Consider the following 57,671-nt stretch of genomic DNA (forward strand, 5'->3'; position numbering starts at 1 on the left):
CGCTTTCTGGTATCGGTGCGCTTGCTGTCATAGCCGTTATCCTCCGGAAGCGGCACTCCGCCACGTTCTGCAAGGAGCTTGACAGCTTCCCAATAGTCCAGATTATTGTACTTCATTGTAAAAGTGATAACATCTCCGCCTGCTCCGCAGCCAAAGCAGTGAAAATACTCTTTGTCAGGGTGAATATGGCAGGACGGTGTTTTTTCGTTGTGAAAAGGGCAGAGGCAAACATAATCTCTGCCTGTTCTTTTGAGGGTGACATAGCTGCTCATGACCTCTGCGATAGGGTTGGCAGCTTTAAGTCTTTCTATAAAATCTATAGGCAGCGGCAAATTTCTTCCTCCTTGGGTATGCGCTAATACTTTGTCCACCCCAATGGGATAAACAGATTTTTAAAGGTCTCAATGGCAAATCCGTCTGTCATGCCTGATATGTAATCGCAGATAGCACGGTCAATTCCGAACTGATAGGCGAGATTCATATAAAAGGCAGGCAGCTTTTCGATATGATGAACATAGTAGTCATAGAGCTTTGCTATCATGTCTTTAGCCTTGACTTCTTCTGATTTGCACTTTGGATTTGTGTACACAAAGTCAAACATAAATCTATGCAGTGCAGTGTAGGCGTCACTCACTTCGTCGTCCATATGCAGGCTTTCGGCTCCGCCCTTGATAAGCGAGGTCACAAGAGTGGTTATCCTCTTAGACTTGGATCCTCCAAGAACCTTTGTGATGTTTTTCGGGATATCCTCCTCGGTCATAATGCCTGCACGAACGGAATCGTCGATATCGTGATTTATATAGGCGATAACGTCTGCAAATCGCACAACATAGCCCTCTTTCGTGTCAGCTATCATGTTAGTGTGCTTTAATATTCCGTCACGGACTTCTTCTGTGAGGTCAAGGCCCTTGCCGTCTTTTTCCAAAATATCCACTACACGCAGGCTTTGCTCATAGTGGTGAAAGCCGTCAGGGCTAAGCTCGTTGAGTGCCCTTTCTCCTGCATGACCAAAAGGCGTATGACCAAGGTCATGACCCAGTGCGATAGCTTCGGTGAGATCTTCGTTGAGCCGCAAAGCCCGTGAGATAGTCCGTGCGATCTGACTTACCTCAAGGGTATGAGTAAGTCGTGTTCTGTAATGGTCGCCTGCAGGGGACAGATAGACTTGAGTTTTATGCTTCAGCCGTCTGAAAGAGTTGCAGTGAAGTATCCTGTCACGGTCACGCTGGAAACACGTCCTCAGCGGACAAGGTTCGCAAGGCTCTTTACGCCCTTTTGAATCAACAGACAAGCAGGCGTTTTCGCTCAGAAATTGTTTTTCAAACAACTCGGTTTGTTCTCTCGGCAGCACAAAAATTCCCCCTTACAGTATATAAAACATACTAACTCTATATAATATATACTATAATAGTTCAAAAAAGCCTTTATTTTTACATAAAGGCTGAATGTTTTTGTATAATCGCACAAATTTCATGCAAAATCAGCGAGAAGATTTGTTTCTTCTGACAATTCAAGCTTGCCGCAGGATATATCCGTAAGCTGTTTTTTCAGCTTGTCTGATAATTCAGACTTCACAAGAAATGCAAGATCTACAGAATCGGCAAAGTCCTCTTTTTCCATTATCACGCCATATTCAGGCAGCGCATAGCTGACCTTGCCATAAAGTGTATAGTCGCAGGAAAAGGATATTCTTGAACACTCACACATTTTCATTTTTCTTGCAGCGTTCACCGCCATTGAACAACCCTGAGAATAGGCTCTTGTAAGACCGCTTGCCCCCAAAAGTATTCCACCGAAATATCGTGTCACCACCACACAAACGTCTGTAAGCCCAGATTTGTTTATTACATCAAGCACAGGCACTCCGCCTGTACCCTGCGGCTCGCCGTCGTCGCTGTATCGTGAAACGTTACCCTCTCTCAACACATAGGCATAGACGTTGTGCCTAGCCTTGCGGTTTTCGGCTTTTATCCTGTTTATAAATGCGACAGCCTCATCAGCGGTGCTGACAGGTGCGATATGCCCGATAAATTCGGACTTTTTCTCCGTAAAGCTCGCCTGAGCTTCCTCATAGATTGTTGTATATCCCATTTGGTTTCCTCATATAAAAGAAAAAAGGAACGGAATTATCCGTTCCTTTTGAAAATTAGTCAAGATTAAATCTCTTCTTGAATCTGTCAACACGTCCGCCTGTATCTACGAGCTTCTGCTTACCTGTGTAGAATGGGTGGCACTTAGAACAAATTTCAACCTTGATATCCTTCTTTGTAGAACGAGTATGGATAACATTACCGCATGCGCAAGTAATTGTTGTTTCCTCATACTTTGGGTGAATTCCTTCTCTCATTTGACTTCCTCCTTCAAAACTAAAATTATGACTCATAGAAGCCCATCATTTCAGTTTAGACAGTAGTTCTATGTAGTATTTATCAATACGCTGAACAAATCAGCTTTATTATTATACCATTATATACGTCACTTGTCAAGCACTTAACACTTTTTTTACATTTATCCTGCTCATTTCGACAAAACAAAAAGGCAACCCATTGGCTGCCCTTTGCTTGTGTAAAAATTTTGGAGAGGATGAAACGAGCTAAGAGTTTGATCTTAGTGTTTACATTCTTTTTCTTTCTCTGTTCTACATTACATATTATAGCCTTTAGAGGCTGTAACTTCAAGAACAGACAAGTTACATTTCACTACAATACTGTTACAAATTATTTCAATTTGTAACTTTAAAATAACCTTAAATTTTCCTCAAAGCAGGCTTATTATTCGTGGTCAACTCCGTATGCTGCACGGTATTCCAGCATTTTGTCAAGATACTCTTTGCCCTCAACAACACCGTCCTGAATAGCCTTGATGATATCGTTGATGTTTACGATAGAGTATACCTTTACGCCAAAGTCTTTATAAGCCTGTTCAACAGCTGAAAGGTCGGTGTCAAGAGCCTTTTCCATTCTGTCAACTGTTATCACCATGCCTGTTACGTTTACGTCTGCGGCACTTTTGAGCTTTGGCATTGACTCTCTGAGAGCCTTGCCAGATGTCATAACATCGTCGATGATTATTACCTTTTCTCCGTCTGCAAGCTTCTTTCCAACGAACATTCCGCCCTCGCCGTGATCCTTAGCTTCCTTTCTGTCAAAGCAGTAAGAAACGTTGATGCCATACTTTGTTGCAAGCGCGATAACGGCTGAAACAGCAAGAGGGATACCCTTATATGCAGGTCCGAAAAGTGTTTCAACAGGTATTTTGTTGTCAGCTATGCAATCAGCGTAAAAGCCACCCAGCTTTGCAAGCTGTTCGCCTGTTTTATAGTTTCCGCAGTTGATGAAATACGGAGCTTTTCTTCCACTTTTAAGAGTGAAGTCGCCAAATGTGAGAACTCCGCTGTCTACCATAAATTTTATAAATTTTTCCTTGTAGGTCATATTGAACTTCCTTTCAATTATGTTACTTTGATTATACCACATTTTTCACGGCTTTGCAAGGCTTTTTTGTCTGCCGAACATAAGTCCGTGAGAGCCTGTGGCAAGGCAGAAAACGCCGTGTTCACGCATATCTCCGCATATTGAGTGTATGACGCCGTATTGCTGTCTATCGGTATTTATACGTGCGAAGCTTTCGCCCAGATCATCAGAAATATAAAAGCCGTATTCACCACTGATATTTCCTGTGACATACATTGCAGGAGTTTCTTCAAGCCCTTTTCCAAAGCCTATGCAGTTAATCCTGTCCTCAGGGAGAATATCACTTATACCCACGCTGTCACTCTTTATCTCAAAGCGGTAAAGTCCCTTTATGCCGTTTGCAAGCCAGAATACTCCGCTTTTATCAGGCTGTCTTGAAAGCTGATAGTGAGCGTATCGTGGACACTTTATGTCCGTTTTTATGGACACTTCTCTGAAAGTTGCACCTTTGTCACGGCTGATGTAAAGCCCCAGATTTTCTCTTTCTGCTATGGCGAAGAAAAGCTCGCTGTTGTAATAGTCCGAGAAAATTTTTACGTTGTGTTCATCTGCTGAGTTTCCACTGCTGTCCGTAAAAATGGACTTTTGCCATGTTTTGCCCTCATCGTCGGTATAGCAGACAGCCTTGTTAGAAAAGCCTCTGCCGCTTGCAACAGCCCACATTATGCGTTTGCCGTCGGCAGATATCGCTGTCCAACCTGAGTCTACATTAGGCTTTTCGATGTTGTCAAGCTTTTGGTCTATAAACTCAGAAAGCCCACGGGGCATGGGAAGTCTTTCCCACGTTGAACCGCAATCTTTGGATAAGATCAGACCACCTTTTGTTTTGCCCGTCCAGTTGCCACGGGGAGTTGCGACGATGTATTCGGGGTCGCTGAGGGTGAGATCAGCATTAAGGCAGGTGATGTAGCGGTCGCCATTTTCGTTTGCAAAGGAATTTTCACACTCACTGTCATAATCTTCAAAGGCAAAGCCACCAAGGTCGCCAATGATATCTATAATGCGATTCCTGCCATGGGGAGTGGTGTATACATTAAGGTGAACAGTTTCCTCGATACCCTCGCAGAATGGTTTGACAAGCACATCTCCGCTTGCAAGACCTGTTATCATGAACAGACCTGTTCCTGTGTTGAACAAGGCTGTGTCGCTGTCAAAAGGTGAAAGCTTTATGTCGCTTATCCAGTGGACACAGTTTCCGTCGCCGTTGTATCGTGGTTTCATGTATGGGATATTCCAATCAAAGCGGCTATATTCAAGCCTGTTCATTATTATCTTCCAGCTTTCACCGCTGTCGGTGCTTGTATAGATTATATCTCCGCCATTTTTTCGGCAGACAGTTGATAGCAAAAGCATTTTGCCATTGGAACATATTGCGCTGTAGCCGCATGGGATATGGTCCTCGGGGGTGATGTCTTTGTCAAAAACAGGCACGCCATTTTCGATGCGGTATCTGTATACCTTGCCGCCTGAAAGCGAGCCTGTGTCGCAAGCATAAGCACCCATACCACCGTAGAATACTTCTCCGCTTGAAGCAAAAGTGATGTATATATATCTGCTGTCGCTGGTGATACGCTGTGGCACGAAGCCATAATAGGAGGAGTTTTCGTATTTTACAGGGTCGGGGGCGGTGAGGGGAACGAAGCTTTTCAAGCCGTCTGTGGAGCAATACAGAGTGTGACCTCTTGTTACACCGTCAGGGGAGTTTGCTTCACCTGAACAGCCTGCGATAAAAAGCTTGCCCTCACTGTCTGTCCATATAAGCGAGATGTTTTTCTCGCCAAACAGGTCTATGCTTTGCCAGCTTTCGCCCATATCCTCAGAATAGATAATTCCTGCGGTCTGAGAGCCGAAATACACCCTGCCGTTTTTGTAAATAAGTCTGTCGCCTGTGGCTCTGCCAACTTCGTTTCCGTGAACGCTGCATGGCAGTGCCTTTTGTATTATATTTTCTCCCTTGTCATCAGATATGCAGATATAATTTGAACGTTTATCTCCGCATGTGAAAAACAGCTTATTGGGGTCATTTTCATCAAGGGCTATTGCAAGGGGATAGGTCTGTGCAGGGTCGTCTGCGGTAACTTTGTCTGCCAGATACGCCCAAGTTTGTTTATCAAAGTCATAGCGGTAGATACCGCCTATGTCAGTGCGGATATACAGCGTTCTGCTGTCGGTGGGGTGAAAAGTGATACCTGTCACAAAGCCGCCTCCGCCTATTTTCAGATTGCCATATTCGTATTTGACAGGTGAAAGAATTTTCATATATTTCTCCGTTACCATTCGATAGTAGAAACGTCAACAGGATCTTTGTTTATCTCAACTTTGTCTACCTTGCTGTTTTTGACGGTTATAACTCTGTCAGCCATTGGTGCGATAGCGGAGTTGTGTGTGATGACTATAACTGTCACACCGTCATTTCGGCAGGTATCCTGCAAAAGTCTGAGGATATTTTTACCTGTGTTGTAGTCCAACGCACCGGTCGGCTCATCGCAAAGAAGAAGTTTAGGATTTTTGGCAAGTGCTCGTGCGATAGAAACACGCTGCTGCTCGCCGCCTGAAAGCTGTGAAGGGAAGTTGTTCATTCTGTCCTCAAGTCCCACTTTTTTCAGCACTTCTTCAGGCTGTGAGGCATGTGCGCATATCTGTGTGGCAAGCTCTACATTTTCCTTAGCTGTAAGATTATTCACAAGGTTATAGAATTGAAAAACAAAGCCTATGTCATATCTGCGGTATGTTGTGAGCTGCTTTTTATTAAAAGTGGCAATGTCCTTGCCGTCAACAAGGATCTTGCCCTCGTCGCAGGTATCCATGCCGCCGAGCATATTAAGTATAGTAGTTTTTCCTGCACCGCTTGCGCCTACTATAACAGCAAATTCGCCTTTTTCTATCTCAAATGAAACACCGTCTGCGGCATTTATGGTTATCTCGCCCATTATGTATCTTTTATAAACGTTCTCGAATTTTACAAAGCTCATAGTCTGCACCCCCATATTGTCTTTACGTTATTGTATCACAATAATATGAACATTTCAAGGGCTTTTGCCACTTGAAAAGGTGAAAGTGATATGTTATAATTGTATCTGAAATAGGCGTGAGCCTCACATTTTGACAAGGAGAGATATAAATGGAATTTCAGAAGCTTATTGAAAGCAGAAGAAGCATAAGAAAATATGACGGCAGTAAAAAGGTAACAAAAGAGCAGATAGAAACGCTCATATCTGCCGCAACAGAAGCACCATCGTGGAAAAACTCTGAAACTGCAAGGTATTACTGCGTTCTCAGTGACGAGATGACAAAGAGGGTAAGAGAGGAGTGCTTGCCTGGATTTAACAGAGAAAGGTCTGAAAATGCGGCGCTTCTTGTAACGACTTTTGTACATACAAGAGCAGGTTTTGACAAAGAGGGTGATCCTGATAATGAAGTCGGCAATGGCTGGGGTTTTTACGATCTTGGTCTGCACAATGAGATACTTCTTCTCAAAGCGGCTGAGCTTGGCTTAGGCTCGCTTGTAATGGGCATCAGGGACGGAGAAAAGCTTCGTGAGGTGCTTGAAATACCTGAAAGCGAGATTGTAGTATCGGTTATAGCCGTTGGCTATCCTGCAGAAGCCCCTGCCAGACCTAAAAGGAGAGCTGTTGAGGATATTGCAAAGTTCTTTTAATATGGGAGTTATGCAGTTTTTTAGCTTGTATTTGTGATATTGACCTTCCTGCGCTTTAGTTTGGTCGTCAGACCTTTCTTACAGCATGGGGAGGTCTTTTTGTGCATAAAAATAAGGCGTTAGAACAAAATCTAACGCCTTACTGATATTCTTTTGAACACGAAGTCTTATCGTTGTCCACATTACAAGACTTGTGAAGTGGTTTAAAACCTTACTTCATAGCCTCTTCAACTGCAACTGCGCAAGCAACTGTAGCACCAACCATTGGGTTGTTACCCATACCGATAAGACCCATCATCTCAACGTGTGCAGGAACTGAAGAAGAACCAGCAAACTGAGCGTCGCTGTGCATTCTTCCCATTGTATCTGTCATACCGTAAGAAGCAGGACCAGCAGCCATGTTATCTGGGTGCAGAGTTCTACCTGTTCCTCCGCCTGAAGCTACTGAGAAGTACTCCTTGCCCTTCTCAAGTCTTTCCTTCTTGTATGTACCTGCAACTGGGTGCTGGAATCTTGTTGGGTTTGTTGAGTTACCTGTGATAGAAACGTCAACATTTTCCTTCCACATGATAGCAACGCCTTCTGTAACATCGTTAGCACCGTAGCAGTTTACCTTAGCTCTCAGACCATCAGAGTATGCCTTGCGGAATACTTCCTTAACTTCGCCTGTGTAGTAATCCATTTCTGTTTCAACATATGTGAAGCCGTTGATTCTAGCGATGATCTGTGCAGCGTCCTTGCCAAGACCGTTAAGAATAACTCTCAGAGGCTTTGTTCTAACCTTGTTAGCCTTCTCAGCGATACCGATAGCACCCTCAGCGGCAGCGAATGATTCGTGGCCTGCGAGGAATGCGAAGCACTCTGTATCCTCTTCAAGAAGCATCTTGCCGAGGTTACCGTGACCAAGACCAACCTTTCTCTGGTCAGCTACAGAACCAGGGATACAGAAAGCCTGAAGTCCCTCGCCGATAGCAGCAGCAGCGTCAGCAGCTCTTGTGCAGCCCTTCTTGACAGCGATAGCGCAGCCTACTGTGTAAGCCCACTTAGCGTTCTCAAAGCAGATAGGCTGAATGCCCTCAACGAGCTTATAAATGTCAAGACCCTTAGCCTTGCATACGTCAGCACACTCTTCGATAGTGTTGATACCGTACTGATTGATAACAGCAAGGATCTGCTTTTCTCTTCTCTCATATGATTCAAATAAAGCCATTGTAACAAATCCTCCTTATTCTTTTCTTGGGTCAACGATCTTAACAGCGTCAGCTACTCTACCGTACTGACCCTGTGCTTTCTCAAAAGCAGTGTTAGCATCGTCGCCAGCCTTGATGAAGTCCATCATCTTGCCGAAGTTTACAAACTTGTAGCCGATGATCTCGTCATCTTCGTTAAGTGCAAGACCTGTAACATAGCCGTCTGTCATTTCAAGGTATCTAGGACCCTTTGCAAGTGTACCATACATAGTACCTACCTGTGAACGAAGTCCCTTACCAAGGTCCTCAAGACCAGCGCCTACTACAAGACCGCCCTCAGAGAACGCACTCTGTGAACGACCGTAAACGATCTGGAGGAAAAGCTCTCTCATAGCTGTGTTGATAGCGTCGCAAACGAGGTCTGTGTTAAGAGCCTCGAGAACTGTTCTGCCTGGAAGGATCTCTGATGCCATAGCAGCAGAGTGTGTCATACCTGAGCAGCCGATAGTTTCAACGAGACATTCCTGGATAACGCCCTCTTTTACATTAAGTGTCAGCTTGCAGCAGCCCTGCTGTGGAGCACACCAGCCGATACCGTGTGTAAAGCCTGAGATATCCTTGATTTCCTTAGCTTTTACCCACTTTGCTTCTTCTGGAATTGGAGCTGCACCGTGAGCAACGCCCTGAGCGATAGGGCACATTGTTTCAACTTCGTGAGAATAAACCATTATTTACATAACTCCTCTCAAATGATTTTGGTGTAAATGTTGTATATTACATACACTCATATTATAACGCATATTTCGCCATTTTGCAATAGTATTTTATGATTTTTAATATTTTTTTCTCATTCTGTGGTAATTATAACGCTGCTGAGAGGTGCAAGTCTGAGTGGCAGCTTATAGTTTGTGGTATAAAGACCGCTGTTTATGCAGTTTGATCCACTATAAATATCACGGTCAGAGTTGAGAAGCTCTTTGTAGGCTCCGTTTTGCTCGACCTTCAGGCTATAGTTCTGATAGCTTCCGGAAAAATTGAAAACCATATAAAGCGTCTTGCCGGAAGGGTCGCTTCTGCGGTAGGCATAAATGCACTGATTTTTGTTGTCTGCGTCTATCCAGCGGAAAGATGTGGAATTATAGTCGGACTTATACAGCGCAGGCTGTTCAAGATAAAGCTTGTGGAGTGCTTTCACATACTCGTGTAATGAATCGTGTATAGGATATGTGAGCAAATTCCAGCCAAGCTCTTTTTCATCACGCCATTCAAGATATTCGCCAAGCTCGTTGCCCATGAAGTTGAGTTTCTTGCCAGGGTGAGTGAACTGGAAAGTATACAGTGCTCTTATGGTAGCAAACTGCTCCTGCTGACTGCCGAACACCTTATCCACCATGGTTTTCTTGCCGTGAACTACCTCGTCGTGGGAGTAAGGAAGAATGAAAAGGTCATTATAGAAATAACTCATGGAGAAAGTCATTTTATTGTGATGATTTCTGCGTTCAAAAGGCGGAGTCTTTATATAATTGATGGTATCATTCATGAAGCCCAGATCCCATTTATAGTCAAAGCCAAGTCCGCCGAACTCAACAGGGGCAGTTACCTTTGTGTAGTTTGTGGAATCTTCTGCGAAAAGCATAACGTCAGGGTGCATTTTCTGAATGGTGTAATTAGTGTTCTTCAAGAACCATATACCGCTGTCGTTCACAGCGTCATCAGTATTGCCGTGACGATAGATAAGGTTTGCAACTGCGTCATATCTCAATCCATCAACATGATATTTTTCTATCCAGAAATTAACTGAGGATTTTACAAAGCTAAGCACATGAGGCTTTGTGTAGTCAAACAGGGCAGTACCCCACTCGGAGTATCTGTCATACTCATTGTCGCTTTCAAAGAGGAAGCTTCCGTCATATATGTGCAGGGCATAGAAATCACGGACAAAATGTACGGGTACAAAGTCCAGAATAATGCCGATATTTTCCGCATGACAAGCGTCTATGAACTTCATAAGCCCTCTAGGGTCGCCGTAACGGCTGGTTGCGGAGAAATATCCCGACACCTGATAGCCCCATGAGCCGTCATAAGGATATTCCGTCAGTGGCAGAAGCTCGATATGGGTATAGCCCATTTCCTTTACATAAGGTATGAGCAGGTCTATCATTTCTTCATAGGTGTAAAAGCGGTCGGTTTCTTCTTTTCCCTCTTTTATGCGCCACGAGCCGAAATGCACCTCATATATGTTCATAGGCTTTTCATAGCATTTGTCACGCTTTGAGAGCCATTCATCATCATTCCAGCTATAGCTGTCAATATCATACACCACAGACGCATTTTTCGGTCTTACCTCGCTGTACACCGCAAAAGGGTCTGAGCGGTAGTGCTTTTCAAGAGTAGGCGTTGTGATAACATACTGATAAATGTCACCCTCTTTTGCAGGGCGTTCAACGCTCCATACCCCACGTTCATCACATTCCATAGGGATAATATCTCCATTCAGGCAAAGCTCTACCTTCCTTGCATGGGGCGCATAGGTGGAAAATCTTATGCCGTTCTCTATTTTTACTGCCCCCAGGGCTTCATACGCTCTACAGCTTTGACCATTTATAAATTCTGTGATGATATTGTTTTTCATGCCGTTTCCCCCTGTGAAAAATATGATAATGATAAAATATTTATAAAAAGTTATTGAAATTTCATAAATTTATGATATAATAAAAGTTGGCGCGAATTGTCTGCTTTTTTGACATTAATCCAGCTTAGTCTGATTTTTCCTCAAAAAAGACCTTTTGTCGTTATGAATCTGAAAGGAATGTAGTTAAATGTCAAGCTCTGCGATAACCAAAAGTGCTTTGTGTGATTCACTGAAAAAACTCTGCGAGCAAAAACCCTTTGATAAAATATCCATATCCGATATAACAGGTGAGTGCGGTCTTAACCGCCAGTCTTTTTATTACCATTTTCAGGATAAATATGAGCTTTTGAGCTATATATATCTTCACGAGCTTTTCGCTGACATCACCAAAGGCGTAAACTACGACAACTGGTATGAGCGTCTTGAAGGATTTCTCGTAAATATGCTCAAAGACAAGCGCTTTTACTCAAACACGCTAAAAAGCAACGAAAAGATATTCGAGCATTATCTTTTCAGAAGTATGCACAAGCTGTTCATCAGATTTTTCTATCACGCTGTTGCTATAACCAGAAAGCGTTCCGATAAGGCGAAATTCTTTGCCGATTTTTATTCTCATGGATATTGCGGAATAATAATAGATTGGGCAACGGGCGGAATGAGAGAAACTCCACATGACGTAATGTTGAAAATGCGTGAGCTTGCATACGAAAATGTTACCATTGGTGAGGGATTCAGACAGAACCTTTGACAAAAGTCACACAATCACTCTGTTATTTTATCATATTTTATGTAATAAGTGAATAGACAAACCTAAACATACGACAAAAAAAGCGACAGATCCAGATTTCTGTCGCTTTTATTTTTTCTACTTTGAAGCTTTTGATTTTCTTCTGTCAATAATAACGCTTGCTATGAATATGAGCAAGCCTGCCCCTGAGAGAACTATGCCCTTGTGGAGCAACGGTGCGGTAAAGGTTATCTTTATGCTGTGGCTGCCCTTTGGTATCTTGAAGCCAAGGAATGCAGTGTCGGTCTTTTCACACTGTACCTCTTTGCCGTCGATCTCGGCGGTGAAGCCGTCGGTGTACGGAATGGAAATGGTGAAATAGCCGTCATTTTTAACGTCTATAGTGCCGTTTATCACATCTCCGTGAGAGGTCTTCTTGTCTATCATGAACGGGTCAACGTCACGCACAAGGCTGTCTTTGTCGATGACATAACAGCGAACGTTGGTTATCTCATACTTGCCGTCAGAGAAATTCACCTTAACGCTGTCTGCACTATAGTCCTGACCTGTGGTTATGACATATTCAAAACGTCTGTTATTATTGTAATACTTCCAATCAGGTGCAGTGAGCTTGTTTTTATTGCCGTTTATGGACACCCAAGCGTCCTTTCTGCCACCCTTTATATCGTTGTTCACATTGAAAGATACAAACATTATCTCGTTGTTTGTGAGCGTTTCGGGAAGCGTTATCTCCTGAGTGAAAGGCTCTTTGGCGTCAATGGTGTATTTTCCCCATTCACGCTTTATCTGGTCGCACTCTGTAAAGTTGATGGAGCGTACTTTTTTGATATCAGATGAAAATGACTTTTCCGTCTTATCCTCAACTATTATATTATTGAAAAGAGCTTCCACTGAGTAAGGATAATTCAGGGAATTATATTCTTTTCTGCCGATAAGAGCATTGGTAGCATATCCAAAAGGCAGAACGTCATTGTTTTCATAAAGTGAAAGGCTTCCGCTTTCTTTTATCTTCTTGTAGCCTGACACTGCCTTTGCGGGGTCGTCAGTGATAAGATATCTGTTTGAAAAATACATATCAGCAATAAGGCTTCGTGTCTGAGTGGTCAGGGAAGTGTTGCGGTATGAATTTTCGTTGTATATCTCGCTGTAATAAAATTTGTTGTAATCTTTATTGTGCAGTGAGGAATATATTGACATGGTGTAATAATCTGCATTATATATCATGTTCACTGTGTTCACTTCGTCAACGCAGTTTGAAGTCCTCGATATCTCCTCTTGCGAGCCGACATAATCTGCAAGCGTATTCATATCACTGCTGTTATCATATTCAAGCTCACTTAAAGGCACAAGCTTGTCTGCAAAGTTTGCATATACTGTGGATACCACGAGGCAAAGGGACATTCCTATATTAAGTATGAACTCTTTTTTGCAACGTCTGTATACAAACAGGCTCGACATAAGCACCAAAAAGTCAAGGATAATATAAAACTCTATTTTTTTGGTGGTCTTGAACCAGAAAACTCCTGCCAATGCAACTAAAAGGGTTATCACTGCAAGTGGTTTAAGTTTTAGCTTTCCTCTTATTATATCAAAACAGGTGTGTCCGAAAAGGAGCATACCAAGAGGAAGGAAAGGTATAAGAACTTTCGGGTCAACATACAGTGTGCCGTTTAACATATAGACTATTATAGGGCAGGTGGCTATTACCATCATAACGATCCCGAGAAATCTTCTATAGCGTTGTTTTGAGAACACTGCAGATATTATGCTAAGCACTGTGAAAAGGCAAAGCCCCATTGAGTAGTGATAATAGAGCAGAAATTTCAAGTTTACGCCTGGTATGAACGACTTGAGATCAACATGGCTGTTGCCTGCCTCTCTGCCTGAGAGCATACAGTGCAGTGTCGGCAGGATAAGCACGCACGCCATTATCACTGCTAGGATAAGCCTGAAAGCGAATGCTGTTCCGTCTTTGCAGAACTTCTTGAAAGTTGGCTTTTCATTTATTTTCAGCCAGCGGTAAACACCATACACTGCCATTGCCGCAAGACCCGACACTGCAAAGAAATAGCTTGTCATGAGCATCAAAAATGCCCAAAGCGTCACCATGTATTTTCTCTTGCCCTCAAAATAATCCTCGATAGCCATAAAACCTAAAAGCAGGAAAGGCATATAATTCACGAACATTATGTGCCTGTGACTGTGGAAGATAAGGGGCGCTGAAAAGAGAAACACAAAGCTCAGTGCAAACGCTGTGTTGTCTGTGAATTTCTGCCGCATCCATATATAGAATATCCACAGGCTTGCTATAATGCCTATTATGGATACTATCTGTATATAGGTGGACATTTTCACAAAGGGCAGAAGATAAGAAAAAAGTATTATAGGCGAATAAAGTCCATAATATGACAGATTATAGATGTTCTCACCACAACCTATGTTCGGGGCAAAGGAGGGAAAAAAGTCCCCTGTTTTGTAAAAGAGCTTTCTGAAATAATCAGGGATAGCATAGTGCTGTCCGCCCCAATCAAGCTCAGAGCCATAGGCGAACTTGAATCTTGTCAATGCAAGCACAAAGAGAAGATATATCCCTGTAAGCACACACAGATGTATTATATTTTTCTTACTGAGCTTCATTCACAGCCACTCCCAGCGCAGTTGCAGTTTGTTTTTTCATTTCAGGGTGTTCGCTGTAGCGTTTATACAGCGTCCAATCCTCATAATAAGCCATATGCCACAGCTTGTCTACAGTTTTCTTTTGAGAGGTATACATATCCGCAAGCTTTTTCTTGAACTCGTATCTCTCTTTTGATATCTTTGGCAAAGTGTTGCCCACCACCTTCAGACGGCTAGCCTTGTAATACTTGCCAAAGCAGTAAAGGTCGCACTGGATATCGTTCTTATCGTATATCTCAGTGACGTAATTATGCACGTTTACATGGTGGATATGACCATATTCGCCTTTTTGATTATGCACAGCTATAAGCTTCCAATCCTTGCAGGTCATTATCTTTTCAAGGTCAGATTCGATACCGTCCTTAACAAGCGCCCAATCATCACGCTTACCCCTGACTTTATCAGGATATTCAAGCATTATACACTCGTTGCCCGAGGCAGTCACCACGTCCTTGAACTCCTGAGAACGCACCTTATTTCTTCCGTTTGTTACACACACAACAAGATAGCCTTTATCATAAAGATGTCCTCCGCCCCAAAGCACTTCGTCATCAGGGTGAGCCGCTATCATAAGCTTATCAGCCTTTGATGACGAAGCAAGCTGTAACTGTATGGCGGATATAGGTGCAACGTCATAAGCCTGATTGATCGTATCTCTTATATGCCTTTTGTAGCCTAAAAACCACAGTGTGCCTATAAAAAGGACTATTGCCAGAATTATTGCTGTTTCCTTTATATGCCGTCTTGTAAATCTGAGCATAAAAATGCCCGCACCCTTGCAGGATCTTTCCTGCGAGATACGGGCGTTCACCTCTTTCTTTATTACTTGTTGTTCACATAGTCTATAAATCTTTCAAATGCAGCTTTTCCGTCTTTGTTTCTCTTATAAACGCCTGCATGTTCAAGCACCTTTGCGAACACGATGCCTATTTCTTTCTGTAATACCTCGTGAACGTTCTCGGCTGTTATATTGTTTTTCTTTGATATCTCCTCAGCCCAGTCAGCGTGCTTTTCTATCAGCTTGTCACGGCGTACACCCTCTGTTCCCTCTGTGACCAGAACCTGAGCAAGCTTCTCCATTTCGCCTTTAAGTCTTGACGGAAGCACTGCAAGACCCATTACTTCGATAAGACCGATATTTTCTTTCTTTATATGATGAAGCTCCTGATGCGGGTGATAAACGCCAAGAGGATATTCCTCGGTGGTGATGTTGTTTCTAAGCACAAGGTCAAGCTCATATCTGCCGTTTCTCATTCTTGCGATAGGGGTGATAGTGTTGTGCGGCTCGCCCTCTGTTTCAGCGTAAATGAACGCTTCTTCGTCGGTGTAGCCTCTCCAAGCTTTGAGTATCTTGTCAGCAAGGTCAACGAGAGCGTTTTTGTCCTCACTGTTTATTCTGATAACTGACATAGGCCATTTAACGATACCTGCGTCAACGTTCTCAAAGCCCTTGAAAACTATCTTTTCTTCAACATGGGCTTTCGCCATTGCAAAAGTATAATGACCGCCCTGAAAATGTTCGTGCGAAAGGATAGATCCGCCAACGATAGGCAGGTCAGCGTTTGAACCTATGAAATAGTGCGGAAACTGTCTGACAAAGTCAAAAAGCTTCTCAAATGCCGAACGGTCTATTACCATAGGAGTATGCTTCTTATTGAAAAGGATGCAATGCTCGTTGTAATAAACATATGGGGAATACTGAAGTCCCCAGTCTGTGCCGTTTATTTTAAGGGATATAACACGGTGGTTCTGTCTTGCAGGGGAGTTCACTCGTCCTGCATATCCCACGTTCTCATAGCACAGCAGGCACTTAGGATATCCCGACTGCTTTGCAAGCTTTGCCGCCGCAATGGCTTTCGGGTCTTTTTCAGGCTTGGAAAGATTGATAGTTATATCAAGGTCGCCGTACTCTGTTGGAGCTATCCAGCGCATATCTTTCTTCACTCTGTATCTTCTTATGTAGTCCGTGTCCTGCGAAAGCTTGTAGAAATAGTCAGTTGCGACCTTTGCAGACTGGTGGTTGTAAAGTCCCCAGAACTTTGTGTCTATCTCTGACGGTCTTGGAGTAAGAAGCCCCATGAGTTTTGTGTCGAAAAGATCTCTGTATACAATAGAATTTTCCGTAAGGCCCTTTTCCACAGCGTAATCGAGAAGCTCTTTGAGAGTGCTTTCAAGATCAACGTTAGAAAACTCCTCCGCAGGCTCGTCATATTCCTCAAGGTCAAGGGCTTCAAGAAGCCTGTTTGTGGTATAAACTCTGTCGCTCTCCTCAATAAGTCCGCTTTCCAGACCATATGTTACAAGCTTTTTAATGCTTTCAAATATCATGTTATAGATCCCCTTTTGTACAAAAGTATGAGGGGAAACCCCCTCAGCCAGCATCTATTATTATAGACCATTGCTTATTCTTTGTCAACCGACAGATAGGCTAATTAAGATACTTTTAAGCATTTGAAAAGCGTAATAAGAATATTTTAAGATTATTTTGCAGGGGACGCCAGCTACTACATTTAACGTCAGGGAAAACGATTTAGCATTGAATATTAACAAATTGTTAAATCAGCAATTGTCCTATTGACAAAAGCGGGAAGTATGGGTATAATAAAAGCAATATGACAAAGGCGTTGACAGGAACAAAAGCAAAGTTCTGACATTACAGAGAGCCGTCGGTGGGTGCAAGACGGTATGCGGAATTTGTGATAACTCGTCCCCGAGCCTGAACGGTGAAATCTTATTAGCCGCTCACGGGTTCTCCCGTTATAGAGATACGCATTGATAGATGCGGCTGAGATATGCGGTGTGAGCCGTATATGAATGAGAGTGGTAACACGGCAAAGCTCGTCTCTCCTTTTTGGTAGGAGTGGCGATTTTTTTATGCCCTTTTCCACATCACTATCAAAATAATTATCGGCTTTATATTTATAAGGAGGATCTGACATGAAAAACGTAGAAAAGTATGAGAGAGGCTATTATATGCCTCCTGTAAAGTGCATGAAGTGGGCTGAAAAAGAGTATGTTGACCATGCACCAGCATGGTGTTCTGTTGACCTGAGAGACGGAAATCAGGCTCTTATCATTCCTATGAGCCTTGAAGAAAAGCTGGAGTTTTTCACAAAGCTCGTTGAGATAGGTTTTAAGGAGATAGAGATAGGCTTCCCAGCCGCCTCTGAAACAGAGTATGAGTTCTGCCGTACACTTATTGAGAAGAACATGATACCTGATGATGTTACTATTCAGGTGCTCACACAGTCAAGAGAGCATATCATAAAGAAAACATTTGAAGCTATCGACGGTGCAAAGAACGCTGTTGTCCACCTTTATAACTCAACATCTGTTGCACAGAGAGAGCAGGTTTTCCGAAAGTCTAAGGAAGAGATAATCAAGATAGCTACAGACGGTGCAAAGCTCTGTAACGAGTATAAGAAGCACGCAAAGGGCAATATCGTATTCGAGTATTCTCCTGAGAGCTTCACAGGCACAGAGCCTGAGTTTGCAAGAGATATCTGCAACGCTGTTATCGACATCTGGCAGCCTGCACCTGATAACAAGGTCATCATCAACCTGCCTGTAACAGTTGAAATGTCAATGCCTCATGTTTATGCTCAGCAGGTAGAGTATATGTGCGACACTCTTCACAACAGAGAGAACGTTATAGTTTCACTTCACCCACATAATGACAGAGGCTGTGCAGTGGCAGACTGCGAAATGGGTCTGCTTGCAGGTGCTGACAGAATAGAGGGTACTTGTTTCGGCAATGGTGAGAGAACAGGCAATGCCGATATCGTTACTATCGCACTTAATATGTACACTCACGGAGTTGACCCTAAGCTGGACTTCTCAGATATGCCTGCACTGGTAGAGCTTTACGAGAGAGTTACAAGAATGAAGGTTTATGACAGAAGCCCATATTCAGGCGCACTTGTATTCGCTGCATTCTCAGGCTCGCATCAGGACGCTATCGCAAAGGGCATGAACTGGAGAAAAGAAAAGAGCTGTGACAAGTGGACAGTTCCTTATCTGCCTATCGACCCACATGATGTTGGAAGAGAGTATGACGGTGACGTTATCAGAATAAACTCGCAATCAGGCAAGGGAGGAATTGGCTTTATCCTCCAAAATCAGTTTGGCTACGATCTTCCAAAGAAGATGAGAGAGGACTTTGGCTATAAGGTAAAGGCTGTTTCAGACCACAAGCACAAAGAGCTTATGCCTGATGAGGTCTACAAGATATTCAAGGACGAGTACCTCAACAAGTGCGCACCTGTTGACATTCCTGAAGCACACTATGTTCAGAAGCAGAACGGCACTATCTGTGCCGCTATCACAGCTTCAGTAAACGGCGTAACAAACGATCATACAGCAGAGGGCAACGGACGTCTTGACGCTGTGGCAAATGCTATCAAGCAGGCTTTGAACTTTGATTTTACCGTAGAAACATACACAGAACACGCTCTTGAAAGAAAGTCAACATCTGAGGCTGTTTCGTATGTTGGAATTTCCTGCGGTGATAAGATGTATTGGGGCGTCGGCAGACACTCAGATATCATCGTATCTTCTATCAAGGGTCTTGTTTCAGCTATCAACAACGCTTTTGTTGCTAATAAGTAATAAATTTTATTCTATCTTAAATTCAGCTAAAATAAACGGGCGAACGCTGTTCGCCCCTACATGATAATGAAAATGCGTTATTTGTGTAGGGGCGACCTTGGGTCGCCCGTTATATTTTGTTCTGATACAAAAAAATGCAGTCACATCACTATGACCGCATTTTATATAATTACTTTTTTCTTCTGAAAAGCCTTTTTAGCCAGCCTAAAAAGCCCTTTTTCTCCTTTTCAGGCTCGACAGCCTTGGCATCATTAACAGGAGCAGGCTTTGGTGCATTGGCGTATGCTTCAGCGTAAAATCTGCTTTGTGCGTCAATGGCGATATCTCCACGCTCTGCACGGACATATTTTCCGTCAGGCTGCATTATCCTTGCTTTTACGTTGTCCTGCATCTGGGTGTCAAAAATATCGAGGACACGTTTTTTTACTTCTTCACTGAGGATAGGTGCGGCGACCTCAACTCGCCTTGTGGTGTTTCTTGTCATATAGTCTGCGCTGGATATGTATACCTTTTTGCGAACACCTGTGCCGAAAATATATATCCTTGCGTGTTCAAGATATCTGCCCACTATTGAGCGTATCTGCACATTGTCAGTAACGCCCTCCACGCCTGCCACAAGGCAGGATATACCTCTTATAACAAGCTCTACCTTCACGCCTGCCTGAGAACATTCTATTATCTTGTCCATAAGCACCTTATCAGTAAGAGAATTGAGCTTTGCGGCAACATATCCCTCACCGCCTGCTCTTGCAATGCTTATCTCATTATCCATAAGCTCCACTACCTTATTTTGCAGACAGTGTGGAGCGACCATTAGTGCCTTAGAGTTTTCCACAAGTTCGCCCATTGAAAGCGTTCTGAACACCTCGCAGGCGTCCTGAGCAATGTCATTGTTTGATGTCATAAGGCAAAGGTCGGTGTAAAGTCCTGCGGTCTTTTCGTTGTAGTTTCCTGTGCCTACCTGAACGGTATACTTAACGCTGTCGCCAACTTTTCTTGTAATAAGACAAAGCTTTGAATGGACTTTAAGTCCCTGCGGACCATACATTACATGACAGCCTGACTCCTCGAGAAGCTTTGACCACCCTATATTGTTTTCCTCATCAAAACGTGCCCTCAGCTCCACAAGCACAAGCACGTCCTTGCCATTTTCTGCGGCGTTGCACAACGCCTTTATGACCTTGGAGTTCTTCGCCACACGATACAAAGTCATCTTGATAGATGTAACGCTATCGTCCTTTGCCGCCTCGTCAAGAAGCCTGATAAAAGGCTTTATGGACTCATAAGGATAGTGCAGAAAAAGATCCTTTTCGTCTATCTGCTCTATCATTGACCTTGACGGGTCTATCATCGCAGAGGGCTGAGGCTCCTGCTTCGGGAAGAAAAGCTCTTTTCTGTCTGCCACCTTGTCAAACACAGCGAACACATAGGACATATCAAGGGGAGTTTTCTCCACAAAGACTTGCTTTTCTGAAAGCTCCAACCTTGAAAGCAGTTCGTTCAGCACAGTGTCGGATATTTGCTTTGAAAGCTGTAATCTCACAGGACAAAGGCGTTTACGCTTGTTGATAAGCTCAGACATATTTTGTCTGAAATCAAGTTCCGAGTCAAAGCCCTCGTCAACGTCGATATCGGCGTTTCGTGTCACTCTCATAAGAGCCTTTTCTTCTATTTTATAGCCCTCAAATGCCTTGTCAGCATAATGTAGAATAAGCTCTTCCACCAGTATGTAGCTTATGCACCCTTCGTCAGCAGGAAGAAAGATCACACGCTGGAATTTCTCGTTACAGCTAACTATACCCACTGTGACGGCAGATTTTGAAGCGAGTTTTGCGACCGCATAAATACTTTGATTTGCAAGAAACGGGAAAGGGTGTCTTTTATCGATAATAAAGGCATTAAGAAACGGCTTGACCTCATAGGCATAATAGGCTTCAAGAAATTTCTTATCCTGTTCAGTGAGAGCCTTTATGTTTTTATGTACTATATTTTTTAGCTCCAGTTCCTCGCAGATAGCTTTGTATGTCTTATCTTTTATTGGTATAAGCTCATGAACACGCTTAAATATTGCAGAAAGCTGTTCAGATGGACGCATTTTGGACTTGTTGTCTTTATGATCGTCGTCCACAAGCGAGGAATCATAGAGCGAGCCCACACGCACCCTAAAAAACTCGTCAAGATTGCTTGCAAATATCGACTGAAAAAGCAATCTTTCAAGAAGCGGTGTAGCACTGTCCTGAGCTTCTTCAAGAACTCTCTCGTTAAATTTAAGCCATGATAACTCTCTGTTATCGTAGACCTTGTTATTCATATTCTTATTTCTCCTAACTCCTATCGTAAGAAAGGCATCTTATATCATACTGTATTATTATACCGCCAAACGAATATGATGTCAATGCAGGTGCCGTAAAAAGCTTGTAAAATCGCCATAAAACAAAAAAACTCCCGCCCGAAGGCAGGAGCAGATCGTCTTGAAGATCAGATCCCGATATATTCCTTAGCGGTCTGGCATATATTTGCACAGTTATTCGCAAGGACGCTGTTGTCTTGTGGCAGATTCGGCAACATGATAAGCCAAAAAAGAATGAACACCATTATAAGCATAAGCGTAGCACCAGTCAAAAGTATCAAAGCGGCTGAACGCTTTGATTTCAGTGTTGTATGTACGTCGCTGCATACTTTTTCGGCGGGCTGTGCATTTTCTTTTTCCTCGTTAGAAATACGTTTTTCTTGCTCTTTTTTACACTCAGTACACAACATATACTTTAAACCTCCATAATCTATTTTTACTTCATTAACTATTATACCACATTCTTACCGTCTTGTGTTAAGCTGGCAGCTATAATTTACAAAATTTTGACTGAACTTTTTGTTAATATGTAAATAGATAAAGCTATATTCCAAAAATATACCTTTGCAAGCTTGAAAAAGCCGTGCGATCATGATATAATAAATAAAAAAACACAGGGGATATTATATGCTCAAAAATAAAAAATTACTTTTTATATATGTATGTGTATTTGCATACATATTGTTCTTAACTGCAAATTGCGGATTTATTACAGATGACTACCACTTTCTTTTCGTTTGGAAAGATTTTGAACCACAGATAAATGATAAACCTATCAATGGTCTTAGTGACATGTTGCTGTCCATGAAAAATTACTACAACTATAGCGGCGGCAGAATAATCGCACACTTTGTGGCTTTTGTTTTCATAAATATAAACAAATGGTTCTTTAATATTATTAATTCCATAGTTTTCGTTTGTCTTGGCATTCTTATAAGGAAACTGGTCTATGACCGTCAAAAAGGAATACCACTGGCACAGGTCATCATATATTTTTCCATGCTTTTATTTCTGCCATCATTTGGTGACACAGTTCTGTGGATATCAGGATCCGTAAACTATCTGTGGACATCTGCGTTGCTGCTGTATACCGTATACTTTTGTAAAAAGCATCTTGATGACAGCAATAGGATATATTATATTGCTATGCCCATTCTGTTTTTCATAAGCTCAGCAACAAATGAAACAACTGGCGGGATACTGCTGGTATGGCTAACGATACACCTTATCACCATAAGACATAAGCCTGATCTGAAGATAGTATTGAGCTGCATTACTTCTGTCTTAGGTATCATGCTTGTGATCTTAGCACCTGGTAATCACAACAGGGCAGCTTTAGTAGAACAAACAGATGTCTATAATATCAAATCATTTTTGACATTGTTAAAGAATTATTTGGGCTGGTTTTTAAATGACTACAAGATCATAATTGTAGCTTTTATGATCTCTGTAATAATACTCTATACCTGTAATAAGAAAAATACTATTATAACGTCCCTGCCATATTGTTTTGCAGGACTTGCAGGGCTGTCTGCATTGACCTTGACAGGTTTCTTTTCCATGCGTCCGACCTTCTTTGCAGTTCTTTTTATACTTGTTGGAACTCTAAAAGCAGCTTTTGATATAGGTTCAATAAAACAGGAGAAACTATCCAACCGAACTATCCAAAGATTGATCATTATGTTTATCTGTGCATTCGTTGTAGTAATTATATACAATTTTTCATATGCCTTACTATATCTATTAGGCACAGCACAAGTCATATACACCTATATCCCAATATTACTTTGTGCCACTTGCTTTATACTCCCACACATCAAATTTAGAGATCAAGACATTATCCCACATTATAAAGCTGATTCACTAAAAGAAAAATTACAAAAGTTATTTAAAGCAAAAAGCAAAATAATGTGCACATCTATGATAATTATAATTTCGTCATTACTGGTTTATAATGCTTATGATTATTACATCACAATGTCTGACGGCAAAGACTTTTTGTATGAACGATATGAAAACTATATAAACAATGGAGATCAGAATGTTGAGGATACGATGCCATATGACAATAGATATGTCCCTAACGAAATGTTTGTAAGCGGTGATTACTGCTGCAAATGGATAACTGAATGTTACAAGTATAATATTCAGAAACACGAATTATATGGGTATTATAGCATTATCAAAAACGATCAAGCTTCTGCCCTGCGTCAAAGCCCCTAAAAGAATCACTTAACAAAATCAAATATTGATATAATTCTGCTATTGACAAATGAGAAACATATGATATAATTACTGTGTGTGGAAAAATAATCGACCTACGCTCATATGCGTGTTATGTGGAGGAAGTAAAAATGGTAGACAATGTACGTCGTGAATGTATCATGTCAATGTATGAGATATACCCTCTCAGCAGAAAATTGGTATTTGATACGTTTGATAAGAAAAAGTATGATATAACAAGAACTCAGCAGATAATAATGCTGTCACTATGTATTGAGGGAACGCTCACAATGTCACAGCTTGCAAGCAAGATAAACACTTCTAATGAGCAGGCAACAAGGGCTGTGGCACAGCTTGTTGACAAGGGCTTTGTTATCAGAATGCAAAACCCCGATAACCGCAGAGTTATCAACATCAGGCTCACTGACGAAGCTATGCGCTTTATGGAAAAGATGAAAAACGAGATACTTGATGATATACTTGGTAAATTTTCCAGCGTTTCAGATAGTGATATGAAAAAAATGAAGGACGCACTTGTATTTATAAATAGTATACTTAAAAAGGTGCTTAAATAGGAGGCTGTTATGACAAAGGCGAAGAAAATAGTCAGCCGTTGCGAAAGCTGTGTGAATTACGTTTTTGATGAGGATTGTGAATGTTACTGCTGCATGGTCGATCTTGACGAGGACGAAGCATACAGATCAATGAGCGACAGCGAATATAGCTGTCCTTATTACAGGCTTGATGATGAATATGCTGTTGTGAGAAAGCAAAATTGATGATAGATCGGTGAATACATGAAATTTGCCGATTTTTCTTGCTTTGTTGAATGTGTAAAGTTCAAAAGCTTGTCGACGCAGCCATGTAAAGCTTGTTTGCTTTGCAGTGAACATTTGTCGTTAAATAAGGATCGATCTGGGGCTGAATTAATATTTGGCTAATGATAGAAAGTTATTTATCAAAGTTTACAAAATATTAATAAATACAACATTAGTATACAATGTTAAAATATTGACTATGCAGGCTGCTATAATCAAAATAGGAAAGATTTTTTGGGGGAAAGTTGCAATTAGCGTAAAAACGCAGGTTTCATATTGTTTCATGTTCAAGGCTAATAAATATGCCGTTTTATCATCTGCCGGCACTATGAAAATGATAAATCAATATCGTGTAAACTATCAGTATATTTATATGTAATAAAATACAAATATGATATATTGTGGGATTGACAAATGGAAAATCAAGTGATATAATACTTGTAATTATATAGGTATATTGCGTCGGAGGTGAGGCTTTTGAAGGATAAGGCGCTTGAAAAATTGTCGAAAAATGAGCTGCTTGAGTTAATGCTTTATCTGCGAAAAGAATATGATAAGCTTAACGCAGAGAATGAAAAGCTTCTTCAAAAGCTCGAAGATAAAAAAAGTATCACTGACCGACTTGACAGGCTGGAGCGGCAGGTAGCTGCACTGACAGGTCACAAGGTGGTTGTTGAGCAGCCGGTAGTGGAGGAAGATCATGGCGGCAGATAGCAAGAACGAGGTGTTAAAAAAACCTGAGCTTCCTGATGTCCAGACACTTGAGCGGGTGGTAAAAAAGCATCATGAAAGGCGGGAATATCTGAGGATACTCCGCAGCACTGTGGCGTCGCTTCTTGTTGTGGCAGCGGCAGCAGTGATTATATCAATGTTATTTTTGCCTGTTTTGAGAGTAACGGGTACAAGTATGACGCCGACTTTGCATGACGACGAGCTGGTGGTGTGCAGAAAGCGTGGAAGCTTTCAGAAGGGCGATATAGTTGCGTTTTATTATAATAATAAGATACTGTTGAAACGTGTTATCGCTACAGCAGGAGATGTGGTGGATATCAAGGAGGACGGTACTGTTATCGTCAACGGAAAAACCTTGAATGAGCCGTATGTTGACGGCAAAGCTCTGGGAGAATGTGATATCGAGTTGCCTTATCAGGTGCCTGACGAGAGAATATTCGTTATGGGCGACCACAGATCTACGTCTGTTGACAGCCGTACAAAGAGGATAGGCTGTATTGCTGAGGAAGCAGTACTTGGAAAGGTCTCACTGAGGATATATCCTTTTAAAAGGATAGGCACAGTGGACTAGCGTTTATTATAAATAGTGTATAATTTCGGAGGGAGTGATCCGTTTTGCAGAATTTTAACGGTAAAGTTCGGCAATATCTAAAAGAAAATGAAAGGAAAAAACGCAGCCGCTTGTTCGGTGTGGTGCTGTCTGTAGTTATGACAGTATCAGTGCTGGCAAGTCTTGTTATGCCTGCAATAAGTGCCACTGAGGGTACTTCCGTGGCAGGTGGAGATGTTTCCTATAACGGCGGAAGCTATTCTTATAAGGATGCGAATAGCGTCACGATAAAATCCTATGATGCGGTCGGTTCAGGAAAAGACCAATCTAAAAAGATCGAATTCAATGTGGAATTTGATTTTGACAAGGGCGAAATGACCAATAGGTATATTTATTTCCCTATCGACGATAATGTTAGCCTGCCCGAGGGCGGTATACCGTCAGACGGAACCTGGGGCGATGTCGAGGATACTCACTTCGATGAAGGACATGGAATTTCAGGTAAGTACAGAGTCGACGAGATAGATGGAAAGAAGTATCTTTTTATTGAGTTTGATGAGCGATATCAACATAAAAATGAGAAGGACGCTATAAGCGGTAAGGCAAGCTTTGAGGGTAATGTAAAGCGTAAGGATACAGATACAGGTGATAAGACCACTGTTGAGATAGGCGGTCAGACGGTTGAAATAGACGGTTTTACTCCGCTCACTATGTCTGCCATAAAGGACGCAAGCGAAACTGCTGACGGAGTTAGGTGGACTATCACAGTGGACAATCCTGCAAAGAAGCCTCTTGACAGGATCGAGGACGAGCTTTTTAAGGATGCCGTTGACGGAAGCTTCACTGTTTCACCTGAGGGTGCAGGAAGCTATGACGCGTCAAGCGGAAAGTTTGTTTTCAGCGATGGATTCAGCGAAGAAAATGTTACCATAAGCTACACGACCCCATATCCTACAAGCGACCCGAATTTCGTTATGTCAGGTAAGGTGGAAAACAAATCCACCACATATGATAAAGACGGAAATGGAGTAAAAGCAGATAAAACTATTTATTCTGAGTCAAAGAAGGATAAGATCTCAAAAACAGGCAAGAATGTTGACTACGACAATAACGAAGTCACATGGGAAATTGTTGTAAGCAACCCTAGCGGTGCAGACCTCAAGGGCTATCACCTTTATGATGAAGCATTCCCTGATGCAAAGCCAGGAAGCTTTGCACTTAAAGCTGATGATGGTTCAGATGTAAAGTACACACTTAATGGAAACACGCTTACGTTTGACGATAAAACAACAGCGTCAAAAATTACTATCGAGTATGTGACAGCTATCGATCCTGACAAGGCGGAAACTACAAATACAGTTAAAATGCAAAGACCTGATAAAAGCCAACCATGGTCTGATATCACATCAAGTGAAACTGTTTATAATAGGTATCAGATATCAAAAAGTGGTTGGATAGATAATAACACGTTAGGTATACTCAAATGGGAAGTAACTGTTAAATGTAATGACAAAAATTCTACCCTTAAAGGCAAGACAATAACTGATAATATGCTTAAAGCAGGACAGATTGTCAGCATAAAGGTTGGAAATGATACCTTTGATGCAACAGTTGCAAGTGACGGTGAGCTTGTTTTGCCTGACAGAATAGGTGACAATAACGAGGTAGTTATTTCCTATGAAACAAAGGTTGCTGACTATGATCTTGGCGACCCTGACAGCAATGGAAATTATGCAGTGAAAAATACTGCAGGAATTGACGGATTCCATTCTGACAAGACAGTTTACTATAAACCTGTAAACGAGAAGTCAAAAACAGTTCTTGACATTTCTCAGGACGGAAGCAGTGTTACATATAAGTGGCAGGTAGAGGTCAAGCAGACAAACGGTTCCTTTAGGGGCAAGACTATAAGCGATATAATGAACGCTACGTCAAATGATGGTAAGTCAATAAAGAGCGTTCTTGACACTGATTCCATTATCATGTATGTTCAGAGAAATGGAACAGGAAGCTATGAACCGCTTGACAGTTCAAATTACACTGTAGTATCTAATGCCGACAACACTTCGTTTGAGATAAAGTTCAATGATAGTGAAGAATTTGACAATATAAACCTTGTGCAGATAAAGTATAGCAGTACCATAGATGTAACAGGTCTTGACGAAGGTACTATTATAAATGTAAATAACAAGGCTACTTATAAAGGTGAAACATTTGAGCCTAGTGCAGATAAGACTAAGTTTACTATAGGCGACAGCTCCAAAGCGCCTTATGAAAAGTATGACGCTGCAAGCAGTGTAGCAGGCGACACAGTGCATGATCTTAGCAGCCTGCCTGTTGTTACTGTAAATGGTGTTGAGTATTACAGGTTTGATTGGCGGCTTGATGTCAATAAGGACGGCACTTATGAGTATGAGGAAGATGTCGAGATCGTGGATACTTTGCCATCTGGCATGATCTTATATGAGAATAATGATTATCTGAAATATTCAACTGGCGGCAGTTCTTCAACCAATCAGCTTACGACGACTCCTTGGTATCAGTTTAGATATTCCTATGATAAGGGTACAAATAAGATAAACCTAGTAAAAACCGGATATAGCACTACGTATTGGACGTTCTATTACAGCACTCTTGTAAAGGTTGATGATGTTAAGAATGGTGTTTACAAGAATGGTACTGCAGCGTTCAAAAACACAGTCCAGGATAAAGCTGGAAAATATCCGGAGAGAAGCCAGACGCAGACAGTTAAGGAAAAGAACTTGAAGAAAACTTCTTCTCCGAAGTCCACCGGCTGTGAGATAACTTATACCATTGATGTTAACCCTAAAAAGCTCAAATGCTCAACAAACGGAATGATAACTCTCAACGATGTTATCAAGTGCGGAGGCACAGCTGTAGTTAAGACAAAGGACGCTCAGGGTAACATTCAGACAAAAACGGTAAGCATAAATGGCAATTCCGCTGTTGACATGGATCTGAAGTCTATCAAGGTATTTGACGCAGATACAGGTGCAGAGCTTGCTGTGAGTGATTACAGTTATGTGATATCAGATCCGGAGGCAGTTGACAACACAGTTTCTTGCAGTGCAGATGTTATTACCAACGAAAAGGGCAAGTTTATCGCTAACTTTATTCCAAGTGAAAGTATTGTTGGCGCTAAGGGTACTATTGATCTGACTTTGCCTGAAGGCTACGAAACCGGAAATATAAAGAGTTACTATGTGGCTTATGGCTATATGGACGGCAACAGCTTCAAAGAAGTAAAAGCCTTTGCCAACAAGAGAAGCGAGTGGTTAGATTTTGGCTCAAGCATATCCGTCCCTGTGGAAGAGGTTTCTTCTGAGAAGGCGGGCGGTGTTTTCAGAGTCGAATATGAATACAGGGATAGCAGCGGCTTTTCAAGCACTGAGGTCAGCAATGAAAAAATGCTTTCGGCGGTAAAGTGTTCCGCACTGACAGCAAAGACACAAGATTTTGTAAAGAAACTTGAAATAAACGTTCCAGATCAGCGTCACCTGAAATTAGTTTACGTTTATACAGGAAGTCCTGCAAATGATGAGGACGCTGAGAACGATGGCTATAAAGTCCATGTGTTCAATAATATATCATTTGACACAAACGGCTCTGCTGTAAATGACAGTGAAGATAATGATTCCGAGTTTGAGTTGATAAATCAGTCAAAGGCGTCATCAACAACTGTTGAGCCATTTAAGCTTATGAAGGTAGACAGCGGAGACTATAGTATTATGCTTAAGGCTTCTTTTGAGATCTACAGATACACTAAGCTGGAAAATGGCACATACGATTGGCTCCCGGCAGTAGATTTCAAAGAAAATGCTGCGAAGGACAGAAGATCAGTTATCTGGGGAAATTCGGCGCAGGATAAGGCGCAGACATTCAATGTAAATTCTGACGGGTCATACAACCTTGACCTTGAACCTGCCGCAGGCATCGGAAATACTGAGGGCCATCTTTATAAGCTTATAGAAAAGCAAAGTCCAGAGGGTTATCTTCTTGACGAAACTCCTATATATTTTGCTTTTAAAGTGCGTCCGGCTGTAGTTCCAAGTGAAGTCGGTGAGGACGGATATCAGTTCGTGAAGAACGGAGATATGTTCAGAGTAACAAATCTGCTAAAAGAGTTTAAGATAACTGCAAGCAAGGTTTGGAGCGATGGAAACGGCAATCACTCGGCAGAGAGCGTAAAGTTCCTTCTTGGCTCGTCTACAACTAAGGTTTTAAGCGGTGTTCCAGATGATATTCAGTGGGGCAGTGCTGAGGTAACTCTTAACGAAGCTAACAATTGGAAACATGAGTGGACAAAGCTTCCTGGATATACGAAGGTCGGCAATGATTACAAGCAGCTTTACTACTATATCAAAGAGATCGATCTTGCAACAGGATATGAGGCTGTATACAGTGCAACGGCAATGAGCAAAAACACTGATGTTACAGTTACGAACGTCAAGGGACTTAACATTACGAAGGAATGGCGTGATGAGCTTGGAAACAAGCTTGCTGACAGCGAGCTTCCTGCTGGTATCGACAAGATCGAGGCAGATGTTTATGAGTCCTCTGTTGCACCAAATTCAACTTCAAGAGTGAATGGAGATAACGGAATACCAACAGATTGCAAACTTATAAAAACTGTTTCTCTGGAAAAGTCTAAGAATTGGACGGTAACTCTTGACGGTCTTGACAAGGACAAGTATTACTATGTTCTTGAAAAGAATATACCTGACGGCTTTGGCGTTACGTATACTTATTCAAATAACGGCAGTGCCACGGGCTTTGATACGATCGTCAATACCAAGAACCCGCAGAAGGTAGAAAATATGGATGTTCGCCTGCAAAAGGCATGGTCTGACGGCGATAGCAATACCCATACCAATGATAAGGTAACGTTCAATATCTATAGGTCAACAAATAAGGCTGATGTGCCTGAAAAATATAACAAGTTTACAGGCACAATGGATAAGGGACAGAATGTTAAATTCAAGATCCTTACAAGCAATGGAACAGAAATGGCTCAGAACGGAAGCTTCGCCTCTGAGTATGCCATGTATGGCTCGGCTAAGTTCAGCTTCACCCTTAATAACGCATGGCTCGAAAGGGGCGATATGAAATATTCCGGAGTAAGGCTTATCAATTCGTCTGGCGATGTTCTTGCTGAGTTCTACAGAGATAAGGATGTTTGGGACGGTGACAAAAATCAGAGTGTTGCGTCATGGAGCGCTTCAAGTAAGTATATAAGTGTGTCTGTTGCTGATCTTTATAATTCCAGCAAGTTCACAGTTGACCTCAGCGGTATTACTTCCGATGTTACAGTTGAGCTTACAGCAAAGGTCAATGATGATAGCAGTTGCTCTTATGAGGTAACAGCTAATGATCTTGGCACACCTGAGAAGACGAACGTTACACCTGTTCCTAGTAAAGATGCGACACCTAGCGGTGAAGTATTCTTGTGGAAGCAGATAACGCTCACGGCTGATAACAACTGGTCAAATGCCGTTTCTCTTGAAAAAAATGACATCAAGGGTAGTAAGTATTACTATTGGTTTGAGGAGACAGACGTGAACGGTCAGCCGATAATCACATCGTCATACAAAGCTTACTACAGATACAATGGCTCAGAAAATGAGAATTGCATTGATATGACAAAGAACGGTGATCAGTATGTTCAGGTCTATAACAACTCTGAGGAAACCTTGGGAGAGCTGCCTGAAACAGGCGGCATGGGTGTTATCCCATTCGTGGCAGCAGGCGGAACAGTCACTGTTGCTGCAACATTACTTTTAGTTACAAAGCGTCGCAAAAAAACGCTGTAAATAAACCAATATTAAAGGATAATTAATTATGAAGATGAAGAAATTCGCAGCTCTTGCTGCTGCAACAGTTATGTCAGTTTCAGCTATTGCTGCAACATCAGCATTCGGAGTATTTGCTACTACTGATGCTGGCGTTAATAACATTGTTATCAAGGATTCTGATACAAACAGAGTATATAAGGCTTATCAGATCTTTGATCAGGCATCTGCAACAAATACTATCAAGTGGGGCAAAGGCATTAATGGCGATGCTCTGCTTACCAGCCTGAAAACTGCTGGTCTTAGCACTTATATGTCTCAGTTTGACAGTGCCGAGAGCGCAGTAGACGTTGCAAAGATAATATCAGATGCAGATCATTGGACAAAGGAAGATACTGCAAAGTTTGCAAAAGCCGCTTCTGCCTGCATCATCGACAATAAGTCTGTAACCGCCTATGAAGATAACGGTGAGTACACTATTCCACTTCCAAATGCTGGCTATTATCTCGTTGTCGATGCAACAGAAAATAATGGTGTTGATAAGGCTAACTCAGCTCTTATCCTTAACGTTTCAGGCACAACAAACGTTACTCCAAAGAAGACGAAGCCAACACTTACAAAGCAGATCAAGCACAATGAGAATGACTCATGGGGCGATGTTGGTGACAACGCAATTGGTGACGATGTAGAATTCAAGATCACAACAACTATACCAAGCGATGTATCAGCTTATGACAAGTATACATACACAGTTCGTGACCAGCTCAGCGAGGGTTTTACATTTAATGATAATCTTACATACAAGTACTATGACGCTGACGGTCAGGAGATCACTTCTGTTACAGTAGGTCCTAACACAACAGTTGGCGACGACAGCAGTACGACCGACTATAAGGAGTCTTTCTATGTTACTTTCGATATCAAGGAACTTGTAAAGAACTATCCTACAGTTGCTAAGATCGAAACTTATTATTCTGCTAAGCTCAATGAAAAAGCTAAGGTAGCAGTTACTGCTCCTGACAGCGTGAACAATAACCCTAACACAGCTTACCTGACATATTCAAACAATCCTCAGGACACAACAGGTAAGGAGAAAGGTGAAACACCTAAGGTTACAGTTTATGACTGGACATTCTCACTTGTTGGTAACAAGGTAGACGAAAAGGGCGAGCCTCTTGCAGGTGCTAAGTTCCAGCTTAGAAATGTTCATGGCGATGCTATCAGACTTGTCAAGATAGCTGACAATGTTTACAGACTTGAGATCGGCAGTGAGGCAGGCTCTGTTGATTATATCGAAACAGACGCAACAGGTAAGTTTACTATCAAGGGCATTGATGATCAGACAACTTACAAGCTTGTTGAGACAGAAGCTCCTGCTCAGTATAACAGAGCTGATCCATATGAGTTCAAGTTTGACACAACATATGATCCTGCTAATACACTTCAGTCCATTCGTATGCTCGACGGCACTGATTCAGGCACAAGCGGTTCAACAGTTAAGATCATAAACCAGAAGGGCGGCTCACTTCCAACAACTGGCGGTATCGGTACTCAGATCTTCTACGGTGTAGGCGGAGCTATCGTACTGGGCGCAGGTGTGCTTCTCATTGCTAAGAAGAGAGCTAAGAACGACTAATTTTTGAATTTATTTTTACCTTTGTCCTGCCGATCTCGGTCGGCAGGCATCAGGGAGGACTCCATGAGGAAGAAAAGCGGTAAATCAACTACAATTTTATTGGTCTTGTTATTGCTTGTGGGGCTCTCCGTGATGTTATATCCAACAATAAGCGATTGGTGGAATTCAAAAACGCAAAGCCGTGCGGTGGCGACTTATCAGAAAGCGGCAAATGACCTTTCTGACAAGGAGAATGAAGAGATACTCAGCCGTGCCAGAAAATATAATGAAGAGATAGCAAAGCTTGCCCGACCTTTTGTTGATTATGATAAGGTCAAGGGCTATGAGGATATCCTAGATATCACGGGGACGGGTGTTATGGGCTATATTTCCATTCCGACTATAAGGGTGGAGTTGCCTATTTATCATGGCACAAGTGACGGCGTGTTAAATGTCGCTGTGGGACATCTGCAGGGTTCGAGCCTGCCTGTTGGCGGAGCGGACACTCATTCGGTCATTTCAGCACATAGAGGTCTGCCTTCGGCAAAGCTTTTCAGCGACCTTGATAAGCTTGCAGAGGGCGATGAGTTCACTATAACAGTGTTGAAAGAGGTCTATACATATGAGGTCGAGGCTGTTTATATAGTTCTGCCTAATGAAATGGATAAGCTGAACATTATTCCAGGTGAGGATCATGTTACGTTGACTACCTGTACACCATACGGAGTCAATTCTCACAGGCTTCTTGTTCGTGCAAAGAGAGTTGAAACTGCGGACGATACAAAGAGTGTTTCAAAAATAACGGCAGACGCTGTTCAGCTCGATTCTCTTGTGGTCGTGCCTTTTGTAGCAATACCATTGTTTGTGGTACTGCTGGTGTGGTGGTTTGTGGATTCAAAACGCAAAAAAATCTCTCATGATGAGCTTGTGGCAATGCTGGATAAGCCAGAGAGTGACGATAATGTTGAAAATCTACCTGATAAGGAGAGTAGCAAAGATGAAACTTAAATTTTCTCAGCTTGCAAAGGCTGTTTTGTGTACGGCGGCAATGGCTGTTTCAGCCTTGGGAAGCATGACGATCTCAGCTTCTGCAGCGGATAATATCAATGTGAATATAGTGTGCAAAAATGATACAACGACTGTTAGTAATGCCGAGTGGAGTATATATAAGGTCGGTGAGCGTAAAGAAGCTGACTTTGTCCTTACCGGAGAGTTCAGCGATTATCCTATAGATATGTCTGATTTTACTGACGCTTCAAAAATGCAGGCTGTCGCTGATACGCTCGACAACTACGTAAAAACCGATGGCATAACACCAGTTTCAACAGGCAAGACGGACGCAAACGGTGAAGTAAAGCTTTCTGCTGATTCTGTGGGTCTGTATCTTGTTTCAGGCAAGAGTTTTGAAAACACAACAGCTAAGTTTACACCTTCTCCGTCACTTATCGAGATAGATAAGGATATCGTGGCTGAGGGTCAGATAACAGTTTACACCAAGTTCACATACGAAGAGATCCCAGCAGGGGACAGTGATTATGGTGTAAGAAAGTCGTGGATAGTTCCTGATGGTCAGGAAAAGCTCATACCTGATAATATCAAGGTGGAGATATATCGTGATGGCAAGCTTTTCGATACTGTTACTCTTAACGCTGACAACAATTGGGAGTATTTCTGGAAAGACAATTCTGCGGCTGAGTGGACAGTTAAGGAGATAGATATTCCTGCCAACTACACAGTTGTTACCAAAAACAATGACAAGCTGTTTCTTATAGAGAACACATATAAGTCAGACAGTTCGAGTAATACAGATAGTAGTTCAAGCACACCTGACAGCAGCTCGTCAGGCTCTGATTCATCAAGCTCAACGCCTGACAATATACCACAGACTGGTTCGCTCAACTGGCCGGTGCCTGTACTTATAGGCGGTGGAGTTATCCTTATCGCGGCAGGCTGGAGAGTAAGCAAAAAAGAGAAATAAAGGCGAAACCACATAGGATTGCCTTACAACAGGAGAAAAATAGTGACTAAAAAAAAGCTAGGACTTTTGTTGATAATAATGGGGATAATGCTGATAGCGGCGGCATTATCCCTTAATTATTACAACTATTTTCATGAAAAGCAAAGTAATAAAAGGATGGAGGCTGTGCTGAGTGACCTGAAAACGCAGATCTCAGACAGTGCAGGGGATAGCGACAGCAGTTCACCCTTTGACATTTTTGACGATAGTCGATCCACGGACAGCGAGATAGATGATCCGGATAAGGATATCGTGCTTGACGGCAACTCATATATAGGTTTGATTTCATTCCCGACACTGGGGCAGGAGTTTCCTGTGACTCGTGGCTGGAGCTATGCTGCAATGAATACTGCAGCTTGTCAGTACAGCGGCAGACGTGTAGACAATGATCTTATAATCTGCGCTCACAATTACACAGGCTTTTTTGATAAGCTGGATAAGCTCAGCTCAGGGGACGAGGTCATTTTCACCGATGTTTATGGCAGAGAATTTAACTATACTGTCACAAACAGCGAACTGCTGAGCGGCTGGGATTCGCCATCGCTCATAAAAGGTGGTGGCAGCGACTGGGATCTGACCTTGTTCACCTGCACATGGAGTGGTTACAGCAGAGTGACTGTAAGACTTGTTTATTCATAAATACATCAAAAACGCACAGAGTTCTACACCCTGTGCGTTTTATATTCCTGCGGCATGTCTTATTTTTTTTATATCAAAAGTTTTTAGTTTGTCATCGTATATGCAGTGTCGTCTTGACTTTCTTGGGCGGCGACGTGTATAGTCAATGGCTTCTTCAAGGTCATTTGTTTGAAAAACTGGACGTTTCATTGCTTTGTTGTATACTGTGTATCTCATAAAAATACCTCCCAAATAATTCTTATAATTAATTATAACATTAATTGGTACGTTGGTCAATAGCAATATTGTACAAATTTAACCTATTAATTAGATATACATAAATTAAAACAGAAATCGACTTGTTTAAGAACACTTCACGACATAAGACGACATAATTCTACTTATAAAAATTATAGTGATAGTGGGATATTGTGCAAAAATGAGAATGGTTGGTCAATTTGACGAACGATAAAGTTATAAATTTGTTTTGACAGCGAAAGTTGTAACACAGTTTTCATTGATTGATAATTAATTGAACATTCAAATATGGTATAATACCCTAAAGAATCGGAGAGGAGCGAGGAGTTATGGATAGCTTTGTGCGAAAATATGGAAGATATGTACCCTTTGCTTTAACTATTATCATAATAATTTGCTGTGCTCTTTTTCTGAAAGACCATGAGTTTTCTGAGATACTCAGTTATTGCCCGGACAATTTGTGGCTTGCCGCATTTGTTATTCTGGGGTTTTATGGATTAAAGTCCTTGTCGGTGGTATTCCCGCTTGCGGCTATTTTTGTGTGCGTAGGTGCAATATATCCGTTCTGGGTGGGCATTTTGTTGAACGTAATAGGACTATCGGTTTGTTTTACTGTTCCTTATCTTGTGGGAAGGATATCTGGTGGCGATATCATGCGTGTTATTGAGATGAAATATCCTAAGGCACGGAAGCTTGTAAATTATGGGCATGACAATAATCTGTTCGCCTCCTACATTTCAAGGGCAGTGGTAGTTGTGCCGGGCGACCTTGTTTCAATGATACACGGCGCACTGCGAATGCCTTACAGACCATATCTTCTAGGCTCGATAATGGGAGTGATGCCTGAAATGCTTGTGCAGACATATATTGGAGCACAGTTGAAGCATTTGACAATAAAATCAGTGCTTGTGATGATAGCACTCATAGCCGCAACGCTGGCTTTTTCGCTGATACTTAATAAAAAGGTCAGCAGGAGCGGCAAGCAGATGGACAAGGAAGATTTTTGATATATGTACAAAAAAGCGGACTGATAACAACAGCCCGCTTTTTTATTATTTGTCAAAGCTAGGATTGAAAGCGTAGAAATTTTTGCTGTCAAGCATATCCTGAATAAGTCTTAGTCCTTCGCCGAAGCGCTGATAGTGGACTATCTCACGTTCACGAAGAAACTTGATAGGATCACGGACATCGGGATCGTCAGCAAGCCTGAGAATGTTGTCGTAGGTCAGGCGGGCTTTTTGCTCAGCAGCAAGGTCTTCGTGTATATCAGCAATAGCGTCACCGGTACTTTGGAAGATTTCCGCAGAAAATGGTACACCAGAGGCGGCTATAGGGTAAACGCCTGTAGTGTGGTCAACAAAATAGGTGTCAAAACCACTGTCTTTTATCTCCTTGAGGGAGAGGTCACGGGTCAGCTGATAGATAATAGTGCCGATCATTTCGATGTGGGCAAGTTCTTCTGTGCCGATATCGTTGAGTATTGCCTGCACTTCACGACAGGGGGCTGAGTAACGCTGATTGAGATAGCGAAGCGCTGCACCAAGCTCGCCGTCAGCCCCACCAAGCTGCGAGATAATGACCTTAGCCAAAGCAGGATTAGGGTTAGCGATCTTAACGGGGTATTGCAGCTTTTTTTCATATTGCCACATTAGTCAGCACTCCTTTCCCACGGAAAAGGTGATGTTACCCATTCCCATTTCTTGGACGAATTGTTCTGCGTGATCGTCAATGGTCCGTATTTCTCATTGTATTGAGCAATAAGCTTCTCTTTTTCTGCCTTGTGTCGTGCAAAATATGCCAGACCATCTCTGCAGGTAGGGTGGCTGTCGAGGTAAAGATTAGCCTCTACAAGGGCAAAGCTGCACGCCTGTATCTTTCTAAGAAGCCTCTCCTTTTCACTTAGTATGGGCATTCTTTACAGCCTCCTCTCCTATAAAAGGTTTGTCTATGGACGGGAAGATAGTTCCTCTTGAAAGTCCTACATCTGCCTCATAAGGCTTCTCCCACATCTGAAAAGGCACATATGCCATTGCCAGCGGCGTGTCCTCAGGAAATCTTCCTTTCGGAAAAGGGCAGGCAGGTGTGTTATCCTCTGTGTCGTCAGCAAGTATCCTGCCTAACGACAGGTTGTCAAACATATCCAAATAAGTTCACTCCTTATGTTGTCTGAATCTCATATACCACAGGTTTCGTGTGGCTGTTTTATCATATGCAGCTTATAAGTCAGTGGTGTATGTATGCAGGATATTATAAAAAAACTTGCAAATCGTTCATTGAAAATACACAAAATTAATTTTCTGTGAACGCGCATATTGTTTGTAACAATAAACATAGTTTAAATAACGTTAAATTTGTAAGATTTAATATTGACAAATCGGGCTTCTGCGTGTTATATTAATACTATTGAAAAAAGCATATGCAGTGACATATGTGATCGAAGGAGAGATTATTATGAAAAATGTCAAGAGAATTCTTGCATTAACAGTTTCGGCTGCCCTTGCAGTTTCTTGCTTTGCAGGTTGCGGAAACGGTGCAAAAAAGAACAGCGATACTATCGTTATCGGCTGCAGCGGTCCGCTCACAGGTGACGCTGCACAGTACGGCGTTGCTGTTAAGAATGCTATCGAGCTTGCTGTCAAGGACGTAAATGACGCAGGCGGAATAAACGGAACAAAGCTCTCATACGTTTTCGAGGACGATGAGGCTGACTCAGGCGATAAGGCTGTAAATGCTTATAACGCACTGAAAGACAATGGTATGCAGGTAATGGTCGGAACAGTAACAACAGCTTCTTGCCTCGCAGTTATTGAAAAGACAAAGCAGGATAACATCTTCCAGCTCACACCTTCTGCTTCAGCTCAGGACGTTATCAAGAACGATAACTGTTTCCAGGTTTGCTTTACTGACCCTAACCAGGGTAAAGGTTCTGCCGACTATATCGCAGAAAACAAGCTTGCTACAAAGATAGCTGTAATTTACGACAGCTCTGACGCTTATTCATCAGGTATCTTCAACACATTCAAATCCGAGGCTGAGGCTAAGGGTCTTGATATCGTTGCAGAGCAGTCATTCACAAAGGACAGCAAGACTGACTTCTCAGCTCAGATAAGCGCAGCTAAGAATGCAGGTGCAGACCTCGTGTTCCTGCCTATCTACTATCAGCAGGCTTCACTTATCCTTACACAGTGCAAGTCAGCTAACTACAACCCAACATTCTTTGGTTGCGACGGTCTTGACGGACTTCTTTCTATCAAGAACTTTGATACTTCACTTTGCGAGGGCGTAATGCTCCTTACACCATTTGCTGCCGAAGCTCAGGATCAGGCAACTCAGGACTTCGTTAAGAAGTATAAGGACGCTTACAACGGCGAAACACCTAACCAGTTCGCTGCAGACGCTTATGACGGCGTAATGGTACTTGCAGAACTCATGAAGAAGGAAGGCATCACAGCTGATATGTCTGCTTCTGATATCTGCGATAAGCTCAAAAAGGCTATCTCTGATAAGGACTTCTCATATGACGGACTTACAGGTACAGGCATGAAGTGGGGCGAAGACGGTGCCGTATCTAAGGACCCTAAGGCTGTTATCATCAAGAATGGTGCTTATTCTGCACTGACAGCTGATGACATTGCCGCTTCTACTGCTCAGTAATAGCTGAAATGAAGTGCGTACAAAGAGTACGCTTAATATGAAAAAACCGGCAATTGCGAAAAATTGTCGGTTTTTTTGATTTATTTCATTAAAATGTGTTGCAAAAACTACGGGGTTATGTTATAATTTATTGTATATTGTGTTTATGACAAGGACAGATGTAATATATGTGATTACATCTTGTGCTTTGTCTATTCCAAAAGGAAGGAATGTTTGTATATGGGTTTTCTTAATAACCTCATCAACGGAATAAGCCTCGGCAGTATATACGCAGTTATAGCTTTGGGCTATACGCTTGTATACGGTATTGCCAAAATGCTTAACTTCGCACACGGCGATGTTATTATGGTGGGCGGATATGTTATATTCACCTGCATGACCACATGGGGACTAAACTCTTGGCTTTCCATAGTTCTTGCAGTTATTGCCTGCACACTTCTAGGTATAGTCATCGAAAAGGTGGCGTATAAGCCGCTCAGACAAGCTACTTCGCTTGCGGTGCTTATCACTGCCATAGGCGTCAGCTACTTTTTGCAGAACATCGCACTGCTTATATTCGGTGAAAAGCCTGTAAACTTTACATCAGTTGTAAACGTGCCGAGCATCAAGCTTTTTGACGGACAGATAGTTATTTCCGGAGAAACATCAGTTGCAATAATCGTATCTATACTCATTGTAGTTGGTCTTTCATTGTTCATCAACAAAACCAAGAGCGGACGTGCAATGCTTGCAGTATCTGAGGACAGAGGTGCAGCTCAGCTCATGGGCGTAAACATCAACCGCACTATCTCTCTTACATTCGCTATCGGCTCAGGTCTTGCCGCAATTGCAGGCGCACTGCTTTGCTCAGCTTATCCTACGCTTCAGAACACCACAGGCGCAATGCCTGGTATCAAAGCGTTCGTTGCGGCGGTATTTGGCGGTATCGGCTCAATACCGGGCGCTATGATCGGCGGTATCCTTATCGGTGTTATCGAGATACTTGGACGTGCCTATATCTCACCGCAGCTTGCCGACGCTATCGTTTTTGCTGTTCTTATACTTGTGCTTATCATCAAGCCTACAGGTATCCTCGGCAAGAAGATAAGCGAAAAGGTATAAAAGTCAACTTAAAATTTTCGAGCAGACTTGCTTTGCAGTTCTGTTTTATCTGAAAGGATTGGTTTTTTGTGAAAAAAGAAGGGGCTAGCGCAAAAACAAAGTTTTTTAAGCCGCAGACCAGAAAAAGCTTTATCACATACGCAATGGTGATAGTTGCCTTTGTGGTAATGCAGATACTCAGCAGCGGCGGATATATCTCAAGTATGCTCACAGGACTTCTTGTTCCTCTGTGTGTATACTCTATACTTGCAGTATCCCTTAACCTGACAGTTGGTATACTTGGCGAGCTTAGCTTGGGTCAGGCAGGCTTTATGTGCGTTGGCGCATATACAAGTGCGATATTCTCTATCGTTACTTCTGAAACTATTGAAAATGTGTGGATCAGATTTCCTTTGGCTATCCTTATAGGCGGAATAATTGCCGCAGTGTTCGGCATACTTATAGGAATACCTGTTCTCAGACTTAAAGGTGACTATCTCGCTATCGTTACACTTGCGTTTGGTGAGATCATAAAGAACGTTTTCGCAGCACTATACCTTGGTTATGATTCTAAGGGTGTTCACGTTTCTCTCAAAAGTCTGTCAAACCTTAACCTTGAGCCTGACGGAAAGCTTATACTGAACGGCCCTCAGGGTATCAGCGGCACACCTAACGATTCTACATTCATTATCGGTGCTGTTATGTTGCTTATCACTCTTATCATTGCCTATAACTTTGTATATTCAAGAACGGGAAGAGCAGTAATGGCTATCAGAGATAATGTTATCGCAGCCGAGTCTGTAGGTCTTAACATCACAAAGTATAAGCTTGTTACTTTTGCATTGACTGCATTCCTGGCAGGCTGTGCAGGTGCGCTTTATTCTCATAACTTCTATACGCTCCAGGCTTCTAAGTTCGACTATAACCTGTCTATCCTTATCTTGGTATTCGTTGTTCTGGGCGGTATAGGCAGTATCAGAGGAAGTGTTATCGCAGCTATCGTGCTTGTTCTGCTTCCAGAAATGCTAAGAAGCATAAACAGCTACAGAATGCTTATCTATTCTATCGTCCTTATCGTAATGATGATAATAACCTCAAATGAAAAGACAAAGACCTTTATCAGTGCAAATACTGCTAAGTTCAAGGCTTTGTTCAAGCGTGAAAAAGTAAAGGAGGCTGAGTGATATGGCACTTCTTGAAGTAAAAAACCTCGGCATCTCATTCGGCGGACTCCGCGCAGTTGACGAGTTCAGCATAACAATAGAAAAAGGTCAGCTCTATGGTCTTATTGGGCCGAACGGAGCAGGAAAGACCACTATCTTCAATATGCTCACAGGCGTTTATAAGCCAACAGACGGCACAATCGTTCTTGACGGAAAGAACATCACCGGCAAAAACACTATCGAAATAAACCGTGCAGGCATTGCCCGTACATTCCAGAACATCAGACTTTTTAAGGATATGACGGTGCTTGACAACGTAAAGGTCGCACTTCACAATCATTATAAATACAGCACCTTTACAGGCGTTTTCAGACTTCCAAGATATTTCAAGCTTGAAAAGGCAATGGACGCAAAGGCGCTGGAGCTTCTGAAGGTTTTCGAGCTTGACGATAAGGAGAGTTTGCTTGCTTCTGGACTTCCGTATGGCGATCAGAGAAAGCTTGAGATCGCAAGAGCCCTTGCAACACAGCCGAAGTTGCTGCTTCTTGACGAGCCTGCTGCCGGCATGAATCCAAACGAAACAGCGGAGCTTATGGATACTATCCGCTTTGTAAGAGATAATTTTGATATGACGGTGCTGCTTATCGAGCATGATATGAGCCTTGTTTCAGGTATCTGCGAAAAGCTGTCAGTGCTGAACTTTGGTCAGCTCCTCTGCGAGGGTAAGACAGCGGAAGTGCTTAAAAATCCTGAAGTTATCACCGCATATCTGGGCGAATAAGGGGGTAAGTAAAATGGCAATGTTGGAAATCAATGATCTGCACGTCAATTATGGCATGATAGCCGCTTTGAAAGGTATCTCCTTTGAGGTAAACGAGGGCGAGGTCATTTCCCTTATCGGCGCAAACGGAGCAGGAAAGACCACCACTCTGCACACCCTTACAGGTCTTATCTCTGCAAAATCGGGTTCTATCAAATTCAACGGCGTGGAGCTTACAAAAACTCCTGCACACAAGATCGTGGAAATGGGTATAGCACACGTTCCTGAGGGAAGAAGAATATTCCAAAACCTCACAGTGCTTGATAACCTTAAGCTTGGAGCATTTACAAGAAAAGACAAGGAGAATATACCGAAGGATATTCAGGATATATACGAGCGTTTCCCTAGACTTGCAGAAAGAAAAAATCAGATAGCAGGTACTCTTTCAGGCGGTGAGCAGCAGATGCTGGCAATGGGCAGGGCGCTCATGTCAAGACCTAAGATAGTTGTAATGGACGAGCCGTCAATGGGTCTGTCACCGATCCTTGTGTCAACCATATTTAAGATAATCGAGGATATCAGAAAGAGCGGCACAACTGTACTGCTTGTTGAGCAGAACGCAAAGAAAGCCCTTGCTATCTCAGACAGAGCTTATGTTCTTGAAACGGGCAAGATAGTTCTGTCAGGCAAGGCGTCTGATCTTATCAATGATGAGTCGGTCAAGAAAGCATATTTAGGTGAATAGGAGTTGAGCTTTATGGCAAGGATCATAACCATTGCAAGGGGCATCGGCAGCGGCGGAAGAACTGTAGGAAAAATGCTGTCAGAGGATATGGGTATAAAATATTATGATAAGGAGCTTATAAAGCTTGCAAGCGACGAAAGCGGCATAAATGAACGCTTTTTCGGGCTTGTTGATGAAAAACTGAAAGGTTCTTTTCTGAGAAAGGGCGGAGTTTACAAGGGTGAGCTTCTTGACCCTGATGATCACGACTTTACTTCTGACAGAAATCTTTTCAATTATCAGGCGAAGATAATAAAGCAGCTTGCAGACAGAGAGCCTGCGGTAATAGTTGGCAGATGTGCTGACTATATCCTCCGTGACAGAAAAGACGTGCTTAAGGTTTTCATATATTCTGATATGGAAACTGCGGTCAAGAATATCGTCGATCTGTATGGTGTTTCTGTAAAAGAGGCTGTCAAGATAATCGAAAAGACAGACAAGGAGAGAAGCGATTATTATCGTCACTACACAGGCAGGGATTGGACAAATGCGAAAAACTACAATCTGTGTCTTGATACCAGCGACATGAGCTATGACAAGTGCGTTGATATCATTGAGGGATATATAAAGCTTCTTGAAGAGTAAGGCATAAAAATAAAGCCGCATTGCTTTTTTTGCAGTGCGGCTTTTGTGATATATGAAATCAGTTAAATTTTTCTGAAATAGTCCTTGCGGCAAATACTCCTGATGCAGAAGCCTGCGACAGAGAGTGCGTAACGCCTGAGCCGTCGCCAAGGACGTAAAGACCTTTGACAGCAGTTTCAAGGTTCTCGTCAACGTCAACTCTTGAATTGTAGAACTTGACCTCAACGCCGTAAAGAAGCGTGTCGATATTCGCCATACCGGGAGCTATCTTATCCAGAGCGTATATCATTTCGATAATATCGTCAAGCTGTCGCTTTGGGATAACAAGGCTCAGGTCGCCCGGAGTAGCTTTGAGAGTAGGGTTAAGGAACGTCTGACCAAAGCGGTGTTCATTTGTACGTCTGCCTGCAACAAGGTCACCGAAACGCTGAACAAGCACTCCACCGCCAAGCATATTAGACAGCCTTGCGATAGACTCACCGTATGCGTTTGAGTCCTTGAAAGGCTCAGAGAATGTGTTGGATACCAGCAGAGCGAAGTTTGTGTTCTCAGTTCTCAGTGCAGGGTTAGCATAGCTGTGTCCGTTTACTGTGATGATGCCGTTTGTATTCTCGGTAACCACCTCACCGTATGGGTTCATGCAGAATGTTCTTACAAGGTCGCCGTATTTCTTTGTGCGGTAAACTATCTTGCTTTCGTATACCTTGCTTGTGATATGCTCAAAAACAGCCGCAGGTATCTCAACACGAACGCCGATATCAACTCTGTTTGAACGCCTTTTGATACCAAAGTTGTCGCATATCTCAGATATCCATTTTGAACCGCTTCTGCCTGCCGCAACAACAGCGTTTGAGCAGTGATACTCGTCCTTGTCTGTGATAACAGTGAAGTCATTCTCCTTGCCTGTTATACCCTGAACACTTTCATAAAATTTTATGTCTATCTTGTCCTTGACAAAGTCATAGATGTTCTGGAGTATCTGCATATTTCTGTCAGTGCCAAGGTGTCTTACCTGAGCGTCAAGGAGGTGGAGGTCATATTTCAGAGCCATTGCCTTGATGTCGGAAGAAGTTGTGGAGTAAAGCTTAGCGTCCTGACCGCCCATTTCAAGGTTTATCTTGTCAACATACTGCATAAGCTCGATAGCCTTTTCCTTGCCGGTAAATGTGTAAAGGTCACCGCCGAAATTGTTTGTGATGTTATATTTGCCGTCCGACATTCCGCCTGCACCGCCGAAGCCGTGCATAATGGAGCATACCTTGCAGTGAATGCAGGACTTAATTTTTTTGCCATCTATAGGACACTTACGCTTGCTGACAGGTCCGCCCTGATCAATAATGCAAACTTTTATGTTTTTGTCAAGCTTGACAAATTCGTATGCCATGAATACGCCGGCTGCACCTGCACCGACAACAACTACGTCATAATTCTGAGCCATAACTATTTCCTTTCAAATCAAAATCCAATTTATTTTTATCCATAAAACGGGCGGCCGCACCTTTGCAGAAGATAGCCTGAAAGGAGATAACCGCCATATTTTTTCTATTTTATATCAAATACGATAGTAGCCAATGTGAAGAATATCAGTGTTGAGCAAGTGTCAACGATAGTGGTGATAAGCGGGGCAGCCATGATAGCAGGGTCAAGATGAAGCTTCTTGGCAGCCATTGGGAGCATACAGGCGATGAGCTTTGAAAGCACAACAGTTGCCATGATAGCCATACTTACCGTGAACGCAAGCTTGTAGCAATCCACAGATGTGTCACCGTGATACACCAGAACTATTCTTATAGCATTGACTATAGCAAGGATAACGCTGCAAAGAAGCGCGACTCTGAACTCTTTCCACATGACCTTGAAAAAGTCTTTCATTCTTATCTCTCCAAGCGCCATGCCTCTTATAACCAGGGTCGAGGTCTGAGAGCCACAGTTTCCGCCTGTGCCACTAAGCATTGACAGGAAAGATACCAAAACAGGGACAGCCGCAAAAGCAGACTGATATTTGTTTACGATAGCACCCGTAAGGGTAGCCGACAGCATAAGTATCAGCAGCCATGCTATTCTGTTTTTCGCATGAGTGAAAACAGAGGTCTTGAAATATGAATCGTCACTCGGTGCGACCGCAGCCATTTTCGAGAAGTCCTCAGTGGTCTCCTCCTCGATAACGTCCATAGCGTCGTCGAATGTAACGATACCAACCATGCGGTTTTCTCTGTCAACAACAGGCAGAGAAAGAAAGTCATATTTTGAGAACATGGAAGCAACATACTCTTTATCCTCAAGGGTATCAACGGAAATAACGTTGTCCTCCATTATGTCCTCTATTTTATCGTTATCATCAGCAGTTACGATATCAAGCAGTGAAAGCACGCCCACGAGCTTTCTGTTCTCAGTGACATAAAGTGTATTTACAGTTTCCTTGACCATACCAACGTGTCTTATCCAATCCAGTGCTTCCTTGGCGGTGTAGCTTCTGTGAAGATAAACGTACTCGGTGGTCATAATAGAGCCTGCACTGTCTTTAGGATATTTGAGTATCTGATTTATCTGCTTTCTCGTTTCAGCGTCAGCAGACTTGATTATCCTTGCAACAACATTTGCAGGCATTTCCTCGATAATATCTACCGTATCATCAAGATAAAGGTCGTCAACGATCTCCTGAAGCTCCTTATCCGTAAAGGCATTGATAAGCATCATTTGTGTATCGCTGTCCATATAAGCGAAAACGTCAGCCGCAACGTCCTTATTCAAAAGACGGAACAGCAACGGAAGCTCGTATTTCTCGACCTCGTGATCGTCATAAAACTGTTGCAAAAGAGCAGCCACGTCGGCTTCGTTCATATCCATAAATATTTCACGGATAGCCTTGTAGTTTCTGCTTTTGAGCAACTCCAATACTGTGTTAAACATAATGTTTCCCCCTAACAGCAGCGGTAATAAGCACAACAGTACAAATAATTGTACTTATACCAACTCTGTACAAATATAAGGATCTACCAAAACACAGATCGTCCTATTCAATTAAAATTGATATTTAGATCACAAAAAGGCTGCCACAAACGGGCGAGCCGCTCTGCAATCGAGGGGCGATCGTATTCTGACTGGCGTCGTCCATTTGTACACACTCCTTAAAAATCATGATTTATGCACGTTTTTACTATTCGCACACATAATATTATTATACGCTTACCTTGTTTTTTTGTCAAGAAATTGTTTAATTTAATTTTATGAACGTGCTGTAAATTTGCGAAGTATAATGAATTGCTTTTGACCTCTTGCCAAATGGGGAGAAATAGGGTATAATTATTATATGGATCGAATAATAAACCGAAAGGAATTGATAAAATGAGCGAAATAAGAGATGAAAGCTTGTGGGAAAGCGGTAAAAGAAAGATAGAATGGGTAAGACAGAATATGTCATTGCTCAGAAGCGTTGAGGAAGATTTCAAGAGCGATCAGCCTTTTAAGGGGCTGAAAGTTGCACTTTCTATCCACCTTGAAGCTAAGACCGCTTATCTTTGCAAAGTCCTTGCAGCAGGCGGTGCTGAAATGTACATCACAGGAAGCAATCCGCTGTCTACTCAGGACGATGTTGCGGCAGGTCTTGTGCATGACGGTCTGAATGTCTTTGCATGGCACGGTGCAACTGACGAGGAGTATCACAGACATATATCCGAGGTAGTTAAGGTAGGTCCAAACATTATTATAGATGACGGCGGCGACCTTGTAAACCTTATCCACAATGAATACCCTGAGCTGATACCGAACGTTATCGGTGGTTGTGAGGAAACTACTACGGGCATTATCCGTCTTATTGCAATGAACAAGGACGGTCAGCTCAAATTCCCTATGATGCTTGTAAACAATGCAAAGTGCAAGTATCTTTTTGATAACAGATACGGCACAGGTCAGTCTGTATGGGACGGAATAAACAGAACAACTAACCTTATCGTTGCAGGCAAGAACGTTGTTGTTGCAGGCTACGGCTGGTGTGGCAAGGGCGTTGCAATGAGAGCAAAGGGTCTTGGTGCAAGCGTTATCGTCTGCGAAGTCGACCCTATAAAGGCTATGGAGGCTGTTATGGACGGCTTCAAGGTAATGAAAATGGTTGACGCCGCTAAGGTGGGCGACTTCTTTGTTACTGTAACAGGCTGTAAGGACGTTATTACTGAGAAAGCTTTCATGAACATGAAAGATGGTGCTATACTCTGTAACGCAGGTCACTTTGATTGCGAGGTAGATGTGGCTGGACTTAAAAAGCTGTCTGTTGAAAGCAAGCTTGCAAGAAACAATATTGACGGTTATAAGCTTCCAAACGGTAATTGGTTGTATGTTATCGGCGAGGGCAGACTTGTAAACCTTGCCGCAGGCGACGGTCACCCTGCCGAGATAATGGATATGTCCTTTGCTATCCAAGCCCTTTCTGCGGCTTATCTTGTTAAAAACAAAGACAAGCTTACAGACAAGATAGTTTATGTTCCTGATGAGATAGACAAGGAAGTTGCAAACAGAAAGCTTAGATTTTGGGAGCTTGAGATAGATAAGCTTACACCTGAGCAGGAAAAATATCTTAACAGCTGGCAGGTATAAAGCATCATATTAGTACAATAAAACGGACAGCTTTGGCTGTCCGCTTTTTGTATCTTGAAATTGCCATAAATTAATTTTGTCATCATGGTTTTAAATCGCTGATTTCTGTACATTTTAATATTAGGGCAACACCGCACAAGGACCGCCTAACGGCTTTGTACGCAATCTGCTTGCAGATTTTCCGTCATATTATCCAAAAACTCCTTGACTAACGCAAGTTAGCCTGCGTCGTTTTTAGACAATCTGACAAAAAATCTGACTGCGCATCTTACGCACAATCCTTGTGTGGTGTTGCCCTAGGCGATAAAAAACAGGGCGGTGAGAATGTGGCGGCAAAGATGTATAAGATACTTACGCTTTTTTCAGTGGGTGCAATATGCTACGGCTTTATGGAAATACTTAACAGGGGATATTCTCATATCACAATGGGGGTGCTTGGGGGAGCTTCAATGCTGGTTATCCATATCATGAATGGCGAGCGCAGGCAAGGAGTGAGTCTGCTGTCTGTGCTTGCAGTGTCGGCGGCATTTATCACTGCCATAGAATTTCTTGCAGGGGAGTATCTCAACCGCTATCTCGGCATGGGCATATGGAGCTATGAGGAAGTGCCGCTGAATTTTGACGGACAGATATGCCTGCCATTTGCTTTTGTGTGGTTTGGGTTGTCCTATATTGGTGTGCTTGCGGATAATTTTATACGCAGACATATTTTCAAGGAATACCCTGTCATTGTTAAACGAGGAAAAGAAAAAATACCTGCGGCGGTTGGATAAGAGTGCAATTATTTGTACTGCTCAGTATGTAAAAATATAATTAACTGGCGACCTCAGTTCGCCCCTACGCAAAAATTGTAAATATAGGGGACGGCGACACGCTTACATTCGCCCGTCATTCACCAACGCATATAAAAACAAATGGACTGTCTATCTATATGATAAGCAGTCCGTATTTTTGTACATATCAATCTTTTGTGTACCACTTTTTCAGCACTTCTTCGCCAAGCTTGCCATAAACTGTGAAGTCACGGTTTTTCTTGGCTTCCTCTATTGGCGGCAGGATAGCTTTCCAATCCCACCAAAAGTAACCGCAGAACCAATCCAGATTCCAAGTTGCTTCCATTGCAGTGTCGTAGAAATCTGCCTGCTCCTGCTCGTCAAGTGGCTTGTCAAGTCTATCATGGAAATCCCAAGGGTACTGCGTGCAGCCCTCCTCATTTCGCACGCCTATCTCAGCGAACATTATAGGCTTGTTGAAATGCTTGTGAGCCTTTTCAAGGGAGCCGACAACTTCGCTCCAGCGACTGAGCATATGCTCCTTGCTTCTGCTCACACCGTCTGTAACAGGGTAGTAGCCTGAGATGCCAATGATATCCACGTCGCTGAGCCAATCGAAACGCTGTTCGTCGCCGTGATTGATGTTGTGCATAACGATACCACTGTAGACCTCTCTCACCTGTGCGATAAGCTTTCTGCATCTGTCGGACTGCTTGTCCATTCCTGCCATTTCACAGCCTGTGCAGAGCATTTCACAGCCGAGCTTTTCTGCAAGCTTTGCATAGTGGAGCATAAAAGCTGTGTATGACTTGAACCACTTGTCCCAATATTCAGGGTTCTCAGGCGGAAAGTCTATCCTTGCACGCCATGAATGGTCAAGGCAATCAACCATAGGCTTAAGACAGACCTTAAGTCCCAGTGACTTTGCTTTTTTTATAGCGAAGGCAATGTCCTCGTCAGATTGTGTTCTCTCATAATCACTGAAAACTCTTGTGCTTGCAAAGCTCTCCTGCAATGCGTTTACAGGGATACATATCCAGTTTAAGCCGTTTGAAGCAAGCCTTTCCATTGATTTTTCTGCCGCTTCCGTCTGAAAATCACCTCTCTTGGAGAAAAATCCCCAAGTATATCCTTTGCAGAAAATATCTTTATTCATGTATCAAAAACCTCTCTTTTTCGTAAATGTCCTGATAGAAAAACCACAGGTAAGTTCAAGCCTGTTCACCTTTTTAAGCTTCTCCACCGCCTCGGCAGATGTTTTGTAGTAATACGGAGTCATTGTAAAAAGATTGAAAATATCCTCCTGACTTTCAAGCACCACAGGATATTCAAAAATCATCTCCTCTGACTCGTCAAATTTATTAAGTCCATATACATTGGGCTTGTTTTCGTAAGGCTTCTCATAAAGCACTTCTTTAAGCTCAAACAGATGTCTTGGGGACGGAGAAACTACCACAAGCTTTCCGCCGTCTTTCAGTACCCTTGCGTATTCGTCATTTGAAACAGGTGCAAATGTACATACGATAAGGTCTGCAAATTTGTCTATAAACGGAAGCTGAAATGACGATGCCACTGCAAATTCGCAATTTGTGATATTTTCGCAATGTATCCTCGTCATGCAGTGGGCAACTGCCGCCTTTGATATGTCAATGCCGTAAAACTTCGCCTTTGGCAGTGCCTTGGCATAGTTCACAGTGTAAAAGCCCTCACCGCAGCCACTGTCTATAATGTAAGGCTGTTTCACATTTTCAAGCAGACCGCCCATTACCTCAGCCGTTTTCTTCGCAAGCGGCAGATAATAGTCACGGTCAAGGAAATCCGTTCTCGCCTTTACCATTTCAGCATTATCCCCTGCGTTCTTAGGGTTTCTGCCCTTTGTGGTAAGCAGATTTACATATGCTTTTCTCGCAATATCAAAGCTGTGACCGTTCTGACAGTGCCATACGTTGTCAAGCTTTCTAAGCCGTTTTTTGCATATCGGACAAACATACATATAAATCACCCTGAACATTATAGCATTTCCCTCTGCTTTTAGCAATGGATATTTTATTAATAAAAAAGTGCTTGACAATCGTCGGGTTATGCTTTATAATATCAATATATGCAAAATGCGGTGACGGAATTATCCGAAACAGTGTCGGTAAAGAGAAAAGGCGGTGGGTGAAAGCCTTTGCGGCAAGTTCGGTGGCTAACCTGAGCGGTGCTGAAAACAGCAACGTATGCTCTGCGTTAAAGGGCTTCGAGTGGTCGGGCGATGAGTTCGGCAATTTGGGTGGTAACACGGAACTGTCGGTTTCGTCCCATGTTTAGGGACGAGCCGTTTTTTATTTTGCGAATAATTTCATTTGGAAGGATCTGAATTTATGGAATGGACAGGACTTAACGAACTGCGTGAATCTTATCTGAAATTTTTTGAGAGCAAGGGTTGTTTGAGACACAAGAGCTACCCTCTCGTACCTCAGAACGATAACAGCCTGCTGCTTATCGTTGCAGGTATGGCACCTCTGAAGCCTTACTTCACAGGTCAGGAAACACCTCCGAGAACAAGAATGACAACTTGTCAGAAGTGTATCAGAACAGGCGATATCGAAAACGTTGGTAAGACAGCAAGACATGGCACATATTTTGAAATGCTTGGTAACTTCTCATTCGGTGATTACTTCAAGAAGGAAGCCATTTCATGGGCTTGGGAGTATGTTACACAGGTACTCAAACTGCCAAAGGACAGACTTTATATCTCTGTTTATGAGGACGATGACGAGGCTGAAAAGATATGGCATGAGGACGCTGGCGTTCCAATGGATCATATCGTAAGAATGGGCAAGGAAGACAACTTCTGGGAGGCTGGAACAGACGGCCCTTGCGGTCCATGTTCAGAGATCTATTTCGACAGAGGAGAGAAATATGGCTGTGGCAAGCCTGATTGTAAGGTCGGCTGCGACTGCGACAGATACATGGAGTTCTGGAACCTTGTGTTCACACAGTTTGAAAGACACGAGGACGGCACTTATACTCCACTTAAGCAGAAAAATATCGACACAGGTATGGGTCTTGAAAGGCTTGCTTCTATCATGCAGGACGTTGACTCTATCTTTGACGTTGACACAGTAAAGGCTATCAGAGATCATGTTTGTAAGATAGCAGGCTGTGAGTACGGCAAGGAGTACAAAAAGGACGTTTCTATCAGAGTTATCACAGACCATATCCGTTCTGTAACATTCATGGCGTCAGACGGAATTTTGCCGTCAAATGAGGGCAGAGGATACGTTATGAGACGTTTGCTCAGAAGAGCCGTTCGTCACGGAAAGCTTCTCGGCATAAACGGACTTTTCCTCAAAGACCTTGTAAAAACTGTTGTTGACTGCAACAAGTGTGAGTATAACGAGCTTGAAGAAAAGTATGACTATATCGTAAAGGTGCTCACAACTGAGGAGCAGAACTTTAATGCCACTATCGACAGAGGTATGAAGATACTTGACGATCTTATCGCACAGATGCAGAAAGACGGCAAGACGGAGCTTGACGGTGAGAGTTGCTTCAAGCTTTCCGACACATACGGTTTCCCTATCGACCTTACAAGAGAGATCCTTGAAGAAAAGGGCATGACCTGTGATGAGGAGGGCTTTGCTGAGTGCTATGCAAAGCAGAGAGAAACAGCCAAGAACGCTCACGCTGCAACAAAGTATATGGGTGCAGACGAAACTGTTTTCCATAAGATAGACAAGGATTTCCACACAGAGTTCATCGGCTATGACAAGCTCGAGGGCGACAGCGAGATATCATTCATCACAACTGATGATGAGCTTATCGAAAACGCAAAGGCTGGCGATGAAGTATATATCGTATCTTCACAGACGCCATTCTATGCAGAGAGCGGCGGACAGGTGGGCGATATCGGTACTATCGCTACAGAAAGCGGTAAGTGCAGAGTCGTTGACACACAGAAGGTCGTTGCAGGAAAGTTCGCTCATAAGGCGGTTGTTGAAGAGGGCGAGATAGCTGTAGGTCAGAAGGCTCACTTCACTGTTGACAGAAAGACACGTTATGCTGTTATGAGAAACCATAGCTGCGCACATCTGCTTCAGGCTGCACTGAGAAAAGTTCTCGGTGAACACGTTCATCAGGCAGGTCAGCTCGTTGACGCTCACAGACTTAGATTTGACTTCTCTCACTTCAACGCAATGACAGCAGAGGAGAAGCTCAAGGTTGAAGCACTTGTAAACAAGTATATCCTTGAAGCTCTTGATATAAAAATGGAAGAAATGCCTATCGCAGAAGCTCAGAAGCTTGGCGCTATGGCTCTGTTCGGTGAGAAATACGGCGAAACTGTAAGGGTAGTAACAATGGGTGACGGTGACGAAACAGCTTCTATCGAGTTCTGTGGCGGTACACATCTTGACAATACTTCAAGAATAGGTCTGTTCAAGATAATCTCCGAAAGCTCTGTAGCTTCAGGCGTAAGACGTATCGAAGCCGTAACAGGCAGAGGCGTTCTTGAACTTGTTGAGGAAAGAGCCGCAACTATCCAGCAGGCGGCTGAAAGCCTTAAGCTTGCAAATCCACTGGACATCGTAAAGAGATGCCACACTATCATGCAGGAAGTCAAGGATCTTGAAAAGGAAAGAGACGCTTTGCAGGCTGAGATAACAAATCTCAAAACAAAGTCACTGTTCGATAATCCGTATGAGGTCAACGGCGTTAAGGTAGTTACTGCAATGCTCACAAATACAAGACCTGATATGCTCAGAAAAATGGGCGACGAGCTTAAAGCAAGAGAAGCTGACGCAGTTGCAGTTGTTGCAGGCGTTGACGGTGAAAAGGCAAACCTTGTTGTAGTTTGTGGCAAGAACGCTGTTGCAATGGGTGCACACGCAGGCAAGATAGCAGGCAAGGTAGCAGCACTCACAGGCGGTAAGGGCGGCGGACGTCCTGACTCTGCTATGGCTGGTATCGGCGACAGATTCAAGATCGACGAGGCACTTGACAAGGTAAACGAAATAGTTGGCGAATTTGTAAAATAATATGGGCAAAGGCTGTGCAAAATGCTGTGCAGCCTACCCCTTTTTTGAAAGGCGGAGAGATAAATGGAAGATTGTCTTTTTTGTAAAATTATTTCCGGGGAAATACCCTCAAAGAAAATATACGAGGACGAGCTGACATACGTTTTTGAGGACATTGCTCCTACAGCTCCGATTCATTATCTTGTTATCCCTAAGCAGCATATTTCAAAGCTTGACGAGATAACACCTGAAAACAGTGCAGTTATCGCACATATCTATGAAGTTATCGCAAAGCTTGCCAAAGACCTCGACCTTAAGGACGGTTTCAGAGTTGTTTCCAACTGCGGCGAGCAGGCAGGACAGAGCGTTTTCCACATTCATTTTCATCTTCTTGCAGGCAGACCACTTGCTTGGCCAGCCGGTTAAAGAAATCAAACGGGCGGGTAAATTTCTTATCCGCCCTTAGTTTTAAGGGGGACGGCGGCAGTGGTGAGAAAAAGCTGTTATATCGGCTTTTCGTATTTTGCAGGACTTTTTCTCTGTACCATTGGCTGGGGCAGAAACAACGCAGTTTTTACACTTGCGTCAGCGTGTGTAGCCATTACAGCCTTTGCGCTTTTTAAGAGATACCGAAAGCATATAGCTCTCTGCTTTGTTTCTTTCCTGATAGCGGTGGGAGTCAATACCGCTTATACTCACATTTTCTATGATAAACTGACAGCTTTAGACGGAAAGACCGTCACAGTTAAAGGCGAGATAATCGACATAAGCTATATAGGCTCTGACACCTGTCGGCTAAGTGTCAATGGTACCGTTGGGGGAGTAAAAGGCAGGCTGACCTTTTATGCAGATGACATTGAATATGATTACTATGACAATATCGTGGCGACAGTAAAGGTCAGCAGGATAAAAGACAGCATCAATTTCAAATCAGAGCAGTATGACCGGCCTAAAGGCGTTTTTCTCCAAGGCTCGACCGCTGAAAGCATAGAAGTTACAGGCTGCGGAAACACCATTTTACGCAGTATAATGCACTATCGTGACAAGATGTTCATGTTGATAAACGATATCATAGGCGGAGATGAGGGCGGTTTTGCCGCTGCAATGCTCTGCGGAGATAAAACTGAGCTTTCAAAGCAAACGAAGCTCACGGTCTATCGTAGTGGCATAGGTCATATATTTTCCGTGTCGGGAACTCATGTGGTCATAATAAGTGCCATGATAGGCTGGCTCATGCAGAAACTAAGCAAGGATAAGCGTGTGATATTTGCCGTCCAAACTGTGGTAATGTGGGCATTTGCGGTCTTTGCAGGATTTTCAGTATCCGTTGTGAGGGCGGCTTTTATGCTGACCTTGGTCACTGCCGCACCGCTCCTTTACCGCAGACCAGACCCAGCAAATACTCTCTGCCTTTGCGCTGTTGTTATACTCACTCTTTCGCCCTATGCAGCAGCGGACTGCTCGTTTCTGCTGTCATTCACAGCAACATTTGTGATAGGCACGGTCTGCCCGAAAGCAGCGGCACTTGTAAAGGACAAAGGCATTTTGTACAGCCTTGAACGGCAGGCAGTAAATGCGGTGACGATACTTCTTTGTACAATGCCTGTTCAGCTTATATTTTTCAGCGAGATATCTCTTGTTGCACCACTGTCAAATATCCTGCTGGTGCCTGTCTGTACCCTTGCTCTGGGTCTGACAGTAATAACTGCGGTAACAGGCGGTGCGGCAATAATAGCCTATCCTGTGCTGACGGTGGTAAAGTATCTTCTGGAAGTCGTTCTGTTTCTTGCTGAGCTGTTTTCAAAATTCAGCTTTGCCTATCTTCCTCGTGGAGTAAGACCACTTGGCATTGTAATGCTCGTTACCTGCCTTGTACCTGTGGCGGTCATGTTTCTGAGAAAGTCAGTAAAGCTTGGGGCTTTTTGCACTGTTCTAATGCTTGTATGTTGGACAGCGGTGTATAATTATTCTCTTGCTTTTGGAGGCTCGGTAAAGATAGTTGTAATGCCAAAAGGAAACGCAGTGCAGGCTGTGCTGTATGATAAAACAAAAGGTATGGTTTTCGATATGGGCAGTAAGGGCAAGCTCAACAGCGGTATGGAAAGCTTTTTGGAGCTTTACGGCATAAAAGAGCTAAAAGGCGCATTTATAGAAAGCGAACAGTATTACACTATAACGAAATATAACGAGCAGATGACTATACGACCTGACAGATTTTATATAAATGGCGAGCCTGATAATGACAGCGAACTGCCGTTCATGACAGGCGCACAGCTTGATTGGAACGGTGTTAAGATAGAAGCACTGGAGGGCGGCTATAAAATTACCACCGAGGGCTGTGTGGTCACTATAGAAAAAGGTTCTGTCACCATAAACGGCAGGAACCTTGACACAACAGATGAAGAATACCCATTGATGATAGATATGAAAAATTCGCAGATAAGGAGGACGGAATATGGCTTTGCTTACGGCTTCGGCTCTTGGTAAAACGATAAGAGAGAATGATATCGACAGCCTTTATTATTTTTACGGACATGATACAGCGGCACTTGAAAGCTTTACAAAAAGGCTTGTGAACAAGCTTTGCCCTGCTGACGCTCAGGTCATGAACTTTCATAAGCTTGACGGCAAAAATCTTGATTTTCCAATGCTTACAGACGCTTGCGAAGCTCTGCCTTTTATGGCTGAACGTGTGGTGGTGACTATAAACGACCTTAATATAGACGCAGTGACTAAGGATGATCTGGACGACCTGAAAAAGATCCTAGGCTCTCTTGGCGAAACCACCACAGTGATAATCTATGCCACAGGAGTTGACCTTTTCAAGAACAAAAAGTATCTTACAGACAAAAACAAGCGCTTTGCAGATTTCTGCGAAAAGCATGGCACTGTCTGCAACTTTGAATACAAAAGGGCTTCCGACCTTGGAAAGTCTATATCCACCTATCTTGCCAAAAGCGGCTGTACCATAACAAAAAGCAACGCAGAGTATCTTGCAAACCTCTGTTTGTGCGACACTGCATTTATCAGCAAGGAGCTTGAAAAGCTTTCGGCTTATGCAGAGGGCAGGGAGGTAACAAGAGAGGATATCGACTTGCTTTGTATCAGGCGTATCGAGTCGGACGGATATTCTCTTGCAATAAATATCCTCAGAGGCAATGCGGCAATGGTCTTCACACGTTTGCGTGAACTCGATGTGCAGAATTATGAACCATATGCTATAATAGGAATAATCGGCTTTTCCCTTGCGGATATCTATAGGGCGAAGCTTGCACGTTCCTCTGGCAGGAGCGTTGCAGACGTGGC

At 42.8% G+C, this 57,671-nt stretch carries 50 protein-coding genes and 1 other annotated feature (2 of these 51 cut by a window edge); of the genes, 27 read left to right on the plus strand and 23 right to left on the minus strand.

Annotation, left to right across the window (positions count from 1 at the left end; genetic code table 11):
- The 7 genes from dnaG to AB5123_RS01125 form a co-directional block, all read right to left on the minus strand.
- Positions 1-332: the beginning of a DNA primase gene (gene dnaG, locus AB5123_RS01095; protein WP_337812002.1), read on the minus strand. The gene continues 1,432 nt to the left of window position 1, outside the view; 332 of the gene's 1,764 nt are visible here — the first part of the coding sequence; its start codon is at positions 330-332; the stop codon falls past the left edge of the window.
- A 23-nt stretch (positions 333-355) separates the two neighbouring features.
- Positions 356-1,351 (minus strand): deoxyguanosinetriphosphate triphosphohydrolase, encoded by a 996-nt coding sequence (locus tag AB5123_RS01100; RefSeq protein WP_117891688.1) that lies wholly within the window; start codon positions 1,349-1,351, stop codon positions 356-358.
- A 119-nt stretch (positions 1,352-1,470) separates the two neighbouring features.
- The gene (locus AB5123_RS01105) at positions 1,471-2,091 is read right to left on the minus strand and encodes a YigZ family protein (RefSeq protein WP_022288281.1); all 621 of its coding nucleotides are present in this window, start codon (positions 2,089-2,091) and stop codon (positions 1,471-1,473) included.
- Positions 2,092-2,146: 55 nt separating this feature from the next.
- The gene (gene rpmE, locus AB5123_RS01110; RefSeq protein ID WP_022288282.1) at positions 2,147-2,347 is read right to left on the minus strand and encodes a 50S ribosomal protein L31; all 201 of its coding nucleotides are present in this window, start codon (positions 2,345-2,347) and stop codon (positions 2,147-2,149) included.
- A 424-nt stretch (positions 2,348-2,771) separates the two neighbouring features.
- Positions 2,772-3,434: an orotate phosphoribosyltransferase gene (gene pyrE / locus AB5123_RS01115; protein WP_278635370.1), complete on the minus strand. Its 663-nt coding sequence runs from the start codon at positions 3,432-3,434 to the stop codon at positions 2,772-2,774.
- Between the two features lie 45 nt (positions 3,435-3,479).
- Positions 3,480-5,732, minus strand: coding sequence for a hypothetical protein (locus AB5123_RS01120; RefSeq protein ID WP_368364456.1), 2,253 nt, complete (start codon positions 5,730-5,732; stop codon positions 3,480-3,482).
- 11 nt (positions 5,733-5,743) lie between these two features.
- Positions 5,744-6,445, minus strand: a complete 702-nt coding sequence (locus AB5123_RS01125) for an ABC transporter ATP-binding protein (protein ID WP_046440751.1) — start codon at positions 6,443-6,445, stop codon at positions 5,744-5,746.
- Between the two features lie 149 nt (positions 6,446-6,594).
- Here AB5123_RS01125 and AB5123_RS01130 point away from each other — a divergent pair, with 149 nt between their 5' ends.
- Positions 6,595-7,131 (plus strand): nitroreductase family protein, encoded by a 537-nt coding sequence (locus AB5123_RS01130; RefSeq protein WP_041337247.1) that lies wholly within the window; start codon positions 6,595-6,597, stop codon positions 7,129-7,131.
- Positions 7,132-7,342: 211 nt separating this feature from the next.
- Here the strand turns inward: AB5123_RS01130 and AB5123_RS01135 are convergent, their stop codons facing one another.
- The 3 genes from AB5123_RS01135 to glgB all read right to left on the minus strand — a co-directional run bounded on the left by AB5123_RS01135 (position 7,343) and on the right by glgB (position 10,953).
- Entirely contained in the window at positions 7,343-8,341 is a 999-nt protein-coding gene (locus tag AB5123_RS01135) for a GGGtGRT protein (RefSeq protein WP_337812414.1), read from the minus strand.
- Positions 8,342-8,356: 15 nt separating this feature from the next.
- Positions 8,357-9,049 (minus strand): iron-sulfur cluster assembly scaffold protein, encoded by a 693-nt coding sequence (locus AB5123_RS01140; RefSeq protein ID WP_022288288.1) that lies wholly within the window; start codon positions 9,047-9,049, stop codon positions 8,357-8,359.
- A gap of 119 nt (positions 9,050-9,168) precedes the next feature.
- Complete coding sequence (gene glgB, locus AB5123_RS01145) at positions 9,169-10,953, minus strand: 1,4-alpha-glucan branching protein GlgB (protein WP_278339808.1); 1,785 nt, start codon at positions 10,951-10,953, stop codon at positions 9,169-9,171.
- Positions 10,954-11,140: 187 nt separating this feature from the next.
- Between glgB and AB5123_RS01150 the strand changes: the two genes are divergently transcribed.
- On the plus strand, positions 11,141-11,701 hold the full coding sequence (locus AB5123_RS01150) for a TetR/AcrR family transcriptional regulator C-terminal domain-containing protein (RefSeq protein WP_022288290.1): 561 nt from the start codon (positions 11,141-11,143) through the stop codon (positions 11,699-11,701).
- A gap of 117 nt (positions 11,702-11,818) precedes the next feature.
- On the opposite strand, the gene AB5123_RS01155 is transcribed toward AB5123_RS01150, so the two are convergent.
- From AB5123_RS01155 to galT, 3 genes are all read right to left on the minus strand, one after another.
- Entirely contained in the window at positions 11,819-14,338 is a 2,520-nt protein-coding gene (locus AB5123_RS01155; RefSeq protein ID WP_368364457.1) for a YfhO family protein, read from the minus strand.
- On the minus strand, positions 14,325-15,137 hold the full coding sequence (locus AB5123_RS01160; protein ID WP_368364458.1) for a PIG-L family deacetylase: 813 nt from the start codon (positions 15,135-15,137) through the stop codon (positions 14,325-14,327). The genes AB5123_RS01155 and AB5123_RS01160 overlap by 14 nt, the downstream gene beginning before the upstream one ends.
- Before the next feature lie 62 nt (positions 15,138-15,199).
- Positions 15,200-16,705, minus strand: coding sequence for a UDP-glucose--hexose-1-phosphate uridylyltransferase (galT, locus tag AB5123_RS01165; RefSeq protein ID WP_347503148.1), 1,506 nt, complete (start codon positions 16,703-16,705; stop codon positions 15,200-15,202).
- A gap of 287 nt (positions 16,706-16,992) precedes the next feature.
- Positions 16,993-17,226 (plus strand) — a binding site (T-box leader).
- 88 nt (positions 17,227-17,314) lie between these two features.
- On the opposite strand from galT, the gene AB5123_RS01170 reads away from it, so the two are divergent.
- Positions 17,315-18,985, plus strand: coding sequence for a 2-isopropylmalate synthase (locus AB5123_RS01170; RefSeq protein ID WP_368364459.1), 1,671 nt, complete (start codon positions 17,315-17,317; stop codon positions 18,983-18,985).
- A gap of 169 nt (positions 18,986-19,154) precedes the next feature.
- Here AB5123_RS01170 and ppk1 read toward each other — a convergent pair whose 3' ends face one another.
- Positions 19,155-21,296 carry a polyphosphate kinase 1 gene (ppk1, locus tag AB5123_RS01175; protein WP_368364460.1) on the minus strand — a complete coding sequence of 714 codons (2,142 nt, stop codon included), beginning with the start codon at positions 21,294-21,296 and terminating at the stop codon, positions 19,155-19,157.
- Between the two features lie 167 nt (positions 21,297-21,463).
- On the minus strand, positions 21,464-21,745 hold the full coding sequence (locus tag AB5123_RS01180; protein WP_041337252.1) for a hypothetical protein: 282 nt from the start codon (positions 21,743-21,745) through the stop codon (positions 21,464-21,466).
- A 217-nt stretch (positions 21,746-21,962) separates the two neighbouring features.
- Here AB5123_RS01180 and AB5123_RS01185 point away from each other — a divergent pair, with 217 nt between their 5' ends.
- From AB5123_RS01185 to AB5123_RS01230, 10 genes are all read left to right on the plus strand, one after another.
- Positions 21,963-23,558, plus strand: coding sequence for a DUF6056 family protein (locus tag AB5123_RS01185; protein WP_368364461.1), 1,596 nt, complete (start codon positions 21,963-21,965; stop codon positions 23,556-23,558).
- A gap of 131 nt (positions 23,559-23,689) precedes the next feature.
- Positions 23,690-24,133 (plus strand): MarR family transcriptional regulator, encoded by a 444-nt coding sequence (locus tag AB5123_RS01190; protein WP_022288297.1) that lies wholly within the window; start codon positions 23,690-23,692, stop codon positions 24,131-24,133.
- Between the two features lie 9 nt (positions 24,134-24,142).
- Positions 24,143-24,337 (plus strand): DUF6472 family protein, encoded by a 195-nt coding sequence (locus tag AB5123_RS01195; RefSeq protein WP_022288298.1) that lies wholly within the window; start codon positions 24,143-24,145, stop codon positions 24,335-24,337.
- A 516-nt stretch (positions 24,338-24,853) separates the two neighbouring features.
- Positions 24,854-25,090 carry a hypothetical protein gene (locus tag AB5123_RS01200; protein WP_117891675.1) on the plus strand — a complete coding sequence of 79 codons (237 nt, stop codon included), beginning with the start codon at positions 24,854-24,856 and terminating at the stop codon, positions 25,088-25,090.
- Positions 25,077-25,679 carry a signal peptidase I gene (gene lepB / locus AB5123_RS01205; protein ID WP_022288300.1) on the plus strand — a complete coding sequence of 201 codons (603 nt, stop codon included), beginning with the start codon at positions 25,077-25,079 and terminating at the stop codon, positions 25,677-25,679. Before AB5123_RS01200 ends, lepB begins: the two co-directional genes overlap by 14 nt.
- A gap of 44 nt (positions 25,680-25,723) precedes the next feature.
- A complete protein-coding gene (locus tag AB5123_RS01210; RefSeq protein WP_368364462.1) occupies positions 25,724-31,489 on the plus strand; it encodes a Cna B-type domain-containing protein in 5,766 nt (1,921 codons plus the stop codon).
- 28 nt (positions 31,490-31,517) lie between these two features.
- On the plus strand, positions 31,518-33,104 hold the full coding sequence (locus AB5123_RS01215) for an isopeptide-forming domain-containing fimbrial protein (RefSeq protein ID WP_368364463.1): 1,587 nt from the start codon (positions 31,518-31,520) through the stop codon (positions 33,102-33,104).
- 63 nt (positions 33,105-33,167) lie between these two features.
- On the plus strand, positions 33,168-34,091 hold the full coding sequence (locus AB5123_RS01220; RefSeq protein ID WP_022288303.1) for a class C sortase: 924 nt from the start codon (positions 33,168-33,170) through the stop codon (positions 34,089-34,091).
- Positions 34,081-35,061: a Cna B-type domain-containing protein gene (locus AB5123_RS01225; protein WP_368364464.1), complete on the plus strand. Its 981-nt coding sequence runs from the start codon at positions 34,081-34,083 to the stop codon at positions 35,059-35,061. Before AB5123_RS01220 ends, AB5123_RS01225 begins: the two co-directional genes overlap by 11 nt.
- A gap of 42 nt (positions 35,062-35,103) precedes the next feature.
- Complete coding sequence (locus AB5123_RS01230) at positions 35,104-35,739, plus strand: sortase (RefSeq protein ID WP_368364465.1); 636 nt, start codon at positions 35,104-35,106, stop codon at positions 35,737-35,739.
- A gap of 39 nt (positions 35,740-35,778) precedes the next feature.
- On the opposite strand, the gene AB5123_RS01235 is transcribed toward AB5123_RS01230, so the two are convergent.
- On the minus strand, positions 35,779-35,955 hold the full coding sequence (locus AB5123_RS01235) for a hypothetical protein (protein ID WP_022288306.1): 177 nt from the start codon (positions 35,953-35,955) through the stop codon (positions 35,779-35,781).
- Positions 35,956-36,305: 350 nt separating this feature from the next.
- Between AB5123_RS01235 and AB5123_RS01240 the strand changes: the two genes are divergently transcribed.
- Positions 36,306-36,983: a TVP38/TMEM64 family protein gene (locus tag AB5123_RS01240; RefSeq protein WP_041337260.1), complete on the plus strand. Its 678-nt coding sequence runs from the start codon at positions 36,306-36,308 to the stop codon at positions 36,981-36,983.
- Between the two features lie 45 nt (positions 36,984-37,028).
- Here AB5123_RS01240 and AB5123_RS01245 read toward each other — a convergent pair whose 3' ends face one another.
- Genes AB5123_RS01245 through AB5123_RS01255 form a run of 3 tightly spaced genes read right to left on the minus strand, consistent with a single transcriptional unit; the run spans position 37,029 to position 38,120 of the window.
- Positions 37,029-37,625 carry a manganese catalase family protein gene (locus AB5123_RS01245; RefSeq protein WP_118159827.1) on the minus strand — a complete coding sequence of 199 codons (597 nt, stop codon included), beginning with the start codon at positions 37,623-37,625 and terminating at the stop codon, positions 37,029-37,031.
- Positions 37,625-37,888: a spore coat protein CotJB gene (locus tag AB5123_RS01250; RefSeq protein WP_195387745.1), complete on the minus strand. Its 264-nt coding sequence runs from the start codon at positions 37,886-37,888 to the stop codon at positions 37,625-37,627. The genes AB5123_RS01245 and AB5123_RS01250 overlap by 1 nt, the downstream gene beginning before the upstream one ends.
- Positions 37,872-38,120 carry a spore coat associated protein CotJA gene (locus AB5123_RS01255; protein WP_046440720.1) on the minus strand — a complete coding sequence of 83 codons (249 nt, stop codon included), beginning with the start codon at positions 38,118-38,120 and terminating at the stop codon, positions 37,872-37,874. The genes AB5123_RS01250 and AB5123_RS01255 overlap by 17 nt, the downstream gene beginning before the upstream one ends.
- A 307-nt stretch (positions 38,121-38,427) precedes the next feature.
- Here AB5123_RS01255 and AB5123_RS01260 point away from each other — a divergent pair, with 307 nt between their 5' ends.
- From AB5123_RS01260 to AB5123_RS01285, 6 genes are all read left to right on the plus strand, one after another.
- The gene (locus tag AB5123_RS01260; RefSeq protein ID WP_041337264.1) at positions 38,428-39,630 is read left to right on the plus strand and encodes an ABC transporter substrate-binding protein; all 1,203 of its coding nucleotides are present in this window, start codon (positions 38,428-38,430) and stop codon (positions 39,628-39,630) included.
- A gap of 219 nt (positions 39,631-39,849) precedes the next feature.
- Positions 39,850-40,731 carry a branched-chain amino acid ABC transporter permease gene (locus tag AB5123_RS01265; protein ID WP_041337265.1) on the plus strand — a complete coding sequence of 294 codons (882 nt, stop codon included), beginning with the start codon at positions 39,850-39,852 and terminating at the stop codon, positions 40,729-40,731.
- Positions 40,732-40,874: 143 nt separating this feature from the next.
- Positions 40,875-41,894, plus strand: coding sequence for a branched-chain amino acid ABC transporter permease (locus AB5123_RS01270; protein ID WP_081856082.1), 1,020 nt, complete (start codon positions 40,875-40,877; stop codon positions 41,892-41,894).
- A gap of 1 nt (position 41,895) precedes the next feature.
- On the plus strand, positions 41,896-42,654 hold the full coding sequence (locus AB5123_RS01275) for an ABC transporter ATP-binding protein (RefSeq protein WP_022286766.1): 759 nt from the start codon (positions 41,896-41,898) through the stop codon (positions 42,652-42,654).
- Positions 42,655-42,667: 13 nt separating this feature from the next.
- Entirely contained in the window at positions 42,668-43,378 is a 711-nt protein-coding gene (locus AB5123_RS01280) for an ABC transporter ATP-binding protein (protein ID WP_022286767.1), read from the plus strand.
- Positions 43,379-43,390: 12 nt separating this feature from the next.
- Complete coding sequence (locus AB5123_RS01285) at positions 43,391-44,002, plus strand: AAA family ATPase (protein ID WP_138338869.1); 612 nt, start codon at positions 43,391-43,393, stop codon at positions 44,000-44,002.
- A 58-nt stretch (positions 44,003-44,060) separates the two neighbouring features.
- On the opposite strand, the gene AB5123_RS01290 is transcribed toward AB5123_RS01285, so the two are convergent.
- Both AB5123_RS01290 and mgtE read right to left on the minus strand, forming a co-directional pair.
- The gene (locus AB5123_RS01290) at positions 44,061-45,440 is read right to left on the minus strand and encodes an NAD(P)/FAD-dependent oxidoreductase (RefSeq protein ID WP_265290767.1); all 1,380 of its coding nucleotides are present in this window, start codon (positions 45,438-45,440) and stop codon (positions 44,061-44,063) included.
- A 104-nt stretch (positions 45,441-45,544) separates the two neighbouring features.
- Complete coding sequence (gene mgtE, locus AB5123_RS01295; protein ID WP_117958104.1) at positions 45,545-46,912, minus strand: magnesium transporter; 1,368 nt, start codon at positions 46,910-46,912, stop codon at positions 45,545-45,547.
- A 435-nt stretch (positions 46,913-47,347) separates the two neighbouring features.
- Between mgtE and AB5123_RS01300 the strand changes: the two genes are divergently transcribed.
- On the plus strand, positions 47,348-48,592 hold the full coding sequence (locus AB5123_RS01300) for an adenosylhomocysteinase (protein WP_337812547.1): 1,245 nt from the start codon (positions 47,348-47,350) through the stop codon (positions 48,590-48,592).
- A gap of 326 nt (positions 48,593-48,918) precedes the next feature.
- A complete protein-coding gene (locus AB5123_RS01305; protein ID WP_272114590.1) occupies positions 48,919-49,365 on the plus strand; it encodes a hypothetical protein in 447 nt (148 codons plus the stop codon).
- 187 nt (positions 49,366-49,552) lie between these two features.
- Here AB5123_RS01305 and AB5123_RS01310 read toward each other — a convergent pair whose 3' ends face one another.
- Positions 49,553-50,521, minus strand: coding sequence for a hypothetical protein (locus AB5123_RS01310; protein WP_368364466.1), 969 nt, complete (start codon positions 50,519-50,521; stop codon positions 49,553-49,555).
- A gap of 3 nt (positions 50,522-50,524) precedes the next feature.
- The gene (locus tag AB5123_RS01315; protein ID WP_368364467.1) at positions 50,525-51,376 is read right to left on the minus strand and encodes a methyltransferase domain-containing protein; all 852 of its coding nucleotides are present in this window, start codon (positions 51,374-51,376) and stop codon (positions 50,525-50,527) included.
- A 149-nt stretch (positions 51,377-51,525) separates the two neighbouring features.
- Here AB5123_RS01315 and AB5123_RS01320 point away from each other — a divergent pair, with 149 nt between their 5' ends.
- The 5 genes from AB5123_RS01320 to holA all read left to right on the plus strand — a co-directional run.
- Positions 51,526-51,675: a hypothetical protein gene (locus AB5123_RS01320; RefSeq protein WP_181979654.1), complete on the plus strand. Its 150-nt coding sequence runs from the start codon at positions 51,526-51,528 to the stop codon at positions 51,673-51,675.
- Between the two features lie 53 nt (positions 51,676-51,728).
- Positions 51,729-54,386, plus strand: coding sequence for an alanine--tRNA ligase (alaS, locus tag AB5123_RS01325; RefSeq protein WP_368364468.1), 2,658 nt, complete (start codon positions 51,729-51,731; stop codon positions 54,384-54,386).
- A gap of 63 nt (positions 54,387-54,449) precedes the next feature.
- On the plus strand, positions 54,450-54,791 hold the full coding sequence (locus tag AB5123_RS01330; RefSeq protein WP_022286776.1) for a histidine triad nucleotide-binding protein: 342 nt from the start codon (positions 54,450-54,452) through the stop codon (positions 54,789-54,791).
- A 63-nt stretch (positions 54,792-54,854) separates the two neighbouring features.
- On the plus strand, positions 54,855-56,852 hold the full coding sequence (locus AB5123_RS01335; RefSeq protein ID WP_368364469.1) for a ComEC/Rec2 family competence protein: 1,998 nt from the start codon (positions 54,855-54,857) through the stop codon (positions 56,850-56,852).
- On the plus strand, positions 56,821-57,671 hold the 5' portion of the coding sequence (gene holA, locus AB5123_RS01340) for a DNA polymerase III subunit delta (RefSeq protein WP_302838894.1). 208 nt of this gene lie beyond the right edge of the window; only the first 851 of its 1,059 coding nucleotides appear in the window; it begins with the start codon at positions 56,821-56,823; its stop codon lies off the right edge, out of view. The genes AB5123_RS01335 and holA overlap by 32 nt, the downstream gene beginning before the upstream one ends.

The sequence above is a fragment of the Ruminococcus sp. RTP21204st1_B2_RTP21204_210225 genome (genome assembly GCF_040914135.1).
In the GTDB taxonomy this organism is placed as follows: domain Bacteria; phylum Bacillota; class Clostridia; order Oscillospirales; family Ruminococcaceae; genus Hominimerdicola; species Hominimerdicola aceti.

What these genes read in the sequence shown, in the direction of transcription:
- AB5123_RS01135 (WP_337812414.1), bottom strand. Translation starts at nt 8,341, where the DNA reads ATGGCTTTATTTGAATCATATGAGAGAAGAGAAAAGCAGATCCTTGCT.
- AB5123_RS01190 (WP_022288297.1), top strand. Translation starts at nt 23,690, where the DNA reads ATGGTAGACAATGTACGTCGTGAATGTATCATGTCAATGTATGAGATA.
- AB5123_RS01310 (WP_368364466.1), bottom strand. Translation starts at nt 50,521, where the DNA reads ATGAATAAAGATATTTTCTGCAAAGGATATACTTGGGGATTTTTCTCC.
- lepB (WP_022288300.1), top strand. Translation starts at nt 25,077, where the DNA reads ATGGCGGCAGATAGCAAGAACGAGGTGTTAAAAAAACCTGAGCTTCCT.
- AB5123_RS01270 (WP_081856082.1), top strand. Translation starts at nt 40,875, where the DNA reads ATGGTGATAGTTGCCTTTGTGGTAATGCAGATACTCAGCAGCGGCGGA.
- AB5123_RS01130 (WP_041337247.1), top strand. Translation starts at nt 6,595, where the DNA reads ATGGAATTTCAGAAGCTTATTGAAAGCAGAAGAAGCATAAGAAAATAT.
- AB5123_RS01170 (WP_368364459.1), top strand. Translation starts at nt 17,315, where the DNA reads ATGAAAAACGTAGAAAAGTATGAGAGAGGCTATTATATGCCTCCTGTA.
- AB5123_RS01250 (WP_195387745.1), bottom strand. Translation starts at nt 37,888, where the DNA reads ATGCCCATACTAAGTGAAAAGGAGAGGCTTCTTAGAAAGATACAGGCG.
- rpmE (WP_022288282.1), bottom strand. Translation starts at nt 2,347, where the DNA reads ATGAGAGAAGGAATTCACCCAAAGTATGAGGAAACAACAATTACTTGC.
- AB5123_RS01185 (WP_368364461.1), top strand. Translation starts at nt 21,963, where the DNA reads ATGCTCAAAAATAAAAAATTACTTTTTATATATGTATGTGTATTTGCA.
- AB5123_RS01275 (WP_022286766.1), top strand. Translation starts at nt 41,896, where the DNA reads ATGGCACTTCTTGAAGTAAAAAACCTCGGCATCTCATTCGGCGGACTC.
- AB5123_RS01125 (WP_046440751.1), bottom strand. Translation starts at nt 6,445, where the DNA reads ATGAGCTTTGTAAAATTCGAGAACGTTTATAAAAGATACATAATGGGC.
- AB5123_RS01240 (WP_041337260.1), top strand. Translation starts at nt 36,306, where the DNA reads ATGGATAGCTTTGTGCGAAAATATGGAAGATATGTACCCTTTGCTTTA.
- AB5123_RS01225 (WP_368364464.1), top strand. Translation starts at nt 34,081, where the DNA reads ATGAAACTTAAATTTTCTCAGCTTGCAAAGGCTGTTTTGTGTACGGCG.
- AB5123_RS01105 (WP_022288281.1), bottom strand. Translation starts at nt 2,091, where the DNA reads ATGGGATATACAACAATCTATGAGGAAGCTCAGGCGAGCTTTACGGAG.
- AB5123_RS01160 (WP_368364458.1), bottom strand. Translation starts at nt 15,137, where the DNA reads ATGCTCAGATTTACAAGACGGCATATAAAGGAAACAGCAATAATTCTG.
- mgtE (WP_117958104.1), bottom strand. Translation starts at nt 46,912, where the DNA reads ATGTTTAACACAGTATTGGAGTTGCTCAAAAGCAGAAACTACAAGGCT.
- ppk1 (WP_368364460.1), bottom strand. Translation starts at nt 21,296, where the DNA reads ATGAATAACAAGGTCTACGATAACAGAGAGTTATCATGGCTTAAATTT.
- AB5123_RS01120 (WP_368364456.1), bottom strand. Translation starts at nt 5,732, where the DNA reads ATGAAAATTCTTTCACCTGTCAAATACGAATATGGCAATCTGAAAATA.
- AB5123_RS01195 (WP_022288298.1), top strand. Translation starts at nt 24,143, where the DNA reads ATGACAAAGGCGAAGAAAATAGTCAGCCGTTGCGAAAGCTGTGTGAAT.
- glgB (WP_278339808.1), bottom strand. Translation starts at nt 10,953, where the DNA reads ATGAAAAACAATATCATCACAGAATTTATAAATGGTCAAAGCTGTAGA.
- AB5123_RS01290 (WP_265290767.1), bottom strand. Translation starts at nt 45,440, where the DNA reads ATGGCTCAGAATTATGACGTAGTTGTTGTCGGTGCAGGTGCAGCCGGC.
- AB5123_RS01235 (WP_022288306.1), bottom strand. Translation starts at nt 35,955, where the DNA reads ATGAGATACACAGTATACAACAAAGCAATGAAACGTCCAGTTTTTCAA.
- AB5123_RS01265 (WP_041337265.1), top strand. Translation starts at nt 39,850, where the DNA reads ATGGGTTTTCTTAATAACCTCATCAACGGAATAAGCCTCGGCAGTATA.
- AB5123_RS01260 (WP_041337264.1), top strand. Translation starts at nt 38,428, where the DNA reads ATGAAAAATGTCAAGAGAATTCTTGCATTAACAGTTTCGGCTGCCCTT.
- AB5123_RS01280 (WP_022286767.1), top strand. Translation starts at nt 42,668, where the DNA reads ATGGCAATGTTGGAAATCAATGATCTGCACGTCAATTATGGCATGATA.
- alaS (WP_368364468.1), top strand. Translation starts at nt 51,729, where the DNA reads ATGGAATGGACAGGACTTAACGAACTGCGTGAATCTTATCTGAAATTT.
- AB5123_RS01140 (WP_022288288.1), bottom strand. Translation starts at nt 9,049, where the DNA reads ATGGTTTATTCTCACGAAGTTGAAACAATGTGCCCTATCGCTCAGGGC.
- AB5123_RS01215 (WP_368364463.1), top strand. Translation starts at nt 31,518, where the DNA reads ATGAAGATGAAGAAATTCGCAGCTCTTGCTGCTGCAACAGTTATGTCA.
- pyrE (WP_278635370.1), bottom strand. Translation starts at nt 3,434, where the DNA reads ATGACCTACAAGGAAAAATTTATAAAATTTATGGTAGACAGCGGAGTT.
- AB5123_RS01180 (WP_041337252.1), bottom strand. Translation starts at nt 21,745, where the DNA reads ATGTTGTGTACTGAGTGTAAAAAAGAGCAAGAAAAACGTATTTCTAAC.
- AB5123_RS01150 (WP_022288290.1), top strand. Translation starts at nt 11,141, where the DNA reads ATGTCAAGCTCTGCGATAACCAAAAGTGCTTTGTGTGATTCACTGAAA.
- AB5123_RS01315 (WP_368364467.1), bottom strand. Translation starts at nt 51,376, where the DNA reads ATGTTCAGGGTGATTTATATGTATGTTTGTCCGATATGCAAAAAACGG.
- AB5123_RS01155 (WP_368364457.1), bottom strand. Translation starts at nt 14,338, where the DNA reads ATGAAGCTCAGTAAGAAAAATATAATACATCTGTGTGTGCTTACAGGG.
- AB5123_RS01300 (WP_337812547.1), top strand. Translation starts at nt 47,348, where the DNA reads ATGAGCGAAATAAGAGATGAAAGCTTGTGGGAAAGCGGTAAAAGAAAG.
- AB5123_RS01245 (WP_118159827.1), bottom strand. Translation starts at nt 37,625, where the DNA reads ATGTGGCAATATGAAAAAAAGCTGCAATACCCCGTTAAGATCGCTAAC.
- AB5123_RS01285 (WP_138338869.1), top strand. Translation starts at nt 43,391, where the DNA reads ATGGCAAGGATCATAACCATTGCAAGGGGCATCGGCAGCGGCGGAAGA.
- AB5123_RS01330 (WP_022286776.1), top strand. Translation starts at nt 54,450, where the DNA reads ATGGAAGATTGTCTTTTTTGTAAAATTATTTCCGGGGAAATACCCTCA.
- AB5123_RS01220 (WP_022288303.1), top strand. Translation starts at nt 33,168, where the DNA reads ATGAGGAAGAAAAGCGGTAAATCAACTACAATTTTATTGGTCTTGTTA.
- galT (WP_347503148.1), bottom strand. Translation starts at nt 16,705, where the DNA reads ATGATATTTGAAAGCATTAAAAAGCTTGTAACATATGGTCTGGAAAGC.